This window comes from Mesorhizobium sp. M1A.F.Ca.IN.020.03.2.1 (genome assembly GCF_004023205.1).
GTDB lineage: Bacteria > Pseudomonadota > Alphaproteobacteria > Rhizobiales > Rhizobiaceae > Mesorhizobium.
Map to the genome: position 1 here is coordinate 1 of NZ_RZSV01000003.1, position 57,671 is coordinate 57,671.

Genomic DNA, 57,671 nt, shown 5'->3' on the forward strand with positions numbered 1-57,671 from the left:
CGGACTGCTCGTGAGCCGTGGCCACATAGCCCTTAACGGCTTGGACATCGAGCGAGGCCGGATCGATGTTGAGGCCGGCGCCAGGCTGAACGATATTCGCGACAATCAGTCCGACAACGAGTGCAAGTGTCGAGAAGGTGAGGAAATAAACCATCGCCTTGGCGGCAACTCGGCCGACCTTCTGCAGATCGCTCATGCCGGCAATGCCGGTCGCTATTGTCAGGAAGATGACAGGTACGGTGATTATCTTGACGACATCGACGAAGGCATCGCCGAGCGGCTTCAGGCTCTGGCCGGTCTCCAAATGGAAATAGCCGATTGCAGCACCCAGGATTATGGCGGCAAGCATCTGCACGTAGGCCCGGGCAAAATGGCGCTTGCGGGCCGCTGCGTTCGCTATGGGGACTTGTGGAACCAACACCGTTTCTCTCCTTGACCGGATCGGGGTGGGGCTCCTCCTTCTCCCATGCAGTGCTCCGGTCGAACGCTGCGCCCACTTCGGCGCAAGCGATGTGCCAAATAGCAAAGAGGGGAAAACGCGCAGGACCTCTCACGCAGTGCTTGTTCGCTCTCCCGCACTCGCGCTGCGGTTGCCAGTCAACTATGGAAGGGTCCGTTCTTGGGAATTCCAAAGGTCGCTCTTTGCTTCGGCGCAGCTTGGCTGGCTGGAAGGTTCCCTGTTTGCCTTGGGGTCTGGGACCTGCGTCCAGATGGTCAACATTTTCCTGCGCGCCGCACGGGGCTCCAAAGATTCAATCGAGGACGGGCCCTCTTCGAAAACGGCGGCAGCGTTGGTCAAGCCCTTCCACCCTGCTGTCCCACCAAGGGTGTTCAGAAGCTCAGTTCACGATTAAGCGATGGATCAGCGTCATCTGCGTTTGCGCCATCGCGGCGGCGTTGCAAGGGGTCTGCCAAGGATGAGCAAGCCGCGAGGCAGGGCCCGAGACCTAGACTCCATCCTCATCAACAGCGCTCGGCTCGCGTTAGGAATGTTCGAACCGCAGCACGATCAGGTGGCCACACCGTTGGTCGGAACCGGAACCCGACGAATGATCGTTCGTGACCGACATCTGTGAACAAGCAGTGTGTGTCATTGCAATCACCACCCATTGCGCGCAATTGCCCATATGGCCGTGAATGAACTGGATTTGGTGATTTTCCAGATGGCGGTGGAAAGCGTCCGCTTGCTCTCTTCAAGCTTTGATGAGAAGGCGGCTGAGATAGCCACGAGGAGCCGTGGTAGCCTTCTTTTCGACGTGCGGGTTGACGGTGACCTGGAGGTCCAGCGAGTCGCAGCCATTGGATATCCAGGCGACAAGATCGGTGTGGTGGCATTGGACCGAGAGGGCCTTGTTAGCTGCTGTTGCCTTGTCAATGGCACCTTCTCACCTTTCATTGCACCATTGGAGAACTGGACCAGCATGCCCCTGTCCATGCAGGCCCAGATCGATGTCACAGGCTATGCGAGGCTCCTTCTGGCCGCCCTGCGAAATGCTGGACATATGCTGGGCAGGTAGCATCACCGATGATGTCTGTGATGAGATGGTGCAGACGGCTGGATGAGGCGATCGCTTGCCGGCAGCTTTGGCCGCCAAGCGATCGGTGAGTTCGCAATGCTGGACACGTCCTGTAGACTCTGCCAGTTAAGTTAGCGGACAACCATCTGACGAATGCCCGATCTGACAGTCTGGACGGCGCGGCATGCCCTCCTAGGAATGCAGCCGTGGTTCTACTCCCTCGGCTGTTTTTGCGTCGAAGGCGACGGGCACACCGTGAACGATGGACGTCGCCGCCACCAATTCCTCAACTCGCGATCGGTCGCTTTGCACGCCGGCATAAGCGTTCGAATGGCGCGGATCGCCTGGGCGGTGGAGAGGAACCGGGCCTTGCCTCTGGACAGAACATAGGCTTCGGCGGCTTTTTCACCCGCCTCCCTGAAACTCTGACTGACACGATCTAGGACGGGAGTTCGGCAGCCTTCAAGCCTATGTCCGATACCGGACAATCAGGCAGCGGTGGCCAGGCCGAAATAACGTTGCTCCTCCTCGCCGTAAGCGCCATGCGTGAGTTCCATCAATCCGACGCGGTCGATAATCGTGACCTCGCCGCGCTTGGCACGGACAAGTCCTCGATATTCAAGCATTTGCAGGGCCGTGGTGACCCCGGGACGGCGGGCGCCGAGCATGGTCGCCAGAAATTCATGCGTCAGGTAGATCTTGTCTCCGTCAGAGCGGTCATGGATCATCAGCAACCAGCGGGCCAGCCGTTCCTCGATTTTGGAGTGGCCATTGACCAGTGCCGTCCGGGACGACTGGACAAGGAACGCGTGGGCATAGTCCAGCACTGACGTGCGCAGCGACGGGCTTTCCGCAACCGCAGGACGAATGATTTCAACCGGCAGGCGCCAGCCATTGCCTGCGACCTGGATATAGGTCTCGTTGGAAGAGCTGTCCTGTCCGAGAATGAGGGCAATTCCTGTCATCCCGTCATATCCGATAATGCCGACTTCACATTGCCGTCCGCCGGTCATGGTGGCGACCACCGAGGCGATGCCCCTCTCGGGAAAATATCCATTCCTGATCGGCTGATGCGCGATCTCCAACTGAGCCTTGATGTCCAGTTCGACGCGATGCAGCGATGGTCGCAACAGCGCGAAGTCCTCCGGCGAAAGGGATTTCAGCACCCGGTTGCGAAAAAGGGATTCGGGCAAGGCTCTCTCTCATGCGGGCAAGAGCGCGTACCTCTTACTGTCGGCTGCATCCGAAGTAACTGACGGCCGATGCCAAGCATAGGCTTCGAAACGCGCGATTGCAAAGCCCTGTCGGGGCAGTGCAGCCATGCTAGAAGTCGCGCGGCCTTACGATAGGCGCGGATGACATGATTCCCTTCTGCGGCCACCAAGAACGGCTCGGGCACGCTTTAATCATTCATACACAAGCTCGCAGGAATGTAAGCGGCGGAACAGTCGGGTGATTCGTGCCGCCCTGCCCTTTCAGAAATCAAGTCATTGGACGTCAATTCGGGCTGGAACGCCTCGTCGCGGAACGGCACAGGAAACGCAGCCGGATCAGCAATGGTGGTTCACCTTATGTGCGGTCCGGATGTGCGGTCCGGCGGCTCATCGCCCAATGGCTTGTCGAGGGGAAGTGGAACTCGTCATGTCGCCGCGAACCGTCACCGCGCTAAGCGGCGCTTTTGAAGACGCCGGTGTTTTCTTTGTGGAACTGAAACTGTGAGGTGATTGATGCATGACTCAAACATTTGCGTATTTCCGCTGCATCGGCGACGCACATTGGTCGAAAGTATCGCCCAGGCCCTCGAGACCAAGAACGGCGAGGCGGCGAGTGCGTTCTGGCGCTGTGCTGCCAAGAAAATGCTCATTCAATTGTCCGATGTAGGAATTGCGCCAGAGTTCGCTGCGCAGGAGGTTGGAAGGCTTCTTCATGCGGTCTTGGACGATATGGCCAACCGAACGGTAATGCACATAGCATAGGCTTGGGCGCTGTTGGATCGCGCGTCAGCTCGGGTCCTTATCGGGGGACTGCTCCGACTGGCCGACGGTCCGGCCAAACCGGCATACCGGCAAAGGTTTGAGGTTGGGATCGCTCACGGCGGCCGGTCCAATATTCCAAGGCGATCTCAGAAGCCACATTGGCTTCTTTCCAAGCGGACGGGCGCCACTTTGGCGTGCTCACGCTGGACTGCGGGTTGCGCCTACGGAAATCCGAAGTCCGGCCGCGCGAGTCGATCGACCGGAACAGTCGAATGCTCGTGGGGCCGGGTCCGCTCAGCTTGACGGCGGGCGGTGGCGGCCGTGAGCAGACTTAACCCAGGTCACGGCTGACCATCCGCAGGCGCTATGCCGATTGGACGAGAACTGGTTGCCACAACACCGGCCCGTTCAGGCGTCCCCTCCAGCGGATGCGCAAGAGACTGGCGTAGGAAATCTCGAGGAAGCCGGCGACTGCCTCGGTGTTGCCGACCTGCTGGGGCTGTCCGATACGTGACAACGGCCAGGTCGCGAGACGAAGGATCCTTTCGATGCGCGTATCTGTCACCGTTACGATCCCGGAGAGATTGTTGGCCAAGCCGAATTCGATGATGCCCGCGAAGAGCTCGTAGGTTGCTTGTGCCAGGCCGCCAGCAGCCTTCGGCGCTGTCGCAGGGAGATCGAGCGCGAAACGACTACTCTCCCAGATATCGGCACTCGCAGGGACCACCATCTCATCCAGCAGCGCCGGAAACGTATCGCGCAACATAGTCGGTCCGGTGGTCGGCAAAAGGCGGACGCAGCCGCAAGTTCGCCAATCGGACCCCTTGAGAAGTAGGTAGACGGGGTTCAGGCTGTCAAACGGGTCCGTTTCCATTTCGCCTTCGGTCTGCACTTCCCAATCGAGCCGCTTCTTGAAAACCCGATACCTAAGCCCGTGCATTTCCCTGAGTTCGCTCGCGAACTCGGCGTAGCAGTCGGGTGTTATCAGCTGCATCATTGTCGTCTCCGTGCGGGATGTGTCCACGCAATCGAAGGGCAAAGCCGTCATGAATGCAGCCTGTAGACCTTTACAGCTAGCCTTGGAGAGGATCAGGATCTCGCCCGAGCAGCCATCCGCACTATGGCCTGGTTGATGGTTCGCACGCCAAGCTTCGCCTTGGCGTTTTCCTGATGGAAGGTCACGGTGCGTTTCGAGACACCGAGAATCTGGCTGATATCCCAGGCCGACTTGCCGCACGCCGCCCATTTCAGGCACTCGAACTCCCGCGGGGTGAGCGTTATGCCATCTACCACGCAATCTTCGGCGAGCCTGCGCCGGGCATGGATATGAACGTTGATCGCAACCAACTGCATTGCTTTTTCGTAGCGCGTCAGCGACCTCAAAAGTGGCGGATGCGCCTCGTTGGAGGCGAAGGTCAGTGCGGCGAACCGGCCGCGATGATCATGCATCGACATGGTCAGTCCGCCGCGAATGCCGAACTCAGCTGCTTTTTCCAGGACTTCCTGCTGCGAGGTCGGCAAATAACGGTGATCGCGGTCCACACCCCAGTCGAAGGTATCCCAGCCTCGCAGTCCCCGCAGGATCACGGGATCCACGCTGTGGTAGCGCAGTTGCAGGTAATGTGATGTCCATGATGATGGATAATTCGAGATCAATCGCGGCGTGTCGCCGGAAGCGGATGGGTAGGTGAAATAAGCGAAGAACGGAAAGTCGAACCCGGCTGCGGCGGACGCCATTGCCTCATGGAGATCGACGGCATCGACGCTTGCAGAGAGTTGCTCGACCAAGGTTTCAAATACGCGATGCATCTGCGCTTTGCCTACCTCGCGGAGGTTGCTGGAAGCCGGGCGGAGACGTGGTTCTAAATGATGGCCTGTCCCTGCAGGGCGTACGACGCGCCGCCGTCATCACCGCAATTGCTGTGCTGCTTCCGATTGGAGAGAGCTCCGCGCACCTGACCAACTACCGATGGGTGATATTGCGACGTTATCGATGAGCCGCGTGTCGCCAAGCCAAGCCGCAGCAAGCAAGCGTGCCGGTCGGTCAAGGCTTGCTAACGATTGCAGGTCTGTTTCTCCGCGAAGCTCCAGGTATTCGAGCTCGCGATAGCCGGCAGCCAGAATTGTTGCACGCGCTTCATCAAGCGTAGGCAGGATGGGAGAGCCGCGTGCAAGCCGCTCGGCCGTATCGAGCAGGACCGATGCTAGTTTTGGGGCAATGGCGCGTTGGGCTGGGGAGAGCCGCACGTTACGCGACGATAGCGCAAGACCATCGGCTTCGCGGACTGTCGGACAGGGCACAATAGTGATCGGAATGTCGAGGTCCCGGACCAAGCGCCTGACAAGCTGAAGTTGCTGAAAATCCTTTTCGCCAAAAAAGGCGAAGTCAGCGCCGGCCTGCAGGAAGAGCTTGGCCACGACCGTCGCCACGCCATTGAAATGGCCGGGCCGGAATGCGCCGCACAGGCATTCGCTGATGCCGGACACTGAAACGACCGTGGCGAAGCCCGCCGGGTACATTTCCTCTGCGTCCGGCACATAGAGCAGATGCGTGCCCAGCGGCGCGAGCTTGGCAGCATCTTCGCTTTCCGTCCGAGGATAGGCAATCAGGTCGGCGGGGCTGTTGAACTGCTTGGGGTTTACGAACAGCGTCACGATCACCCGCTCGGCCCTTTCAAGCGCCTTCCGCACAAGGCTCAGATGCCCGTCGTGCAAGGCTCCCATGGTCGGCACAATACCGATCGTGGCACCCGAGCGACGCCATTGCGCAACGACGGCGCGCAGCTCGCTCACAGTTCGAGCGATCGGCACGCTCATGTGAAGTCTCCGGCCTTCAAGGCGTTGACATAGAGATGTTCGACCGCCGGAAAGTGCCGGTTCCGCACATCGGTGGCGTAAGCGGCGATTGCCGCCTCAGCCTGCTCACCGAGCTCGGCATAGCGTTTGACGAACTTCGGCCGAAATGAGGTGAAGAGCCCGAGCATATCGTCGCTCACCAGAATCTGGCCGTCGCAAGCTGGCGAGGCACCGATGCCGATGGTGGGTATGTCGATATCGGCGGTTATCTGCCGTGCAAGCTGCTCCGGTATCTTTTCGAGCACCAAGGAGAAGGCGCCCGCCTCGGTTACCGCCCTGGCGTCGCGCCTGATCCGCTCTGCATCGGCTCCCCGGCCCTGCACACGATAGCCTCCGAACGTGTTTACCGCCTGCGGCGTCAGCCCCACATGGGCCATGACAGGTACGCCGCGCGCGGTAAGGAAGCGGATGGTTTCCGCGATGGTCTCGCCGCCCTCGAGCTTCACCGCTGAACAACCGGTCTCACCCATCACGCGCGCAGCGTTGCCGAAAGCGTGCTCTGGGCTTTCCTCGTAGGAACCGAAGGGCAGGTCGACGACCATCAGCGCGTGTTCAAGGCCGCGGCGAACGGCCTGTCCGTGCATGATCATCATGTCGAGCGTGACGCCCAGCGTCGACGACAGGCCGTGCCCACCATGCCGACGCTGTCGCCGACAAGAACGATGTCGCAGTGGCGATCGAGTAGCCTCGCGACCGGCGTGGTGTAGGCCGTCAAGCATACAAGTGGCGTTTGGCCTTTTCGCAATCGAATATCTGGAGGGTTAATCCCTTTTATCTCACCAGCCGCGCTCAACCGACGCCCCCTTCCCTTACGTTACCAACAGCGGGTGTCGCGTTTGGCATATTTTTGTGCGACTGCGAAGAGCTAAAAACAGTGCTTGAGTAGTACGGTGTTGACGTGCTGGCTGCCAAGGTTACATTCAATCGATTAAGGCGCTCCGTTGGGCCAACCCACTTTCGCAAACATGGATCCTCAGACAAGAAGAACCAAGAAAGGCAAAGCCGCCGTCAAAGCTGACGAAGCCAAAGTGGACCTGACTGCCGTCGTGGTCGCCGTAAACGACAGTGAGCCCTGTGTCCTCACCGTCGGTCATGCGGACACCCTCCCTTCTGGACCTTTTGCGCTTGAGCATCGATCGCTGCAGTCGGGTTTGAGGGGGTGGGTGGAGCAGCAGACCGGCCATGCACTGGGATACATCGAGCAACTCTACACCTTCGCCGATCGCGATCGCATCGGCACTGAGCGCCACCAGCGCGTCATCTCAATCAGCTATCTCGCATTGACCAGGAAGGAACAGGCAACGAACTCGGCCGCGTGCGGCTGGCAAAGTTGGTACGAATATTTTCCCTGGGAGGACCACCGCTTCGGCACGCCGCCTGTGCTGCTCGATAGATTGCGGCCCCGCCTGATTGAGTGGGCCGGCGGCGCCAGCGAGCCGACCACTCAACGCGAGCGCCGGCAGCGCGCTGCGATAGCCTTCGGCTTCGACGACCGCCATTGGAACGAGGAACTCACGCTCCAACGCTACGAGTTGCTCTATGAAGCTGCTCTGATTGAAGAGGCCGGTGGCGGCAGGGACGCGATTGCGGCCGCGGCTGGCAAACCAATGGTCGCTGACCACCGTCGTATTCTGGCAACCGGGATTGCGCGGCTGCGTTCGAAGATCAAATACCGGCCGGTCGTGTTCGAGCTTATGCGGCCTTCCTTCACGCTGCTGCAACTGCAGCGAACCGTGGAAGCTCTGGCTGGCAGGCTCATCAACAAGCCCAACTTCCGGAGACTGGTCGAGCAGCAGGATCTTGTTGAGGAGACTGGGGAGACCTCCCTCGACACGGGCGGCCGACCGGCGAAGCTTTATCGCTTCCGCCATGCCGTTCTCGACGACAGGGCTATCGCCGGGACAAAATTACCGCTGGCGCGGGCTTGACATACTTATAGTCAAGGTAGACATATTCCCTTATTGTCAAACCGAATATAATCGAGGCGCCAATGGCTGGGGCGTTACCTATGGCTGCGTCCCTGTATGAGCGTGTCCGGCGGGTGATCCCTCCCGTTGAATGGCTCGCGTTCGCCGGCGATATTGAAGCCATCTTAGCGCTGAAGCGTGAGCGCAATGCGGTGGTGCTGGCGCACAATTACCAGACGCCCGAAATTTTTCATTGCGTGGCAGACATCGTCGGCGACAGCCTGGCGTTGGCCCACAAGGCGGTGACGGTCGACGCCGACATCATCGTGGTTGCCGGCGTTCATTTCATGGCCGAGACGGCAAAACTGCTCAATCCGAACAAGACCGTGCTCATCCCGGATCTCAGCGCCGGCTGCTCGCTGGCCGAATCGATCACGGCAGACGACGTGCGGCTAATGCGGCTGCGGTATCCGGGGGTCCCCGTTGTTACTTACGTCAACACTTCGGCCGCCGTAAAAGCGGAGTCCGACATCTGCTGCACGTCCGGCAACGCGAAGGCGGTGGTGGAATCGCTTGGCGTGGCGCGTGTGCTGATGCTGCCGGACGAATATCTGGCGAGGAACGTGGCAGCCGATACAGACGTCGAGATCATCGCCTGGAAAGGCCATTGCGAGGTGCATGAGCGCTTCACCGCAGCAGACATTCGGGAACTGCGCGATGCCCATCCAGGCGTCATCGTGCTGGCCCATCCAGAATGCCCACCAGACGTTGTCGCGGAGGCGGAGTTCTCCGGCTCGACCGCAGCGATGTCGGATTATGTCGAGCGGGAGAAACCGACGCGTGTCGTCCTTCTGACCGAATGTTCGATGAGCGACAACGTCGCGGTCGCGCATCCCGACGTCGAGTTCGTTCGCCCATGCAACCTGTGCCCGCACATGAAGCGCATCAACCTGGCCAACATTCGCGCCGCGCTCGAGCAGAACCGGCATGAGGTCCGGATTGATCCCGAAATTGCCGGCCCCGCCCGCCGCGCGGTCGAGCGCATGCTTTCCCTATGAGCCTGGAGGTTCGCGACATCGCCGGGGCGCCGGTCGTCATCGGTGGCGGCATTGCCGGCCTGATGACGGCGCTTCATCTGGCGCCGGAACCGGTCGTGCTTTTGACCAACGCGCCGCTTGGAACCGGAGCCTGCAGTGAGCTTGCCCAGGGCGGTCTTGCGGCAAGTCTCGGCGGCGACGACGGCCCGGATTTTCACCTTTGCGACACGATAGCTGCCGGCGACGGACTCTGCGACGAGGCCACGGTGCGGCGAGTGGTCCGAGCTGCACCCGAAGCGATTAGGACGATCCAAAGGTTCGGCGTCGCCTTCGACCAGCACCCTGACCGCGCGTTGCGACTTGGGCTCGAGGCGGCACACTCGCGACGGCGGATTGTGCATGCAGCCGGCGACGCCACCGGTCGCGAGTTGGTGCGCGTGCTCATCGCCGCGGTTCGGCGTACAGCCTCGATCACCACTATCGAAAATGTGGAGGTCCGCCGGCTGGTCGTGCAGGACGGGTCGGTCATCGCCGTGGTCGCCGCAGGACGAGCCGGCGCGCTCGCTCTGCCCACGCGTCGCGCGGTGCTGGCGACCGGCGGCGTCGGCGGGCTGTTTTGCGACACGACAAACCCCGCTGGCTCATGGGGTCACGGGCTGGCGCTCGCCGCATGGGCGGGGGCGGAACTCGCCGACTTGGAATTCATACAGTTCCATCCAACTGCGCTCGACGGTCCGCGCCGGCCGATGCCGCTGGTGAGCGAAGCCGTGCGTGGCGAAGGCGCGGTGCTCATCGATGAGCGAGGAGAGCGCTTCCTCGCTGACACACCTGGCGGTGAACTTGCGCCTCGCGACGTCGTAGCGCGCGCCATTTGGCACCAGCTTGCCGTTGGACGCCGCGTATTCCTGGATGCACGGCAAAGTCTCGGCCCGAGATTTGGCAAGCGTTTTCCAGGCATCGCCGAATTGTGCCGGAGCGCAGGGGTCGACCCCGCGACCGACCCGATCCCGGTGCGCCCGGCGGCACATTATCACATGGGCGGCGTCGCCGTAGACAGCGCCGGCCGCAGCTCCATCGAGGGATTGTGGGCCTGCGGTGAGGTCGCCTGTACCGGCCTGCACGGCGCCAACCGCCTGGCCAGCAACTCGCTCACCGAAGCGGCGGTCACCGCGAGCTGGGTTGCCGAAAGCGTTGCCGGCACGTCGTATACCCGGCGACCGCGCAGATGCTCCACATTCGTCCCTCCACGACCAGACGCTTCCGCGGTCCGCCCAATTGTCTCCGCCGCCCTGGGTATCATCCGCGACGGCGAGGCAATGCGCGAAGCGGTGGCGACCCTGCTGCCGATCGCAGCTGACAATGTCGCTGCCTCTGGTCCGGCTTTGGTCTCACTGATGATCGCCGTGGCGGCCCTGGGGCGGGAAGAGAGTCGAGGCGCGCACTGTCGGTCCGATTTCCCGCTCCACGATGCCGACGCGCGCCCATCACGGCTGACACTGCACAGCGCAATGCGGGCCGCGGCCGCACTCGATTGCCGGGCTACCATACGGAGCACCTGATGTGATTTCATTCTCCCCCCTCCCCGCGACCCTGATCGAACCGATTGTGCGCGGTGCGCTCCTCGAAGACCTGGGCAGATGCGGCGACCTGACCAGCGATGCGGTTATCCCGCATGATTGCACTGCCACGTTGGTGCTCAGATCGAGGCAGGCGGGCGTCGTTGCCGGGCTCGATCTGGTCTCGTACGCCTTCCTGCTCGTGGAACCGGCGATCAACATCCAGATCTGGCGCCCTGATGGCAGCGATGTCGGGGCCGGGGAAACCATTGCAAGATTGTCCGGACCCGCGCGAGGCCTGCTCACGGCCGAACGCACTGCCCTCAATTTCTTATGCCGGCTGAGCGGCATTGCCACTGCCACAGCGGCGATGGTTGAGGCCGTGCGCGGTCACAAGGCGAGGATCGTATCGACGCGAAAGACGACGCCCGGCCTGCGGGTATTGGAAAAATACGCCGTGCGCGTCGGCGGCGGTGCCAATCACCGCTTCGGCCTCGATGACGGCGTGCTCATAAAGGACAATCACATCGCGATCGCCGGCGATATCCGCACAGCAATAGAGCGGGCGCGCGCCGCCGCAGGGCATATGGTGAAGGTCGAGGTTGAGGTCGACACGCTGAAGCAGCTCGATGCAGCGCTCGCGATTGGTGTTGACGCGGTGCTGCTCGACAATATGTCGGTCGAGGATCTTGCCCGCGCGGTTTCTATAGTGGGTGGCCGTACGATCACCGAGGCTTCCGGTCGGGTGACGCCGAAAACGGCGGCGGCGATTGCGGCGACCGGTGTCGATCTCATCTCCATGGGATGGCTGACGCACAGCGCCCCGATCCTCGACATCGGCCTGGACATGCCGGACCACCAGAACATCTGCAAGCATTTGAACTGAGGATTACGGCATGAGGAGCAACATCAGCTCGGCAGGCGTAGGAAGGCGGTGGAAAGACGTGCCGCAGCTCGCCTTTTAGCGAGTGCGCTCCAAAGCCAAGTCGGACCGAGCTTGCCGGTCGACAGACTCCTGAAGGCGTACCGGACTAGCAACAAAGGTTTGACGATGACGGTTGGAATGAACTCGGAGTTCGACGTGAACCAGACCATGCAATCGGTCGATGGAACGCCTCCGCGATGGAACCGCAAAGAGGCTGAGGCCATCTACGGCATGCCATTCAACGATCTGCTGTTCCTAGCTCAGACGATCCACCGCCAGAACTTCGATCGAAACCGAGTGCAGCTGTCGCGGCTCCTTAGCATCAAGACCGGCGGCTGCCCCGAAGATTGCGGCTATTGCAGCCAGTCTGCGCATTACGAAACCGGGGTGAAGGCGTCGAAGCTGATGAACGTCAAGCATGTCATCGACGAAGCGGCCAAGGCGCGTGATGGCGGCGCAACGCGCTATTGCATGGGCGCAGCGTGGCGAAGTCCCAAGGAGCGCGACATGGACGTTGTGGTCGCCATGATCGAGGGCGTCAAGGCGCTCGGCATGGAGACCTGCATGACGCTCGGCATGCTCGATCTTGAGCAAGCTGCTCGCCTGAAGCAGGCCGGTCTCGACTACTATAACCACAACATCGATACCTCTGAGCGCTACTATGGCGAGGTTATTTCAACCAGGACTTTTGCCGACCGGCTGGAAACGCTTGGGCACGTGCGCGCGGTTGGGATGAAAGTCTGCTGCGGCGGCATCGTCGGGATGGGGGAAGAAAAGACCGATCGCATCGACATGCTGGTCACGCTCGCGAACCTGCCCGAGCCGCCGGAAAGCGTGCCGATCAACATGCTTATTCCCATCGAAGGCACGCCGCTTGCCGCGGCCGACGCCATCGATCCGATCGATTTCGTCCGCATCGTTGCGCTCGCGCGGGTGATGATGCCGAAATCCTGTGTAAGGCTGTCCGCCGGCAGGACGGCGATGAGCGACGAAACGCAGGCGTTGTGCTTCTTTGCCGGCGCTAACTCGATCTTTGTCGGCGACACGCTGCTGACGGCGGACAATCCCGGCGAGGACAAGGATAGCCTTCTGTTCCAGCGTCTCGGCATCGAGCCGATGGAACTCGCCACGCAATGAACGAGGCAATTCTTGCCCGCTATGACGCATCCTTGCGCGGACTGGCGCGCAAGGACCGGTTGCGGACGCTCGCACCGCGCGCCGGTCTCGACTTCTCGTCGAACGACTATCTCGGACTTGCCGCCTCCAAAAGACTTGGCGAAGCGGTTGCGGCGGCGATTGCGCGGGGCACGCCGGTTGGCGCCACCGGGTCGCGGCTGTTGCGCGGCAACGCACCGGAACATGAGCAACTGGAGGCGGACGCCGCGGCATTCTTCGGCGCCGACCGTGCGCTGTTCTTTGGCAGCGGCTACATCGCCAACTTCGCCCTGTTGACCGCGCTGCCGCAGAAAGGCGACCTGCTGGTCCTCGACGAACTCGCCCATGCCAGCATGCATGAGGGCGCGCAGGCCGGGCGCGCCGAGTTCAAGCTGGCCGCGCACAACGACGTCGACGCTGTCGAGGACGCAATCACCCGCTGGCGCGCCGAAGGCGGCACGGGGCGCGTGTGGATCGCCGTCGAAAGCCTTTACAGCATGGATGGCGACCGCGCGCCGATGGAGAGCCTGGTCGCGATGGCCGATCGGCACCAGGCATTCATCGTCGTCGATGAAGCGCATGCCACCGGCATCTGGGGACCGGACGGCCGGGGACTGGCCGCCGCGTGCCAAGGCCGCGACAACATCGTCACGCTCCACTCATGCGGCAAGGCGCTCGGCGCATCCGGTGCACTCGTCACCGGGCCGAGGACACTGTGCGATTATCTCGTCAACCGGTGCCGGCCGTTCATCTACGCCACCGCGCCCTCGCCGCTGATGGCGGTCGCGGCGCGCGAAGCGCTGACTATTCTGTCCGACGAGCCCATGCGCCGCGCTCAGCTGCAGGAACGCGTTGCCTGCGCCGGCCGCCAATTGGCCGAGCGCTGCGGCGTCGTACCCAGCGGCTCGCAGATCCAGCCATTTGTCATCGGCGACGTTGGGCGCACCATGGCGGTGGCGGCGGCCCTGCAGGCACGCGGCTTCGACATACGCGGCATACGTCCGCCGACGGTGCCCGAGGGCACATCGCGCCTGCGCATTTCGCTGACGCTCAACGTCGACGAGACCGACATTTCCGCCATGGTCGAGGCTCTCGTTGAGGTGTTGGCCACAGCATGACCAAACGCATCGTCGTCACCGGAACAGACACCGGAATTGGCAAGACAGTATTTTCGGCCGGACTTGCCGGGCTGCTCGACGGCTTCTACTGGAAGCCGGTGCAATCGGGCCTCGACGAGGAGACTGACAGCGAGGTCGTCGCCCGGCTTTCCGGCTTGCCCGACGGACGCGTGCTGCCCGAAGTCTATCGACTGACGATGCCGCTGTCGCCGCATCGATCAGCCGAAATCGACGGCGTCGCGATCGAGGCCGACGATCTTTCATTTCCGGTCCTGCCGACACCGCTCGTCATCGAAGGCGCCGGCGGGCTGATGGTGCCGCTCAATCGACAGACAAGGTTCATTGACATATTCGAACAATGGCGGCTGCCGGTAATACTGTGCGCCCGCACCGCGCTCGGCACCATCAATCATACGCTGTTGTCGATCGAGGCCCTGAGAGCCCGCTCCATCCCGCTCATCGGCATTGCCTTCATGGGCGAAGAGGTGGCCGATACGCAAAGGACAATCGTGGAATTCGGCGGCGTGCCGCAGCTCGGCAGGCTGCCGCACCTCGGTCCGCTGACGGGTGAAACGTTGAGAGATGCAATGATTTCCGGCTTCGACCTGGCCATGATTGCCGGAGGCGACTGATGGCGCAGTCTCGAGTCTGGCATCCGTTCACGCAGCACGCGCTAGAGCCCTCGATCCCTGAAATCGTGCTGACTGAAGGCGCCTATCTCCACAAGGCCGACGGCTCCCGCATCCTGGATGCGATTTCTTCCTGGTGGGTCGTCACTCATGGCCACCGCCACCCCCGCATCATGAAGGCCATCGAGACGACCGCGTCGAACCTCGACCAGATCATCTTCGCGGGCTTTACCCACGAGCCGGCCGAGCGCCTGGCCGAGGCGCTTGTCGGCCTCGCACCCGCCGGCCTTGACCGGGTGTTCTATTCCGACAGTGGCTCGACCTCAATCGAAGTCGCGCTGAAGATGGCGCTCGGCTATTTCCGCAACATCGGCGCGCCGCGTTCGCGCATCGTCGTCATGGAGCACAGCTATCATGGTGACACGATCGGGGCGATGAGCGTCGGCGCCCGTGGCGTGTTCAACGCCGCCTACGAGCCCTTGCTGTTCGAGGTCGACACCATCCCCTTCCCGGCCGCCGGGCGCGAGCAGGAAACGCTGGATCGGTTCGAGGCACTCTCCCGCGACCGGCGCGCCGCCGCGCTGATCGTCGAGCCGCTCGTGCTCGGCGCCGGCGGCATGCTCATGTATCCGGCCTGGGTTCTGACCGAATTGAAGAGGATCACTGAGGCCGCCGGCACGCTGCTGATCGCCGATGAAGTGATGACCGGCTGGGGGCGCACCGGAACCATGTTCGCCTGCGAACAGGCGTCCGTCTCGCCGGACATCCTGTGCACCTCGAAAGGTCTGACCGGTGGTACCATCCCGCTGGCCGCCACGATCGCCACCGATGCCATCTTCCAGGCTCACTATTCCGAGGATCGCAAGAAGACGTTTTTCCATTCGAGCTCCTACACCGCCAATCCGATTGCATGCGCGGCGGCACTTGCCAATGTCGAGATCTGGCACGACGAGCCGGTGGCCGATCGGATCGCGGCCTTGAGCGAGCGACAGGCCGCCGGGCTTCGACGCTTTCGCGACAACCCTCGCTTCACCGATTGCCGGACAACCGGCACCATCGCGGCACTCGACCTACGCACCGGCTCAGCCGGTTATCTGGCCGAGATCGGGCCAAAACTGCGCGCTTTTTTTCTTGAGCGCGGCCTGCTCGTGCGCCCGCTCGGCAATGTCCTGTACCTTCTGCCGCCCTATTGCATTACCGGCAACGAGTTGGATGGGCTCTATGACGCCATCGAGGAGGCCGGCGAACGCTTCGGCTCAAAGCCATGAGCCGATCATCGCGCATTCTCGGGCTTGGCCATCATGCGCCCGCGCGCAAGGTGGAGAATCCGGAAATCGAAGATCGTCTCGGGCTTGAACCCGGCTGGATCGAGCGGCGCACCGGGATACGGTCGCGCTTCTGGGCAGCGGACGAAGACACGCTGTCGGCCCTTGCCGCGCACGCCGGCGACATGGCGCTGACCAATGCCGGTATCGACCGCGGCGACATCGGCCTGCTGTTGCTCGCTACCTCCACACCCGATCATCTTCTGCCGCCAAGCGCGCCCCTGGTCGCACATCGGCTGGGACTAGGTCGCGCCGGCGCGATCGACCTGACCGGCGCTTGCGCCGGCTTCATCTATGCGCTGATGTTCGCCGACGGGTTCACTCGCCTGCATGGCAAAGCGAGCCTTGTCATTGCCGCCAACATCCTCAGCCGCCGCATCAATCCGGCCGAGCGCGCCAGCGCCGTGCTGTTTGCCGATGCCGCCGGCGCGGTGGTGATCGGTCCGTGCGATGACCCGGATCGAGGCATTCTCGGCGCTTCGGTGGATTCGGACGGCTCGCGTTACGGGCTGATCCAGATTCCTGCCGGTGGAAGCAACAATCCGTTCCATGGCGGCCTCGACCTCGAGCAGACCCGGATGACGATCACCGATGGCCGCGAAGTGTTCGCCAAGGCCGTGGAGATGATGACCGCCTGCTCGAGAGATGCGCTCACTGCTGCCCGACTGAGGCCGCAAGACCTCGATCGTTTCGTGCCGCATCAGGCCAATGCTCGCATTTTCGACGCGGTCGGCAGGAACCTCGGCATCACAGATCACTCGATGGTCAAGACGATCGCCGAATATGGCAACTCTTCCGCCGCGACGATCCCGCTCTCGTTGTCGCTCGCCCATCGGGCGCAGCCGTTTCGGCCTGGCGAGAAAGTCCTCTTGGCGGCAGCGGGTGCGGGTCTCAGCGGCGGCGCGCTTGTCGTGGGAATTTAGCAAAGCAACGCTTGCGCATAGGACTGCTCATGAATGAGACTATGAGAATGGCTCAATACGCAAATAGTCGCCGGCAAGCTCCATAGAGCTGGGTTCCGTGCGGTGCTCCGCGATGTCTAAGTATCGACCCACTTGCTCAAATCGCAGCGCTCATCGAAGGCCAGCAAAACCTCATGCAGAGCGAAAATCCTCAACCGCCCGTTTCAAAGACGCTCGCCCCATTTCGAAACAAGGTGTTTCGCTCAATTTGGACGGCCACCCAGATTTCCAGCCTCGGTTGGCTAGTGCAAACGGTCGCCATCAGTTGGCTTATGGCAACGATTTCAGCGTCCGACCTTATGGTGGCTCTCGTCCAGGCCGCATCCACACTGCCGGTGTTCTTCCTCTCAGTTTTCGCCGGAGCCATTGCCGACAACTTCAGCCGCCGGTGGGTGATGTTTGCGGGACACTGCCTGATAGCATCGGCGTCGATGACGCTGATGATTTCTGTGGGTCTGGGATTTGTCAGTCCTTGGCTGATTCTCGGGTTAGGTTTCCTGGCCGGCTGCGGCTTTGCCTTGAATGATCCGGCCTGGCACGCTTCGGTCGGCGATATCCTTCACAAACGCGACATTCCGGCCGCAGTGACGCTTATGTCCGTCGGATACAACATTGTGCGCAGCGTTGGTCCGGCCTTAGGGGGCGTGATCCTGGCCGTCTTTGGGCCGCTGGCCGCTTTCGCCTTGGCTGCGGTGAGTGATCTGGCGCCTATAAGCGCGATATGGCGCACCAAATGGGAGGTCCGCTCTTCGCCTCTCCCTCGTGAGAGAATGACGACGGCAATTCATGACGGAGTGCGCTTTACGGCGATGTCTTTGGAGATCAGGGCAGCGACCGCCCGAGCAGCTCTTTTCGGATTGGCAAGCATCTCCATTCTGGCGTTGCTCCCTCTCGTCGTCCGGGATCAGTTGAAGAGTGGGCCAATTGTCTACGGTATCTTATTGGCCGGCTTCGGCATGGGTGCTTTCATCGCGGGCATGGGCAACGGCTTCTTGAGGAAGGTCACGTCTCAAAACAGGCTGGTGGCCTTCGCCTCTGTGGCTTGTGCAGTCTGTTGCCTCTCCCTTGCCCTGACATCGTCGGTTCCTGTGGCGGCCATTTCGCTGGCGCTCGGCGGAGCGGGTTGGCTTATCACCTGGACGGGCATTGACGTGTCGGTGCAGTTGGCAAGCCCAAGGTGGGTTGTAGGCCGCACGCTCTCCATTTACTACGCCTTGAGCGCAGGCGGTATGGCTGCTGGCAGCTGGATCTGGGGTTCTGTCGCGCAAAACTATTCCTTGACCTCAGCATTGGAGGGCGCCGCGGGCGCTCTGTTGCTGGTTGCAGCAGCGGGGATCGTGTTGCCGGTCCGTCCCTGGGAAGAAACGGATCAAGAAAGTTCAGTTTTTCATCCGCCGGACGTGGCTCTCGATCTGAAACCCAGAAGTGGCCCTATCGTGGCCAAGGTCGAGTATTTGATATCGGAGGAAAATATCGAGGCCTTTCTGGGCTACATGCGCACGCGGCGACACGTCCAGAGCCGTGCCGGTGCACGAAACTGGACGCTCCAGCGAAATCTGCAAACACCGTCACTTTGGACGGAGACATTCCGCACCCCCACCTGGATGGACTTTCTCCGCCTAAATCATCGACTCACCGCAGCAGATAAGGAAGTCGCCCAGCATCTCCTGTCACTGCATGAAGGAGAGGTGCCTCCGCAGACAGTGCTTTCGATTGAACGGACGACCGAGGCAATTCGTACCCGTACCTCGACAATCTTTTCTCGTCCTCCAAGATGACGCCATCAAGCTGCTGTCCAGGGACAGGGTGGATCACCGGTGCTTTGCAGAGCACAGCCTCACACCGAGAGCAGCGTGCTCCGGGTTGTGCGCTTTCGCGCGCACCCAGGCGAGATGATGGTGAACGCGGCGTCAAGTGGAAGTCCCCTGCATACGCTTGCGGAGTCTTCTGCGAGAGCCCATGCCGACGAGCGCCAAACAAGGTCTGATGCCTTTCGGCGTCGTGGCCTCAACTCATCGATTCGCGAGAAAAGCATCGAATGCAGCAGCAACGGCGCGAACAACAAAGCGGTGCTCCGGCCGCACGCGGATGAAGCCGTTTTCGACGTCCAGGATCCCCTCCTCAGCCAGCGTCACCAAACTCTCAACTGAATCGAGAAAACGAGCTGGTTCGATTTCGTGGGCGGCACAGATGGTCGGCACGTCGGCCTCCAAATCGCACATCAGTCGCTCGATGATCGCTGCGCGCACCCGGTCATCGTCGGTCAGACGGTGACCCTTTGATGTCGCCAGACGTCCACTTGCGATGTGCCGGGCGTAAGAATCCCGTGTTACTTCGTTCTGAACATACCCCTCGCGGACTCGGCCAATAGCCGACGCGCCGAAGCCGATCACGTTTTGCAAGTATCGGCCGAGTATCCCAGCGAATTACGCCGTAGGCGCCCGGTCTTCTGGCGCTAGCGCAAGTTCGTCGTCCGGCGGAGCGAAATGATCGAGCCCGATCTCCCGGTAGCCAGCGCCAACCAGTGTCTCGGCGACAGTTGCAGCCTGTTCGGCGCGAAGATCGCCGTCCGGTAGACCTGCCTGCTCGATTAGGCGCTGATTCTTTATCACGGAAGGAATATGCGCGTATCCGAACACCGCAAGCCGGTTGGGGCGCATGGCGACCGCAGCCATCGCGGTCTGGATGCAGGACTGCACAGTCTGTTTCGGTAGACCGAAGATGAGGTCGAAGTTGATATGGCCAACGCCATGCCGGCGGAGATTTTGGACTGCAGCGGCCGTCTGCACCTTACTCTGGATCCGATTGATCGCCTTTGCACATCGGGATCAAAGCTCTGCATCCGATGCTCGCGCGGTTGACACCGTTAGCTGCCAGGGCTTCGGCCATTTCCGGTGTGAACGTTCGGGGATCGATCTCCACGGCGATCGCAGCAGTTTTGCTGAAAGCGAAGTGGCGGCGTAGAAATTCCATCAGCGCCAAGTGCTCGGCTGGCCCGATAAGGTGAGGCGTTCCGCCGCCGAAATGCACATCGCTCACCGGCAGCCCTTGCCGCACTTGCTCCGACACCAAACTGATCTCCTGACGCAGCACCGCTAAATAATTAAGGATCGGGCCGTTGCGACGGATGACCGCGGTAGGGAAGCCGCAATACCAGCACATGGATCGGCAAAACGGAATGTGGAAATAGAGCGACACCGATTCGTCGGCCGGGAGGCCCCCCAGCCATTCCTCATAATCGTCAGCACCAACTGCCGCAGAGAAGTCTGGCACAGTCGGATAGATGGTATACCAAGGCGGCCGGGGGTCCCGGTACTTTGTCAGGATTGAGGTGTGCAAGGAGCTGTCATCCCACGTCGCTCATCCATCATTCTTTCGTTGCGCGCTCGTCCTGGTCTCTGACCTAAGTCAGTGCGTCCCGCTTATGTCGCAGTCTCGTTTGGACAGGATGGGGTCAACCACGCCGGGGAGCGCGCGTGCCATGGTTGCGCCTGAGGTGATGGTGCGGTGCCGCATTCAACGTCTGAGTACGTGACGCCAGTGCAGTGTGCTTGAGGCGTCTGCGGAAGAACTTTGCAATGCGAAATTCATGTCCGACGCAACGGACCTGTCAAGCCTCGTTCAGACGCCATCCAGGTCCAGCCAGCGGCCTTCCCTGCCGGCCGAAAAACCATACCGGCTTTAGCCACCGAGACGCTCTAAAGCTGACGTCGGCTCATTTGATGAAAGGAGGACGCCGCTAGGGGGTGCACAAGGTTCCCCGGCTTGACGTCGCTTCGAGCGAAGAGCGGTGTGGCTTGTCGTCAAGCGCCGGGCAGCGTGCCCCCTACCGATATCCCGAAAAGATCGACCAAGATGGCCATGCCGACGCCACACGCGGTCTGGATGAGGCCGACCATGAAAATGCGATTGGCGCGTTCGTAGATGGGGCGCCGCAAGGAACTCATGTCGAGCAGCATGGACAGCGCTCTCATCTGCAGTGCGATGCCGAGCAGGATCGGCACTACGGCGAACAGATCGTAGAGTTGCCATGGCAAGGGGTTCGCGGCCCAATGAGTGAGGAAGCCGAGGGAAAAGGCAAGCAGGATACCCACGGCAGTGATTGTGCCGTTGCGGAAAATGGTCTCGATCGGTTCTTCCTTCGGATCGTGCTCGTCCAAGCGGCTTCCTTTCGTTGCTCTTTCCGTCGAGACTAAGTTCTCGAGAATACTGTTCATCGCCAATTACTCGAGGCGAGCCGTAGGCAGCCGTTTCAGGGTGCGCTCCCTCTCGCTTCCGGCCGCGCAATGTACCTGCACGGCGAACTTACAGCGGCGAAAAGGTGCTGCGGCCACCATGCGACGCCTCGGACGTGCACGCCCTCTGTTCCTGGCGCAGCCCTTGCGGAGCGTACGCGCAGTGATCCTTCTCGGTAGCGGATGGCGCGGCCTCCGTTGCGGTCAGACGGGAAGCCGTCGCTGTTAAACGAGACTGTCACATATCGAACATGGCGAACCGTGTCGCACATTTCTTTTCGCAGTGACCCTCAAAAAAAGTGATTCCAGCGAGACGAAGGCGCGTCGGCCCGATTTTGGTGTCGGCCGCATCTACGCTTCAGGTTGGCATGTCGCTTGCTGCTCTATTCGGAGAGCTGCAGCGGTCCGACCGGAGTGTTTCACATGTAAACGATAATGAATCTCCTAGCAGAAAACACTATTATAAGTACATGTGGCTTTTACGCTGGCTCACCTCTCGTGTCAAGCGCTTTGGCGTCCACATATTGGAGACAACACGCACAAAATTTAGAGGAAAAGCTTGCTCTTTCGCCTCTATCCTTTTTATTCCTTCATGGAGATCTAGACATGTACATCAAGAGTCCTCTTCTCGGCTTAACTGCTCTGATGACCATTTCCGTCGGTCGAGCAGCTGGCGCCGAGCGGGAACCGGCCGAGTACATCAAGATCTGCGACGTCCTCGGCTCGGGATATTCCTATATTCCCAACACCGAGACCTGCCTGCGCATCGGCGGCTATGTCCGTTACGATATCGGCCTGGGTGACGTCCGATCGTATGACAGCGCAAGAACCTCGGACGTGAGAACTGGCGAGGACCAAGGCACTTGGCGAAACAGCACACGCTTCACGTTCAAAACTTGGACCGGCCAGCAGACCGAGCTCGGCGCGTTGACGACCTATACCGAAACCCAGGTGAATTTTGGCAACAGCGCTAACTCGCATGACAGTCCTCAGAACTATGATTTCAACAGCGGCCTCGCACTGGCTTCTGCCTGGGTCGAGCTGGGAGGCCTGCGAGTTGGCAAGGAGGGGTCGGCCTTCGATACGTTTGCAAGCTACGCTGGCAACGTTCTCGATAGTATGCTCGTTCCGTCGGCCGGCTTCGACACCAACGTGGCTCAGTACCACTTCGACGCCGGCAACGGCATTTCGACTGTGATTTCGCTCGAACAAGGATCGGGCTCAGCCGGTACTATCGACAGCTATATTCCGCACGTTGTCGCCGGCTTGAAATACACGCAAGGCTGGGGCTCGATCACCGGCGTCGCGGCTTATGACAGCAATTACGAAGCTTTTGCCGGCAAGATCCGCGTCGACGTCGCTGTCACAAACCAGCTGTCGCTGTTTGGACTCTTCGGCTACGGTTCCAATGCCAGTCTCAACGAGGACTCAAACGGCGCAATTGCCAATCATGGGCGCGGCTCGTACAAAATCTGGAACGGCCAGTGGGCTTTCTGGGCGGGCGCCACCTACGAGTTTGACGAGAAAACTTCGTTCAACCTTCAGGTCTCGGGTGATCAGCTCAAGGATGCTGGTGTGGCTGCAAACGTCGCCTACATGGTCGTTCCCGGCTTCACGGTCACAGCCGAGGTCGATTACGACCACTACGGCAACTCTGGCCTCGGCCCTGCCGAGCCTACCGCCGTCAAGGGCACGAGCAAGCCGAACAGCGTCGGCGGCATTCTCCGCTTACAAGGCTCATTTTGAAATCTCTCCAGTCGCGAGCATGGCAAAGGCACTTGCCTCGACAACGCACGCATGGAGAGCTTCGTTCGCCATCTTGAAGTCTGCATCGACCGTCCACGGCCCATCGTACCAACTAGAAACTGAAAGTTATGAGCCCTGTGTACTACACCTAGCCCTTGACCTGCCCGATGAACCGGCCAGGGGCCGTCAGTTCAAATTCGGGGCCGTTTAGAGGGCAGTGTGAGGCCGTGTTAGGTAAGCGCCACTGCAATGTCGAGGCCGCGACACGCCTGTCGCTTTGGACGGCTGGAATTGCCCTTCGCGGCGCCATTCATTCTCTCAACATTTACGTGATAATGCACGCTGAGTCCGAGCCGCGTGGCAGCACCCATCCTAGGTCACTATCGGGGGGCCTTAAACCTGAACAGCTCCATCGTCGCGGCTGCTGCGGAAGCAGGAGCTATCACTGGGACCCGTACTGGTGCTTGTCAGCCGCTGAGCCGCTACTTCGTCTTAGGAAGAGCATTGTCCTTGCCAAAAGCCGGCCAGTATTTCGAGATTGCCAGTGTGGCGCCGGCTGAAGAGAAATGACCATAGTCGAAATATAAAAACTCTCCTCTATCGAAATAGGCGCAGCGTCCTGCGCTGCACAGGAATTTCAGCGGATCGATGAATGTGGCGCCTTTGGTAAATGAGCGCACACGTTCGTTGACGTCGGGGTCCATCGCGATCGGCCAGGACGTATCGTCCAGATTTTGGCGCTTGGCGAAGAACGCAATTTTCCGGACGTCAGTTGGGAACTGCGGAGACTGGCCGATGACAAACACGCGCACGCCCAGGGCACGAAGCGTAGCGATTGTTTGCTGAAGACCGTCGAAACCTCTGACCTCATAGTCACTCCATCTACCGCTGAGGATAACCGTCTTGATGTCCGCTTCCAAGATGACGTCCAAGGCCTTGCGATTGAACCGGACACAATCAAGACGATCGTACGGGTAGTAATAGAGTATCGGCGCGCAGCTGGCGTACGTATATTCAACGATGTTCGCCTGCAATCGATTTATGTTAGCACCCAAGCCGGAAACATAGTGCGCGGCGAAGGAGTCGCCCCACAAAAAAACCGTTGTTGGAAAACCGCTGGTGCGCGTGCAATCCTCCATATTCCAGCTTTCGATCCGGCTGGTGCCCTCGTTGAAACAGATGCCATTCCTCCAGTCCCCGACGGAAATGCGCCGCTGGACATAGTCCGGAAACCGTTGCGGAAAGCCGTTGCCGAGCGCCCCCGCCGCTCCGCCGGCACAAAGGACAACGATCGCGAGCGCTGAAAAGGCGAAGATAGGCCCCGGGGAGGTGAAGGCCCTCTTCTGTCGAAACGGCTGCTCTACAAACTTCCAGGAGAATGCAGCCAATGCGAGGCTTGCCACCAACATCGCACCGGTCATCAACGGATCGAGTTTTTGGAACGAAAGATAGTGCGCGAACGCATTGAGAGGCCAGTGAACAAGATACAACGAATACGAGATGAGCCCAATCCAGACCAGCGGCCTGACTTCGAGCATGCGGGTGGCGACCGTCGAGGGGGTATTTTGGCCAACATAGATCAGAAGGGCCGTTCCGATGCATGGATACAAGGCGTTGTAGCCTGGGAACGGATCACTCGCCGAAATCGCGAAGAACCCGATGGCGAGAAGGCCAAATCCGGCCACCCCCACCGACTCCATCAGGAATCGGTTGCCCAGCGGCGAGGGGCATTTGAGCATGAGCAGGGCGCCCAACATGAGTTCCCAGATTCGGGTCGGCAGCAGATAGAATCCGGCGGTGGGTGCCAGCGATGTCGCCATCACCGCCACTACGAAGCTGCAGAGAATTATCGGAAGAAGTGTCGTCAGCCAGCGCTTCCCGATGTAGCGATAGATTAGGAACATCAGGATTGGTGCGAAGATGTAGTACTGCTCCGCTACGGAAAGCGGCCAAGTGTGCAACAGTGGTAGAAGCGCGGCATCGATAGAGAAGTAACTTGACGTTTTCCAGAAGAAAACGTTCGACCAGAAGGTCGAGGTAGCTATGATGCTAAGACTGAATCCGCGCAGATCCGGTGGCAGAAGAATGAACAATGCCGCAATGCAGGTGAGAAGCATCACAAAGACGAGCGCCGGCAGAATGCGCCGGGCACGGCGCCAGTAGAAGTTGACGATGGAAAATTGGCCGCGTTCAAGGTCATCCAGGAGGCTTCCGCTGGTTAGGTAGCCGGAGATGACGAAGAAGATATCGACCCCGCTAAAGCCACCCGGGATCGCCGAAATTCCGAAATGAAAGAGTACGACCGGAAGTACAGCAACGGCCCTAAGGCCCTCGATATAGCGCCTATATTGCATCCAGCGGTTCCTTTTATTTTAGATCAGGACGCGATTGGAAGCTTTCAATCTCCGGTAGGAGTGCTGCCGAGATAAGGGCGGTATCAGCCACCTTTATCCGTCCCGAATGTTCTGTAAGTTGCAACTGGTACAGAAGCACGATCGCCATCGCCGGCCTTGACGGCCTGATTGTCGAGCAGATCGCGCGGATCGTTGACCATCACGGCCAGGTTATGTCCTGTCGAACAACCAAGCGGCTGTTTGAAGGATTCTTCATTGGGTAAGGCACCATATGAGGGACAGACCGGCGGACGGGCGTGATAGACAATCGCCTCAATTCGCACTGAGCCGGCGTCGTGTTGATCGCGCAATTGAATGTTGTCTTCTTCGATTGCCAACTGCCTGGCCTGATGGGCTACCCCTGCGCTGAGCTGGGGCGAACCGCTGATGAGGAGGTGGATGGCATCGAACCGGCCGCGACTGGCCTTGTCTAGGAAAACACGCAAACGCTGCCGTTCGGAAGCGCGCAGGCTTTGCAACGTCAGGACGGTGGTCTCCTCTCGGACAAGCATTGGTGCCGATGGTTCGACATCAACTGGCGTAGTGCTTGTGCAGCCACTTACGCTTGGTGCCAGAGCGACAAAGAGGATTATAAAACGCAACATCTTTGGATGACACTATTCGATGATGAAGCCGAGACCGCCCTGGGCGCTTGGCGCGCCCGCACGGATAGCAGCGCGGTCTCGCGGGGGACTTGTCACGGAATTCGTCGGAGCGCCCCCTCCGTTCAAAGCCGGTGCCGCCCGCTCGGTCGGTGCGCTCATCTGGTTTGGGTTGGAGCCTGGTCTTACAATGTAAGGCGTAACTAGAATGACCAGTTCTGACTCCTCTTTTTGAAACGAGGTCGAGCGAAAAAGCGGTCCCAGGATCGCCAGTTCTCCGAGCCAGGGAAAGGCCCTGACATCATTGTTGACGTTCCGCCTGATTAGACCGCCGATTGCGAAGCTCTGGCCGCTGGCGAGTTCGACGACCGTATCGGCTCGGCGCGTGGAAACTGCCGGCACGGAAATTCCGTTGATTTGCACGGCACCTTGCGTCGACAGTTCACTGACTTCGGGCGTTACGTGAATGTTGATTTGATTGTTGCTGAGAACTGTCGGCACAAATTCCAGACTGACGCCGAAGTGACGGAATTCAACCGATACCTGCCTGTTTTCCTGCAGGACAGGAATGGGAAATTCGCCGCCCGCGAGAAAGCTGGCCTTTTCACCCGACATAGCGGTGAGGTTCGGCTCAGCCAGGACGGAAGCTATATGCTCCTTGGCGAGCGCGTCGAGAACCGCGCTGACGTTGACGGCACCGTTGTCGAATCCGATTTCTGCTGTACCGCCACCCTGGGTTGAACCAGACCCAGCGCTTGCAGCGCTTCCGCTTAGAACGCCCACTTTGAAATTGCCGATTTGACCGAAGGCGGACAAGTTGACGCCGAGTGACTTCATGGCGCTGCGTGAGACTTCGGCTACGCGCACGCTGAGGTTAACTTGCAGGGATCCAGCGACCTTGATGTTGTTGACGACTTGCGCTCCGTCGCCCAGATATTGCTCAGTGACTCTTTTTGCGGTGTCGGCGACCTCTGCGTCGGGCGCCGTCCCGCTAAGGATTGCGCCGCGCGGCGTATAGTTGACGCGGATGGGATAGTCGCCGACCTGCTCCCGCAACATGGCGCGTAAATCCCCGATCGGTTGCGTGACAACGATACGCAATTCGGCGAGAGGCTCGCCATTGCCATCCAAGGCGAATAGGCTGGTCCGCCCCGATTTCTTGCCAAAGACGAAGATTGTTTTGCTCGATGGCGCCTGAAAATCCGCGATCGTGGGGTCAGCAACAAAGATGGTCGTGGCTGGCCCGGGCAGATGAACGGTCTCCCCGAGCGAAGAGGAAAGGGTCAGCGTGGCGTTGATGCTATTCGAAGCCGCATGCGGCGGGCCTTTGTCCTGCTTGTTTTGCGCCGCGACACCAAGTGGGAAAGTCACAATAAGCGCGCAGAGGAGATGGCCCAGGTAACGGGGCACTGCAGGTCTTGTAACCTTGTTGGCGATCGCCCGCCAATTGAGCGCAGCGCAAGGATGTTGAAGGATCAGCAAAATAGATCTTCTTTCGATTCGACAAACTATGCGGACGAGGCGTCAGTCAATTCTAGGATGTAACCAATGCCTCGGATGGTCTTGATCCGTGGCGTTGCACCTGATCTGGTCAGATGTCCCCGTAAACGATAAATTCCGACTTCAAGCGCGTTGGCAGACACGTCGTCGTTGAATGAATAGAGGTGATCTTCCAATTGCGCACGGGGCACGATGCGGCCTGCCCGGTTAAGCAGGTGCTCTAGAACACAGAGTTCGCGACGTGCGATCATCATTGGGTGCCCATCAACGAAAACCTGGCGGGCGACCGGATCAAAGTCGAGATTGCCAAATACGAGCCTCAGGTCGGTCATCTGTGTCGCCCGGCGCAGAATGGCTCTCATTCTGGCAATAAGCTCATCGGTAGAGATGGGTTTGAGCAGAAAGTCGTCCGCACCACCGTTGAAGATCGCAATTCGCTTATCGAGATCGTTAAGGCTGCTCATAATGACGGCAGGAACTGAATGCCCGTGGGTCCTCAACTGCCTCAGCCAACCCAAGCCATCGCCATCTGGCAGAGCCAATTCCAGCAGGAGAATTTCATAGCTGGCGCAAGAAAATGCACTCGAAGCCAGTTCCAGAGTACCAACGACATCAACGACGAAGCCGCCATCCCCGAGCGCAAGTCGCATGGCGCGCGCAAGATCCGCATGATGATCCACGAGCAGCGTTCGCATTTCATCTCCTCTCGAAGAGGGACGGCCCATCGAACGCGTCACCGGCGGCCATCTGATCGGAGCACACGGCGCGCAACTCGTCGCAGCTCTCGGAACTGGTCCGAGTCGGAGGGACATGCAAGTCGCTCGGTGGCAATAGGCGCGGGTGAGGACCAACTGACGGGCTCAAATACGCCGGTCGGCGAACCCACGAGGCCAGCAACCCGCGTGCGATTTCTCGTTGCATCATCTCTCCTACGTGCAGCCCCTGCGCTCGCAAGGCAGCGTCGCGGCTCAGAGCCCGATTCCCACAGAGGGTAGGGTTAGCTTTCGAGAAACTGATTGAACAAATCGATTATTTGGATCGAATGCATCCACGGTATGGATGCAGCGCACCATCTTCAACGACTGCGGCGTCCTGATGCACTGTTGTGTCTGTCGTGCTCTGCTTTTTTCGCTGTCCTTCAAGGCTGGCGAGCCTGGTGGAACCTGCGCGTCATTGGCTTGGTAGCTTGAATGCTCAACAACGGAGCGCCCTGCGCAAAGCCGCTCTCATTTCCAAAAAGCCTTGCAATCTGGTTGGAGCACTTCGCGCTCGACACCAAAATAGGCGAGGAAAACTGACGTCTGACAGGGATGTACATGCAACAGCCGATTTGCGGCACCAGCAAACGACCGCGTTCAGGCTGAAGATCGACGACCAACGGCTCCTCGATTTCCGCACTTTTACAAGCTCTTCCTGTGCGGGCGGATGCCGGCAAACAGCAGCACAGGGTCAGCGAAACCGGGAGCGGGCCTGCTTGATCGCCATGATCACATTGCCGCTGTCGCGCGTGCGGAGCGGAATGCAATCGGTCCAGCCGGCGGCAATCCGGTCAGCACCATCGTCTGCACGAAGCTCCCTGACGAAGACGTGCCCGAATGCGCTCAACAAAGCCGGGCGGCGGATCTTTCCAATCGCCGAAGGTGCGGGCTGGCACCGAGCGGCGAACTGCGAACTCATTCCTGCCCGGCGGCGCTGGCCGCCGCGAGCGTCGATGCGGACCCAGCCGCTCCGAATCCTCCCACAACACGATGAGCGCGTCGCGGACATCGCTGCCGTAACAGCGGCTGCGGCTCTTGCCCGCAGACGGCCTCTGCTCACGACGGTTCATAAGACGGATCGCGCGCTTGCGAATAATAGCCGGTTACCGCCTCGAACTCATCCAGAATGCGCCGCTTGTCAACGCCGCAATAAAGCTCCACGATCGCCGCTTCACCGTGTCGCCATGCTGAGCCGCGCCATCCTTCCCCCGAACCGGAATGGCACGACCTGTCCATCCCCTTTGGAACAGGACACTATTGGTAACATTTTGCTTGAGGCAATGCGGCTCGTTGCCTTCCTTTTCGCTGACCGGAAGGGTACCGGAAGTCGTCTATCGCATCTTACCCGCTGAAAGCGGCAACACCTCGACCTCAATCGCAGATCATAGGAAATAGACGATCGCGTCGGGGCCTCAGCATCGGTTCACCGGGTTTCCGTCATCGACTGAAGCGAATTGCCCCATCGACCGTCACCGGGTGGGCCGCGATACGTCGCCGTATATGATTAGCGAGCGCACGTAGCGGAGCCATAGCTCTCCACCCAGCCATGTTCCCCTAGTTGGAAAATGTCCGGCGGACCAGAGGTGCTGTCGTCAGCTTTTCCTGAATAGCGGCCAAGGCAATCCCTACCAGTCCATCACCACCTTGCCGGAACTGCCGCTCTTCATCGCATCGAAACCGATCTGAAAATCGTCGATGCCGATGCGGTGGGTGATCAGGCCGGAGACATCCAGCGGACCCTGCACAAGCGCGATCATCTTGTACCAGGTTTCGAACATCTCGCGGCCGTAGATGCCTTTGAGATGCAGCATCTTGAAGATGACCTTGTTCCAGTCGATCTCGAAGCCGGTCGGCGCGATGCCCAGAATGGCGATCTTGCCGCCATTGTTCATGGTGTCGATCATGTCGCGGAAAGCGGGGGCGGCGCCTGACATTTCGAGGCCGACGTCGAACCCCTCGGTCATGCCGAGCACCGGCATGACGTCGCGCAGCTTCTCCTTCGAGGCGTCGACGACATGCTGGACGCCGAGTTTCTTGGCTAGCGCCAGCCGCACCGGGTTGATGTCAGTGATGACCACTTTGCGCGCGCCGACGCATTGGGCGACGAGCGCGCCCATGATGCCGATCGGCCCGGCGCCAGTCACCAGCACGTCCTCGCCGACCAGATCGAAGGACAATGCGGTGTGGACGGCATTGCCCAAGGGATCGAAGATCGCGGCAATCTCATCGGGCACATCGTCGGGGATCGGCACGACATTGTGCTGCGGGATCGCCAGATACTCGCCGAAGGCGCCTGGACGGTTGACGCCGACGCCGAGCGTGTTGCGGCACAGATGCCCTCGCCCGGCGCGACAGTTGCGGCAATGGCCGCAGACGATGTGGCCTTCGCCCGATACACGCTGGCCGACCTTGTATTCGGTGACCGCTGCGCCGAAATCGGCAACGGTGCCGACGAATTCATGGCCCGTCACCATCGGCACCGGCACCGTCTTCTGCGCCCACTGGTCCCAATTGTAGATGTGCACGTCGGTGCCGCAGATCGCCGTCTTCTTGATCTTGATCAGCACGTCGTTGGGGCCGATTTCCGGCACCGGCACCTCTTCCATCCAGATGCCCGGTTCGGCCTTGGCCTTCACAAGCGCCTTCATCATGTTCGACATCAGGATTTCCCTATTCCGTGATTGCGCTTCTGGCGAGATAGCCTGCACAACGGGAAGGTAGGCCACTAACTCGTTTGAACGTCCGGAATGGTCAGCCCCGCCTGCTCAGCCTCGCGGCGCAAATTCTGACGGGGCCTGGGGCCGATCTGCTGGATCACCAATCCGGCTGCCAGTGAGCCAAGGTCGCCGCAAGTCTGCAGGTCGCGGCCTTGCGTGTAGCCATGCAGGAAGCCGGCGGCATAGAGATCGCCGGCGCCCGTCGTGTCGACCAGTTCCTTGATGGCGGTCGCCTTGATCACCACGGTCTCGTCGCCGCGCACGATCACCGAGCCTTTTTCCGAGCGGGTGACGGCGGCGATCCGGCAATCCTTGCGGATCTGGGCCAGCGCCTCGTCGAACGACGATGTCTGGTAGAGCGACTTGATCTCGTGGCTGTTGGCAAAGACGATGTCGACCGTGCCCGAGCGCACCAGGTCGAGGAATTCGTCGCGGTAGCGGTCGACGCAGAACGAATCCGACAGCGTCATCGACACTTCTCGGCCTGCCGCGTGCGCCAGCTTCGCCGTCTGGCGGATTGCCTCCTTGGCGCGCGGCGGGTCCCACAGATAGCCTTCGAAATAGGTGACCTTGGCGCCGGACGCCTTGTCGGCTTCGACATCCTCAGGGCCAAGCTCGACGCAGGCGCCGAGATAGGTGTTCATCGAGCGCTCGCCGTCGGGCGTGACGAAGATCATCGAGCGCGCCGTCGGCGGCTCACCCTTGAGCGGCGTGGTGCCGAAGGCGACGCCCTGCGCATGGATGTCGTGGGCGTAGATTTCGCCCAGCGCATCGTTGGAGACCTTGCCGAAGAAGGCCGCGCGGCCGCCAAAGCTGGCGACGCCGGCCGCCGTGTTGCCGGCGCTGCCGCCGGACGCTTCGATCGCCGGGCCCATGCGGCTGTAGAGCAGTTCGGCGCGTTGTGTGTCGATGAGGTTCATCGCGCCCTTGATGATGCCGTTGGTCTCGAGGAATTCCTCGTCGCACTGGGCGATGATGTCGACAATGGCATTGCCGATGCAAAGCACGTCATAATCCGGCATCAAAATCTCCGCCAAAACCCGAGCCGGCTTCTTGCCACGCCGGCCGGGCGTGGTCTCGCGAGTTGAAATGGGTTGCCGCATGCGCTTGATCCAGCCGCCCTCACGCAGCTGCCGGTCCGGCTTCACGCAGCAAATCGTCAGCTTTGTCCGTCTTCTCCCAAGTGAACTCAGGCTCTTCACGCCCGAAGTGTCCGTATGTCGCCGTCTTGCGGTATATCGGCCGTAAGAGATCAAGCATCTTGATGATGCCTTTCGGTCGGAGATTGAAAACCTCGAGAACAAGGCGCTCGATCCTTTTTTCCTCGATCCTTGCGGTTCCGAAGGTATTGACCATGACAGAAACCGGACTGGCCACGCCGATCGCGTAGGCAAGCTGAACCTCGCAGACCTCCGCAAGGCCGCTGGCAACGATGTTCTTCGCGACATACCGGGCGGCATAGGCCGCCGAGCGGTCAACCTTGGATGGGTCCTTGCCCGAAAAGGCACCGCCGCCGTGACGCCCGGTCCCACCGTAGGAATCGACGATGATCTTCCGTCCTGTGAGGCCGCAGTCGCCGGCAGGCCCACCGACCACGAACCGCCCTGTTGGGTTGACCAGAAATCTGATCCCCGAAGTATCCAGGTGGGCCGGCAGGACCGGTTTTATGATCTCCTCAATGACGCCTTCGCGGACCGTGGCTTGTGAGACCGCTTCGTCATGCTGCGTTGACAGGACTATGGTATCCAGCGCCACCGGGCGGAGCCCTTCGTAGCGTACCGACACTTGAGATTTCACGTCCGGACGCAGCCAGCCAAGCTGTCCCGCTTTCCGGACCTCGGCCTGTCTTTTCGTCAAATGGTGAGCGAGTTGGATCGGCAGGGGCATCAATGTATCCGTCTCGTTGCATGCGAATCCAAACATGATGCCCTGATCCCCTGCCCCTTGCCCGAGATCCTGCCCTCGTCCTTCATCAACGCCCTGGCTTATGTCGGGCGACTGCTCGGTGAGGGCCAGAACGACGGCGCAACGTCGACCATCAAAGCCAATCGCATCATCGTCGTAGCCAATATCGAGTATCGTATCGCGGGCGACTTGGCTGTAATCGATGTGGGCATGGCTGGTGATCTCGCCAGCCACAACGACCATCCCCGTCTTCACCAACACTTCACAGGCGACGCGCGCCTTCGGATCGGTGCGCAGGACCGCATCGAGAATGGCATCGGAGATGTTGTCTGCCATCTTATCGGGGTGTCCCGCGCCGACGGATTCGGAAGAGAACACGAACTGCCTGGTCATAAAAATGCCCTCGCTTCAAGTGCTGGAGTTAGTGAGGAGTTTCTGGATTGGGGTGGCTTATCGGTCGGGGATGCCGGGAACATCGAACGCAGTGCAGAAGTCGGCAACGTCTCTTCGTACGCTCGCATGAACTTCCTGGTCATCGGGCTGGCGGCAGACCGAGTCGATGAAAGCGGCGATCTGCACCATCTCCGTTTCGCGCATGCCCATGGACGTCACCGCTGGTGTCCCTAAGCGGATGCCGCTTGTCAGCGCCGGATGCCGCCGGTCGCCCGGGACCATATTGAAATTCGCAATGATGCCTGCACGCGATAAGCGCTCCGCATAGGCTTTGCCTGACAGCGACCGGTCCCGAAGATCAAGGATCAGCATGTGATTGTCAGTGCCCCCGGTGACGAGTTCATAACCTCGCTCCAGAAGTGCCTGGGCCAGAGCCTTGGCGTTGTGGACGATCTGCTGACCGTAGACACGAAAGGACGAGTTCGCTGCTTCCTGCAAAGCGACGGCAAGCGCGGCGATAGTATTCATATGCGGTCCGCCTTGCAGAAGAGGGAACACGGCGCGGTCTATACGTTTGGCCAGATTGTGTTTGCTCTTCGGATGATGGAGGGGCTGATAACGGTCTTCATTCCTTGATAAAATGAAGCCACCCCGGGGACCGCGGATCGACTTGTGAGAGGTGCTGGTGACCACATCGCAATGGGACACGGGGTTCGGATGCACTCCTGCGACAACCAGGCCGCAGATGTGGGCGATGTCAGCCACCAGATACGAGTTCACCTCCGAAGCAATTTCGGCCATTGCCGCGTAGTCAAAAATACGCGGATAAGCAGTTCCGCCGACCCAAATTAGCTTCGGGCGTTCCCGCTTGGCGGTCTCGCGCAAGTGGTCATAGTCAATTTGCTGTGTCTTTTCGTGCAGCCTGTACGGGACGCGCTGATAATCGCTGCCGGAAAAATTGACGGACCAACCGTGAGTCAGATGGCCGCCTTCGGGTAAAGGCAAGCCCATGACTTTGTCACGGGGGCTCAAAAGCGCGCGATAGACAGCCTGGTTGGCTGGCGAGCCTGAATAAGGCTGGACGTTGGCATGTTCACTGCCAAATAGCGCTTTCAGGCGCTCGATCGCGAGGGTCTCAAGCTCATCGACGATCTCGTTTCCGGCGTAGTAGCGCGCACCGGGGTATCCCTCGGCATACTTGTTGGTGAAAATCGACCCGGTCGCTTCCAACACCGCCGAGGAGGCAAAGTTCTCGGAGGCGATCAGTTTGAGAGTTGTCCGCTCCTGACGCTCCTGTCTTAGAAGCAGTTCGTGAACGCGGGAGTCGACGGCGGCTAAGTGAGGCCGCCCGTAAGTGTCGGGCTGCGCGATGGCGCCGCCGGCGGAGTTATCCATGGTAGTCGCGCTCCATTTGGACTGATCTATTTCACGATCAAGCAGGCGGTCCCTTCAACCGCGCGTCTTGTATTGCTTCCAGGCGTTGTAGGTCTCTTTTATGATGGCCATCATCGTGGGGCAGGAGATCGACCACCAATTGAGCCAGCTCGCCATCCTTGCCTCCTGCTTGCATATGGTACGAAGACTGCGGACGTTGTTCGTTGCAGCAAAGAAAGTTGGCTCTGACCAGCCGCCGAACGTGGCGTCGAACCTGCTCGCGAGGCAGACCGGTAATATCGGCCAGCTCGCCGACGGTTAGATCCGCATGCGCGCAAAGGCCCAGGATTCGAAGGCGATCAAGATGCGCTGCCGTCCTTAGGCGATTTACCAGTGTCAACATTGGTTAGCATCAACCCGGACGGGATGCAGCAAGCCGCTAGCCCTTCTATCCCCATCAATCCGCATGAGACCTCTCTCGTCATTTGCTGTAAATCCGCTGGTATGGATGCTAATGGAAGATAGATCACAGTCCTTTCTACGACTAAGACGCCAGATATTGGGGCTAATGTACCACCTGACAGGAGACTACACTCACGAACATTATGTGAATTTTTTTTAACGTTGCTGAGAATCAAGGGGGAGGTTTGGCGAATGTCTCGCCGTCGACTGTCGAATCCTGCCCGACGGGATTATAGGGTGCGTAGCCTGCTTGTCCTTTCCACATGACCAGCGACGATGGGGCGAAGGCGGCAGACATAGCTCTGGAGCATGCTGCGGTATCTTTGGCCTGAAGCCGAGGAAGGCGGACCGTGGCTTCCGCGCCGCTGCCGGGAGCCCGCGAACAGGCCAAGTGGATCAGCCGGGTGTTGCCGTCATAGAGCGTGAGACCCAAAGCTGGCCAGCCGCGCCCTGAGGCTGACGCACCGCTCAGCGTCCACCTTGCTCTCGAAGCCCATCGGCATAGCGCCGATAACGACTTGACCGCGTGCGTGTCGACGAGCGATCGGTGAGCGCAAGGATCGAGGGTGCAGTGCAGGATAATGCTGTTTTAAATCAGCGCTGTTTTCAGCCGACTGCCTTGAGCGTGGCACGAGGATATAGGCCCAAGGCAGGAGATCATCGTCTGCTGTTCGGGAGGCCGCCCTGGGCGCGCGACAGCCGTTCCTTCGGCTGCGCCGCTCCGCCACCATCCGCGCCGTGCCTTCCGGAGACCATTCCCGCTACCGGCCGGCGCCCGTGAAAACCTCGACCCGGCGCACCGGCTCGAGATGGCTGGGCTCAGCGTAACTCTGAAGTCGTCATATACCGAAGTCTTCACAGACTTCGGACATCCCCCTCACAGTCCGATCCAGATGGCGTCAGGAACACCGCTTGCGTTGATGCGGATGAACCCCTGCTTGTGCCACAATGACCCTTATGTCAGCGCGCGAGCCAAAGCTTCCGCGCAAGGCGACGGCTAGGATAAGGCAATGCCGACGAAGGGCACATTGCTTGCCACACTCTGGAATGATGGCATGCTCGGAAGGCCTAGGCTTTGCTCAGGGCCGCCTGCAAGGCGCGCTTTGAGGTTATTCACATAGCCTTCTGCGTAGTCCTGCGCCGTCGAGACCGAAAGATCAATGCCTGCCGCCAAGGCCTCTTCCATCAGGTGCTTTACGAGCCCATTTCGAATGGCCAGCTTGACCTCGGGGCCTGCGATAAGGCCGATCGCCTGCGCGGCCATATTGAGGCCAGCTTCCTCCAGCGCTCGCTTCATATCGCCTCCGTTAATGGCCGTACGCAGGAGATTGGCTGCTTGCGACTCAGCCTCGAGAACCATCGAGGCAAGATCGGCTACTTGTCCGAGGCCCGGAATGAAGCTGAGCAGTCCCACCGCCGTTGCCGCCAAGTCGAGCACTTTCGTCTCGATTTTGAGCACGGAGTCGACGACGTGCATGACGGCCCCGCCGTTCTTTTTGGCTGACTTAATGTCAGGCTGGTCCATCAGGCCCATCTTCATGTCCGCGACGGCATTCTGCTCTTCTGCGGTTTGGGCGCCGTGGGTGATTGGCTGCTGAACGTTGCGGTTCGCAGACGACATGTTTGTGCAAAAATGGGCAAAGTCTTTTTTGCTGATATTGCCGGAATCAACCGTATGCCCGCCGCCAAAGTCGAAGAATTTATGATGGGTCTTATAGCCCGTGATCGAATTGTTCAGGAGGCCAAACAAAAGAGGATCTGAAAGGAGCTGAGAGGCTGCTTCCCGCACTTTCGGATCAAGGCTCTTGTCGTCTTTCATTTTCGCCAGTTTGTCGCGAGTCAGAACACCGCTTCCAAAGAACGTGTCCTGATGGTCCTTGATCATCTCGACCGTATTCAGCTCAGTTTGCGTGAGGCTCATCGACGATGAGGCGACTTGCAGGAAATCCTCTTTGTGCATCTTCCCTTTCGAGCCACCGCACAACTGGTTCCAAGCATCGGGGTGATCGAGGAAATATTGCGCCGCCGCAATGACCTGGGGCGGAAATTTGCCGTTTTTCGATTCGCCGCCGACCATTTTCTTGAACTCATCCAGACTCAGGTCCTTGGACAGATTTTCGGAGTACCGGTAAAACTCCCGCAAGGCATCGCTCAAGGTCATGACCGAAGGCTGCAAACCTCCGCTGCCGTCGGATGGTATGTAGTTCTGCTCGTAGCTTCGCGCTTGGGCTTCCTGAAATGCAGCAACTTGTGGGTGGTGGTTTGAAAATCCGGCCAAGTCCTTGGCGTTGATCTTGCCTCCACAGCGGCCGTCGCCCTGCGAGCCAATCGCATAAAAAAGTCCCGAATCCTGCTGCAGTCCCTGGATCGCCGCTTTCAGATCCGGTGGCGTAGAGGGATCATTGGCTTTGTCGGTCAACGACTTCCAAGTAAGCGGGCATTGGTCCTTGTGACGGTTGAGTACCGCAACAATCTGCAACTCAGCCGTGGTCAGCGACCCACCGTTCCACGTGATTCCGGGGCTCGGCCTGGGAGCCGGCTCGATCTTCGGAGTGACGCCGAGCAGATGTTGGGCTTCAGTCGCCTTGGAGCGTTGCGATTGGTCCTCCTTGAGAGCCGCCCTCATATTTGGCGGCAGCAGATCCAGTGGGTGTTGCTCCAAGCCATTCAATGTCAAGACATCCGGTGCCAGATGGCCCAAAGGGTCCTGCCGCAATTTATCCATTGTCGAATCAAGATTCGACGCTGGCAGATCCCCTTGCGCGAAAGAGCCGGGCTTGTCTGCCAGCACACAAGTGGACAGCATCGCTTCGAAGCACGATGCACTTTGCTGATGCTGGGTCGCAAAATGGGAAACTTTCAGGCCCGGCCAACCCCTTGCGGACTGTAGCGAATTTGAGCGGTAGAAAGTTGAAAGATTACTGGCCGACATTATGCATCCTCAGACGTGACGTTGAAATCCCCACAAGAGACCCCGACAGAAGATCCCTTGCGTTTCACAAAATTCGACAATTCCAAGCGTCGGCAGGTCACGAATGCGCCTGCCCTGCCTTCAATTGCTGTGTTCCGGGCCGGCTCCAAGGTTCGGTCCAACACAATGGCCGGAGTCACCGCGAGAGCTGCCGGGACTCATCATGAGCGGATTAGCTTTCGAGAAACTGACGAGTTTGCGAAGAGTTCACAAAGGGGTAGCCGCAGTCATGTTCTTCAGAGCTGCGGGAAATCCTCAATGTTCATTTCTTGCCCAGCTCAGGCTTCCCGCCAACGCTATCCTGTTGTGGGATGTCAGAAGAATAAGAAGCATCCGGTCGTCCGTCGCGAACGACCGTAGTGGAGGAGCCGCGAAACAAGATCAGCACTGATTCCTTTGGCGTTGCCGCTATGTGAGTCTGCGCCTGCGCCTGCGCCACCAAGCCGTTAAAGGTCTGCTCCACGAGTGCGACGAAGCGCGGTGGACCGGAAACGAAGACGAGGCCATTGCCTGGCACGGGTTTGACCACATAGCGCTCGTCGGAGATATCAAGCTTGTCGAGAGCCCCCTTGAACGCATCGAAGCGAATCGACGTCATCAAAAGCATTCGAGTTTGCGATTCTTGTGCAGCAGACACATAGAGCACAAGGCCGTCATAGTACCATTGTAGACCGTAAAGGTTCGTCAAGCGGTCGAGGAACGCGCGCGGTGGCAAATCAGGCATACGTCCGCGAATTCGCCCCTTCACCGCAGGACTGATGTTGACCCTGATATTCAGGTTGTTGCCGAATTCCTGCAACGCTGCAGCGAGCTCCTGATCCAGAACCGTGTATCTATAGGGTGTCGCCGGAAGGGACAGCGGGACTGCATGCGCCGGGTGAATCCCGGTGGACAGAAAAAACCCGGCACAAAGAAGTCTCAAAACATGCAGGGTGACGGGTTGGATAAGCGTTCTCGGCATGTCGCACTGATAAACCAAACGCTGAAATCATCACAAGTGACTAAATTGCCGAAGAGATTTTAGATTGTCGAAATGACGCCGCCGTTAGTCAGCTTGTTGTCAGCTTGCCCCCCTAGGAGTGTTGCGCCGACACCGGGTGATGAATGGGCGGGGCTCGCCCGGTCAGAGAGAGCAACCGAGTCCTTACATGATGATGCCTGTCACGTCGATCTCTGCCACTCTAACGGCTGGCCTCCCCAGGGTCGGATCACCGTCGATTGTCGAGCAGGCCCAGTTTGAGCGCGCCTTAGGGCATGCAGCCGACTCGCTGAAAAACGATGCCGCCGCGGGGCCAGCGAGTGCGGCGCCAGTTGCTGCGGCGATGGATGTTCAGCGCGCGGCTGCGCCGACGAGCGGCATGGGCGATCGCGTGTTGCAGACGATTTCCTCCCTATATCCACACAACACTGTTTCCTTCCCCGCGCTCGACCATGACATAGCCCTTTCGAAGGGCGCTCTACCGGGACCGGCGCAGAAGCTTCCCGTTCCAGGTGAGGCGGGAACCGGAATCTCGGGCATTCCCCAACAAGGGCAAGACTTCGAAACGATGATGGCTGGTCTTCGGGATGTTTACAACGGCGTCACCCAGGTGGCGCTTATCTCCAAAGGCGTCAGCGGCGTCACATCATCCGTGAATAAACTTTTGAAGGAAGGCTGAACCGCGCGCATGATTGGCTTGGCCGAGGGCGAAATCATGCGTGGCCTGTCAGGGTGGCGGTCGGTTAGACTTGTCATGCTGCCAGTTCTCGTCGCCCTCACTGCTTGCAAAGCCGACCTCTACACGCAATTGCAAGAGCGTGAGGCAAATGAAATGCTCGCACTTCTTGAAGACAACGGGGTCGCCGCGATCCGGGTGGTCGCCAAGGATGGAACCAGCACGATCCAGGTTGACGAAAAGCTGCTCGCCTTCTCAATCAACCTTCTGAACGCCAAGGGGCTGCCGCGCCAATCCTTCAAGAACCTCGGTGAGATATTCCAAGGATCAGGCCTGATTGCCTCGCCGACCGAAGAGCGTGCCCGTTACGTGTATGCCCTGAGCGAAGAGTTGTCGCGGACGATCAGCGATATCGATGGCGTTTTTTCTGTACGTGTTCACGTCGTGCTGCCGCATAACGACCTTGTGCGAGCCGGTGCCACGCCATCCTCGGCCTCGGTGTTTATCAGGCACGACGCAAAAACAAATGTCGCGGCTCTGCTGCCAAAGATAAAGATGCTTGTAGCCGACAGCATCGAAGGCCTGTCCTACGATAAGGTGGAAGTGGTTTTGGTGCCGGTAGAACGTTCCGCACACGAGCAACGGCCCGATCCGACTGCTGTTTTGCCACAAGCATCACTACCTCTTCCTGCGCCACTTCTGGCGACCGTAACAGGTTTTGCCGCAGCCGTATTCGCCGTGGCCTGTTATCTCTTGATCGGCGTTGTTACGCGTCGGCGCAAGCAATCAACCGGCGTTTCCAAGGTCGAGGGGCGCCGGGATGCTTCTGCTGTCGAGGCCATTCGCAAAAGAATGCCTGCAATTGGACGTGGGTGACATCTCATTGCCAATGCCTATACAGACCGCCCGACCTGATGGTCCGCACTTTCCGGGCGCGAGCGAGCTTGCGGCTTCGGCCCATCCAACCCGTCTTGCGGCGCGTCTTGATCCAGCGTTATCGGCCGAAACGTTAGTGAAGTTGCAGAAGTGTTCCAGACTGCATCCAAGGCTGGCAGAATTGCTGGGCAACGATGACGTGGATCTGAACCACATCGGCTGCAGGCCGGACCTTCTACGCGGGCATGATCCATATCGAGCGACCCTTCTTGCTGGTAGTATCTGGCATGCCCGTTCGCTGGTCGCGTTTGTCTCTCAGCCTGAGCTTGCCATCCTTGTTAAACGCATCGGCGTGGATGCACACGCATTCGGAATCCGACACCTGCTGCATGCTGTTGACAAAAGACTGATCTCGGACCCAGAAAAACTCGCTCAGCAAATCGAATACGATGGACACGCATGTCTTGGAGCTTGGCTCCAGGACAGTTCAGCGACCGAGCGTAACCGCGTGCTTCTTCGATTGCCCGAGGGGACTGCCGCGGAGACTCCAGCACATGAGCATTGGACCGCCGCCGGCCAATTGCTTTCACTTGTAGTAGCTCATTTTGAGACAGAGACCCCGGTGAAATGACAGTCGAACTTTCCGAGGGGCCAATAGCGCCGCAGATGCGTCCAGTCGGACCACTGATACCCGCGAGCGAGCTCGAAACCTGGCACAGCGCCGCGCAAGCCCTTGCCGCGGCAGAACGGCATCGGCAGCGCGTTCGAAACTGGGCACGCGCGGTTTACCAGCGGGCGTGGGCGCGCGGCCACATGGAGGGCTCGAATGCAGGCACCGAGGAGATGGCAGGGTTGATTGCGGAGACAATCTCCGAAATCGCGCGACGAAAGGCGGCTCTGGAGCAGGAATTGCCGCAGCTCGTGATGGAAATATTGAGCGATCTTATCGGCGCTTTCGATCCGGGCGAGCTATTGGTGAGGGCTGTTCGTCACGCCATAGAGTGTCAATACAGCGGCGCCGACGTTTGCCTTCATGTTTCTCCCATGCAAGTCGACATGCTTGCACGAGAGTTTGCTCGATGCGACGGCCAGGATGGTCGACCAAGGGTGCGGATCGAGCCCGACCCGACATTGTCGCCGCAACGCTGCGTGCTGTGGAGCGAGTACGGCAATGTTGACCTTGGACTTGACGCCCAGATGCGCGCGCTGCGCCTTGGTTTCGGGACGCTCTGTGAGAAAGGCGAGCTATGAGAAAGCCCGTCCCAGAACATAACGCTGACGCCCACACTCGAGCTCTCGTTCCAGCAATCTCGTCTTTGAGGGCTGCGGCCAAGCGAATTGACACGCGTGCGGTGCGCGGTCGGATCACGCGGGCTATCGGCACACTGGTTCATGCCGTCTTGCCAGACACTCGTATTGGGGAACTTTGCCTCCTAGAGGACCCGCGAACCGGGCTGTCGCTCGAGGCCGAGGTGATCGGCCTGTCGGGTGATGGTGTATTGCTGACACCGATCGGGGACTTGGTGGGCCTATCCAGCCGCGCAGAGGTCGTGGCCACTGGCCGAATGCGTGAGGTGCCCGTCGGCGGCGATTTGCTCGGTCGCGTGATCGACAGTCGTTGCCGCCCATTGGACGGCAAAGGCGAAATCAAGACCGTCGAAACTCGGCCCCTGCATGGCAGAGCCCCCAATCCGATGACGAGGCGCATGATTGAGCGGCCATTCCCGCTTGGGGTCCGTGTCCTCGATGGTCTGCTGACGTGCGGCGAGGGCCAGCGGATCGGGATTTATGGCGAGCCAGGTGGTGGCAAGTCGACGCTGTTGTCACAGATCGTAAAGGGTGCCGCCGCTGACGTCGTCATAGTGGCGCTCATAGGCGAACGTGGACGGGAAGTTCGTGAATTCATCGAAAGGAATCTTGGTGAAGAGGGCCTTCTCCGTACGGTCGTCGTGGTTGAAACATCCGACCGCTCGGCGGTAGAGCGTGCGCAATGCGCTCCAATGGCGACTGCGCTCGCGGAATATTTCCGCGATCAAGGCCTACGCGTTGCTCTCATGCTGGATTCGCTGACGCGCTTCTGCCGCGCTATGCGCGAAATAGGCCTTGCTGCGGGTGAGCCGCCGACGCGACGGGGCTTTCCTCCTTCCGTTTTTGGCATGCTGCCAGGCCTGCTCGAGCGCGCCGGCATGGGTGAGCGGGGCTCAATCACGGCCTTCTATACGGTGCTTGTAGAGGGTGATGGCACGGGTGATCCAATCGCCGAGGAATCGCGTGGTATTCTCGATGGCCATGTCATCCTCTCACGCGCTATTGCGGCGCGATCGCATTTCCCCGCTATTGATGTGCTGCAGAGTCGCAGCCGCGTCATGGATGCAGTCGTTTCGGGGACACATCGCAAGGCAGCATCCATTTTCCGCGAGCTCCTGTCGCGCTATGCCGAGACCGAGTTCTTGATCAATGTTGGCGAATACAAGCCAGGTGGAGATCCCCTGACTGACCGGGCTGTCGCGTCAATCGACGAACTGAGGGAGTTTCTGCGCCAGAGCGAAGATGACGCGTCAGATTTCGAGGAGACGGTCGCATGGATGTCGCGTCTGACCGCGTAAACTGGATTCAGTCTTCGAGTATACGGCTTCTGAAGGAAATGCAAGAGCGTCGTGCCCTTGGCGAGCTGTCCAAGAAGGAAGCCCAGCGCGATGTGGCCGCCTCAGCCGTACAAAATGCCTCTAGGGAGCTTGCAATGATACAGCAACATTGTTCAAGAAAAGAAGCAGCGCTCTATCAGCATCTGATGTCACTCGACAACTTGTCTAGCGCAGCGCTCGACCGTCACCGCCTTCACACTGAACAACTTGCCGCTGAGATCAATTCCAGACGGCAGATGCTTGATGATACCCAAATCGCTCAAGAGGAGGCTGAGATGGCGGCGTCCAGGACGAGGGAGCTATGGGTCATATGTTCGGCGGCAAGGGACAAATGGCAACAAATCGAGGACGACGTGCGGCGCGCCGTCGAGACTCATTCGGAGGCCGCAGCCGAGATCGAGGCCGACGATGAGATACTGCTGAAATATGCGAGGGGGTCGCTTGCCTAAATGCCGCGCAACCGGATCCGACGGTCGCAAGAGGTCGTCCGAATGACACGACCGTGCAGTCTTTGATAGGCGCTGCGGTCACACCCGCCATGTTCGAACCAGTTCTGAAACTGTCCCACACGGTTGTCTCGTGGCTCAATGATACAGCAGCGCCGCGCACGCCGTTTCAAAGCCGGATCAACGAGGTGCCGCTATCGGTGCGAACGGCAGGGCTTGTCTGGCAGCAGGAACCTGCTGCCATTCCGATGCTTGACTGCGTCTGGAGAGTGGGAGCCGAAACGGTCATCTTGTCACTGTCGCGCCCGCTCGTAGAGGAGTTCATCACGACAGTGCAGAACGGCTTGGCCTTCCCTTCCGAGCCAACTGCTTCGCTAATTCTCGAACTCGCTCTGGAGCCGCTTGTCACTCGACTGGAGGAGACGACGCGTCTGAACGTGCAACTCGTGCGGGTATGCGAAGCCACGATGCTGGCTCCTCATCTTGAACTCGACATCATTTTCGGCGCGGTCAAGGGCAAGGGCCGTCTATTCCTGTTCACGCCACTTGACGGCTTAGTACCGCCTGCGTTTCGCGCGCTAGGCGAACTGCTTGCCCAGTTGCCGCGGCAGCTGGGCGGGCTGCCTCCAGAGCTCCCGCTCATTGTTGCAGGAGAGGTCGGCACGCTTCGCCTTCCTGCGGCGCTTCTTCGAAGCGCATGTGTCGGTGATGCATTGTTGCCCGATATTGCGCCGTTCGGCCGCGGCCAGATCACCCTAGCTGTCGGCCAGTTGTGCGCCGAGGCGGATCTTGACGGCGATGAATTAATCTTGCGGGGGCCTTTCCGCCCGCGACCGTGTCCTTTGGAGAGTGCGCATATGACACAACCCGGATCGCAACTGGAGCTTACTAAGGATCTCGACGATGTCGAGATCGTGCTTGTCTTTGAATGCGGCCGCTGGCCTATTTCTCTTGGGGAATTAAGAAGTGCCGGCGAAGGGCATATTTTTGAACTTGGATGGCCGATCGACGGCCCGGTCGACATAGTGGCCAATGGTCAGCGTATCGGGCGTGGCGACATTGTCCGCATCGGAGAAGAGCTGGGCATCAGGCTCCGTGGCGGGTTTGCATGCAATGAGTGAAGCTCAGCCGACAATCCTGGCGCTTCTTGCGGTTACCGCCGGACTCGGTCTGCTGGTTTTAGCAGTTGCCACGACAACGGCCTTTGTAAAGGTATCAATTGTTCTTTTCCTCGTCCGCAATGCGCTCGGGACCCAGACCATACCACCCAATGTGGTGCTGTACGCCGCGGCGATGATCCTCACTATGTTCGTTAGTGCGCCCGTTGCTGAGCAGACCTATGACCGCATGTCGGATCCCAAGCTCCACTATCAGACATTCGACGACTGGGTAAGCGCCGCTAAAGCCGGAAGTGAGCCCTTGCGCGAGCATCTCAAGAAATTCACAAATGAAGAGCAGCGGCGATTTTTCCTATCTTCGACAGAAAAGGTCTGGCCAGAGGAAATGCACGCTGCAGCCACGCCTGATGACTTTGCAATACTTGTACCATCTTTCTTGCTATCAGAATTGAAGCGCGGATTTGAGATAGGATTTCTACTTTATCTGCCTTTTATTGTTATAGATCTGATAGTGACAACTATCTTGATGGCAATGGGTATGTCGATGGTCTCACCAACTGTTATATCTGTCCCGTTCAAGATCTTCTTGTTTGTTGCCATTGATGGTTGGTCAAAATTGATGCATGGGCTTGTGCTGAGTTATACGTTACCGGGAGGCTGATCATCACTGAATCCAGCATCATTACTCTTATGAGCCAATCACTGGTGGTTTTCATGATCTGGATTCTACCGCCGCTCATTGCATCAGTGGTTGTCGGCCTCGTCATCGGCATCCTCCAGGCGGCGACGCAGATCCAGGATGAAAGCTTGCCGCTCACCGTGAAGCTTCTGGTCGTTGTCGCGGTGATTGGGCTGTTTGCTCCTGTGCTAAGCGCCCCGCTCATAGAGCTAGCCGATCAGATCTTCACCGAGTTTCCCGCAATGACACTTAGCTACTAGTCCGCCCCATGGACGCGCCATCGGCCGATATTCAAATTCTGATCCAGACGGCTTTCGAACTCGTCGTTGCGGCAGGTCTTGGGGCAGCCCGCGCGATGGGCATCATGCTGATCTTTCCCGTATTCACACGCTCGCAGATCAGTGGGCTGATCCGGGGCTGTTTGGCTGTTGGCTTCGCACTACCATGCCTGGCACACGTCAGCGGCGGATTGCCGGCGCTGGATCCTGATACGCGCCTGATCCAGCTAACCCTGCTCGGATTCAAGGAAGTTTTTGTCGGTGTACTCCTTGGCACTTTTCTTGGCATTCCGCTTTGGGGCCTTCAGGCTGCCGGGGAGCTTATCGACAACCAACGCGGCATCAGCAGCCCGACCGCTTCGGCCGATCCCGCGACGAACAGTCAGGCTTCCGCGATGGGCGTTTTTCTGGGGATCACTGCGATTGCCATATTCGTCGGATCAGGAGGCCTGGAAACTTTGATCAGTGTCCTGTACCGCAGCTACTTGATCTGGCCGGTGTATCAGTTTCACCCGACACTGAGCGGGCCAGGAGCAATGGAGTTGTTGGGGCTTCTCGACAGCATAATGCGCACGGCATTATTGGTTTCGGGGCCTGTCGTGTTCTTCCTGATACTGATTGATATATCGATGATGCTGCTGCGTCGCTTTGCCCCGCAATTTAAGGCGAGCCAACTGTCTCCGGCAATCAAGAACATTGTCTTTCCAGTTCTCATGGTCACCTACGCTGCCTATCTGGTGGAGAGCATGAAACTGGAGGTCACACGTGCCAACGGCGTGCTGGAGTGGTTCGACAAATTGCTGCCATGAGCGACACAAGTGAAGAGAAGACACACGCCGCCAGCCCGAAGAAGTTAAGTGAAGCGCGCAAAAAAGGACAGCTGCCACGTAGCTCCGATTTCGTCCGCGCGGTCGGGACTTGCGCTGGGCTCGGCTACCTTTGGCTAAGAGGCAGCGTGATCGAGGACAAATGCCGGGAAGCGCTCCTATTAGCCACCAAGTTGCAGAGCCTACCTTTCGATACCGCGGTGCCGCAGGCATTGGTTGTGCTCGTCCAACTCACAGTCGCGGCTGTTGGCCCGCTGCTTGGAACCCTTGTCGCCGCGGTGATTTTGGCCAGCCTGCTAGCCAATGGTGGATTTGTCTTCTCTCTGGAGCCGATGAAGCTCAGCTTTAAGAAAATTGACCCCTTTGAAGGGCTGAAGCGCTTGGGGTCTGCTCGTTCCATGGTCGAAGTCTGCAAGACCATGTTCAAGGTATTGGTTCTCAGCGCAACCTTTTCCATTGTCCTTCTCGGGATGTGGAAGACAATGGTCCCTCTGCCGATCTGCGGCATGGGCTGTGTTGGCCTCATCTTTATGGAGACAAAATTGCTGATGGGAATTGGCGCCGGCGCACTGCTGGTCGGCGGACTGATCGATCTTCTGCTCCAGCGCGCGTTGTATCTGCGCGAAATGCGCATGACCAATACCGAAGTGACGCGCGAGTCGAAGGATCAGCAAGGAGCGCCAGAGTTGAAAGGTGAACAGCGTCGCATCCGCGAGGAGGCGGCCGACGAGCCTGCGCTTGGCGTGCATCGCGCCACGCTGGTCTTAACAGGAAGGGCGGTCCTGATCGGTCTGCGTTACGTTCGCGGTGAAACCGGGGTGCCGTTCTTAGTTTGCCGTGCCGAAGGTGAGCGCGTTTCACATGTGTTGAGCGAGGCGCGGGCACTACGCCTGACGATCGTCCATGACCATGTCTTAGCGCGTCAGCTGATAGGCACTACAAAACTCGGCCACGCGGTTCCTATGCAATATTTCCAGCCTGTCGCGAAAGCATTCTTTGCCGCAGGCTTGGCCTAGTCATGGAAGTCCACGACTGCCCAGTTCAAAACTGACCTGGCTCCATGCTAGTGGCAAATGTCGGCTGGCCATCCGTGCCCCAGTGTCTCTGTCAGGCCAACCGCGCAACCGCGGGCCTGGGGCAATCACTCCCCTCGGATCTGCCACCCAGCAACTACGGCAAGTCCTCCGGGCATGACCTTGCAGCCTCTGCTGGCCGGTGCGTGGCGCAGTCCGAGGTTTTGAGGCCGGCAGTGCGGATTTGATTGGTGCAGCCGTTGGAATGCCCTCGTCAGCTAGTCGTCAACTAAGCGCCCTATGTTGAACAGCCGTGCTAACTTGAGCTCGGTTGCGAAACATAGGAGTACGAATCGTCATGTATGGTCGAATTGGTGGCTCATCCGATAGTTACCGCGCGCATAATGCCGGCGAGCAATCGGATGCAGGAAGCGAAGGGTTCGCGGACACATTTGCCCGAATGCACTTATCCGGATCGGAAGGTAGCGGCGCCTCATCATCGGCGGCTCCCCAAGCATACTCCCTCAATTCCCGACCTCCTGTGGTGGAGATCAACAGGACTTCCTTCAGGAGACAGGTGAGGCAATTTCATGGTGATGAAATCACGCACATCGCCGACAATCCTCAAGAGTATTCGGAGTTCGTATCGTCACGAGCCAGGCGCACCGCGGACGTTGCTCAGCAATATGGCATCCGTCGAGATACGGAGCACGCGCGATATTTCAGTTACCAATTGGGAGACCGGAGTGCCGGACTGCTGAGAATGGAAGGCGGATTCAGCATGAACGAGTTCGAATCGGAAAGTTGGCGGGAACAATTTCCTGGTCGAACTGAGGTCACTTCCATAGTGGATCTTCAAGTCGCCCATCCGCTCGTCGAAAATGCGGGCGATATTCTGCTGGAGCATCAACTTCGGATAGACGGCGACCGACCGTTGCTGAATTGGCGTGCGGCTAATCCGGAAGCACAAGCGCGCGCGCAGACGATGGGGTTTGTTGAAGTGGATCATGGCGACCTGGTGCTTGACCCTACGCAGCATCCCGACAAATGGACGAAGAACAGTGCCGGTGAGTGGCAGCGTGCAGGCAAACCTCCACTCTATCTCCACAAAACCGAGGATAGCGACAGCAGCGATAGCGGGTCCGACGACGATTTCATGTGATTTGTCGACCCGCCGCCGAGCCTTGCAACTGGTGACGGTTGCAAGGCTGTTGGCAGTGAATGCTAATTGTCCGGCGACAGCCCCGCCTTAGCGCCAGCGCCGCCGAGCAATCCAGCCCATCTCCCAGACAATAAACTGCGGATGCGCATCGTGGGTGCTTGCGAGCGGATTGTATTCGGGCCGGAACTCCGCCTCTTGGAACCGAGCTCTCCCGAATCCAATTTTCTCCACCACACCGTTGGGTCGTTGCGATGCGCCGATCCCGATCGGATCGGCTATGCCTGCTCCGCGCTCGCAGGAAGACCTTCCGCCTCGATCTTGGCGGCGCGATCTCGGCGATAAGTTGGATGGGAGGCAAGATACGCCGCCACGTCAACAGCCGGTAACGCGACATCGCAAATCGGCCCTGACGGTAGCCGATCGACTCCAATCGCCGGACCGCAACTCGCGCAGCGGCATTCGCGGTTTGGCCAGGAGAAATGCTCGCTGACTCACAGCGTGGCCGGCCGCATTCTGAGTGCCCTGTCATGCAGCCTGCGCCGACGGGAGCTCGGCACGCGAATGGCGTGGTTGGCGGCCAAGCCCTGAGGTCAACAAGGACTTACAGAAAGCGGGGGTGAGTTTGCCGCGATGAATTATGACCTTCTCGCGACCGGACCTAGCATCGGCTTCCTCTCGCTCTCGATTGTAGCCGCGCTGTTCGTTGGATTTAACGTGGCAAGCGGTGAATTCGGAATCAGCCAGCCCTTCCAAGTTTCTGGCCATGACGGGGCGACTCGTGTGGATGTGCACCCACATCGGGCTCGGCATCGCACCATTGACCAGCATCTTGGGCTGCAGCTTCATCTCAAACAGCTTTCCTGGCTCGCCACGCAGCGCGACCGGTGCCTCCGGCGGCATCAATTCGTCGGCATTGCACAAATGTTCCAGGTATTTTTGCGCCGGAAATGCGTAGGTCTTCATGCAATCAGTCGTAATGCCGGCTTTTCCTTCATTCAATGCGTTGGCCTGTCCCAGCACCATGTTCAGCAACCCTTTGAGCTGGTCTGTGCGTTCGTGCACTTTGGGTAGCTGGGTGGAGGTGAGTAGCAGGCGTACATTACGCCCCTGCAACCCGGCGAGACAGGTTTGCATCTCAATGGCCTGGGCTCGCAGGTACTGGGCCACATCGTCCACGACCTTACCGGCCTCCTCAGGCTTCATCTGGCGCACTTGGGAGACGACGCTTTGCTGACCGGCCAGATCGAACTGCAAAAGTTCGTCCAATCGTTTGAGCCGCTCCGTCAATACCTCCATTGACAACGCGGCGCCCCCGATTGTCGAGCCTGCCCCCGACGAACTCGCAGCCACCTCTTGCGCTCTCACCTGTGTACTCGCAACTTGATCCGAGCGCGCGAGAACCTTGGCTGCTGGCACTGTGCCGGCGTTCGCAGCGACTGGTGTTGATGGCTGCCCGGCGGCAGAAGTCCCGGCGCGAGCTGCCGACTTATGCTTTGACTTCCCTTTCCTTCGCGCTGTAGTGCCTTCTGACACTGCAGCCGTACCAGCAGTGTCAGCCGGTATCGCAGCGCCTGCCCTGGCCGGCATCGCAGCGCCCGCCTGGGCCTGTGGCGCCATGATGGCTGACGGCGGAGACTGCAGGTTCAACAAGTGCATGGCATCGTGCGCAGTGATCCATGCATCGTCCACGATCCGTTCGAACAGTTTCAATGGGAGGCCGGCATCTGGGTAGGTATGGCTTAGCTTGGTATGCACCTCGTGCAACGCCAATCCAAAATCCGAAAGCCGCTCCATGATTTTTTCTACAACCGCGCAATCATGAGCGTTGAGTGTTTTGCCATCATCCATTATGCCCTTCGCCAAAGAGAGGGCGCGAAGAGCTTCTTGAGCGGCGCTTGCCATCAGCTGCACCACTCCATTTCGACCGACGAGGAGTTCCTTCAAATCTGGCTCGAACCTGCTCGCCCGCAGTTCAATCTTGGCCCGCGCAAGACCGATCCGCTCACGGACCAGCCAGATCCTGACACTCAGTACCGAGCCGGCACGCAGCCGCAGTGCGCACCGCTCGGCTTCCCGCATCACGGGCGTTCCACTGGATAGGCTAGCGGTGGCAGCGCAGGCGGATCGCTGCCGTTCGGAGCGCCATGCCTTTTTTTCCCACCACTTAATTGCCGCCGTATGGTGGTTCTCCACATTTAAAATCAACAGCTCCTGCCGGTCCGCCTGGGAGTAGGAGTAGAGTTTATCGACCATACCTGCCGCTTTCTTGGTCTTTTTGTCCAATTTCGTGATCGTCGACAGGCCAAGTTTGTCTACTTCATTCGCGGCGTCGCACACGATCTGGCAACATCTACGCACCTTGTCGTCTGGCATAATTGTCTGCGCCTCAGCCGCAGGCAGGCTAGCGCGGTACTCCAGAATTGCTGAGGCTGCATCGACGACCCCACTGATCAGCTCCACCGCCTCCTCGGGGACGTCGGTTTTCCTGGCCGCAGCCTCGCAATCAGTCAGTTGTTGAACAAGACTGTTCATTCTGAGCTGTGTCGGACTGATATCTTCATTTGACGATGAGCTGGTGCCTTCCACCTGCGCGGTTGATAGTTGGCTACCGACCGGCGCCATGGCTTCGCCCTCAGACATGGAGGGAGAACCGCGCCGCCTTGCGGCTGCGCCACGTGGCGCTACGGTTCCGCGTGGTGGCGCAGCGGCTCCACGTGGCGGTGTGTTCAGGATTTGATCTTCGCCAATCGAGGCGCCTGGCAGACTTTCGCGGGCATCGCCTGGACCGCGCGCAACTGGAAGGGAGGAGGGCCTCCTATCGGCGTCCCCAGAGCGCATCTGCTCCACAACGGAATCGAATGACTGTCCACCTTCTCCCGCAGCAAGACTTGATTGCGAAAGGGAACTGCTCGCCCGCCCCGCGCGGCTGGCTCCAGTTTCAGCCTGCGATTTCCGTGGTCGGCCAATGCCCTTCATATTGCGTCTCCGTAGTAGGCGAGAATGTGCTGCTATTGTGCTGGCGGCTGACGAGACCAGCGGCATCTTTCGGTTAACGTCACGGTCAGCCAGACCCGCGACGGCGTAATGTTCCCGCCAAAGTGCTTCTCAGTAGCAGGCCAAGATTGGCCCGAGCTCACAGGACTTTCGCAACGTTGCCATCGATGTCCTGAGATTATCAGCGCTTCAGTCCGCCGATTTCCAGGAACAGCGAATGAAATCAGACCAACTCGGCTAGCTCCCCTTCCTAGACACGTGCCTGACGATTTTATTGATGCGTCACTCCTCTCGTTCGCCACCGACAAAGTCACACATTTGCTTCAGAGAAGCGTGTGCGTTGCGTATCACGCGGACCATTTCGATCTATAGTTACAAAAAGTGTCGAGACGGGACCTTTGGATCCGAAGGTCAGGCACGGCCGGCCTAGATAGACCGCTTGGCTGACGATTAGCTGACGATGGGAGTTCTCACGAACAGGGCAAGAAAATCCGACCGCTTCAAGCTTTCGATATGGTGAGAAGAGGATCCGCACCGGCCTCCCAAAGCCGGCAGACCATCCCATGTTCGTACGGTCGCCGACCTTCTCGAAGCCAATGAGCTCACCGCGCCGGGCCGTGATGTGCAGGCGAGAGAATGGTGATGCAAAGACCGAGTTCCTGCTCGTTGCGTGCGCCCGTGGAGCCAGCAAGAATACGGTCATTGCGGTCATGCAGCACGTGGACCGTGTCTCCTGTTCGACACCACAGCATCGAGGATGCAAACGAGCTGCTGCGGCTGCCATTCGGTCGCGGCATGCGTGGACGGCGGGATTGGCCGAACAGCCGAGATCGTGGTCGACTGTTCGATGCGAGAGCAACATCCTGCAGAGCATACGTTTTTGCGCTGGCCGGTTTTTGTCAAAAGCCGTCAGGTTCTCGAAAGCTCCCGCCCTTAGCTTGATCGAGGCTAACCTTTAACACGTCGCCGCCAATGGCAAATGCCGGAGTACCTGATGATAGCAGCAATTGGGAGTGGAGTTGGCAACCTCGGGACTTCCTTGATCCGAAAGGGCCATGGGGATTCGAAATCCGAGCATTCTGGTGATGGCAAGCCGGCTGATGGCAATGATGGCAAGCCAGCTGGTGGGAATGATGGCAAGGCAGCTGGCGGGAACGATCGGGCGGATAACCGGACCGTTTCAAATGATCAACTTCAAGACAACTCACAGTCTGCAGCACAAAGTGAAGCCTTCCAAAGTATCCTGCGATCGTTCGCGTTCCAATTCGCGAACGATGCGATGGCTGAGGCCGATGAAGCTTTGGATGACACAGAAGATGCCTGACGCGGGAAATCCGGCGTGAGGTCATACAGGCCGTTATTGACGGCACAACTCCAACAGAAAAAGGAATGATCATGGCTGCAGTTGATAATAATAAAAAATCAGGCAATACCAATACCAGTAGCGCCGGCAATACCGATAAAACTAACAGTGGCACTCCCGGCAATACAAGCGGAGCTGATGCTACTGCTTTTCAGGCGCAAGTGCAGGAACTAACCAATGTTAGCTTGGAGGCGACGAAAAGGAGTGTCCAGTTGCGCACTCTAACGACCAATCTCCAGACCATCAAGAAGGCCGCCGACGAACGCGTTTCGTAATGTCGGAAGCGGGTTTTAGACTGCCCCCTAGCGCGTCTCCTTATTGACGCGACGTAGTCCCGAAATGAGCCGCATGGCAATTGCCATGCGGCTTCTATCCTGTTTGAGAGATGCTCTGTGGATGACGCCGTTTCCCTCCGTTTCGAAGTGCGTTCGGGGCACTATTGCGGTCTGACCGGCAAGACGGATCTTCAAAAGTGTTTAATCGGCAGCGGCTTCGATGCCGATTTGGTCTTTGTCGAGCAGGGACTGGCACCGCATCACCTTCGTGTAACTCTTCTTGGCAAGTCGATCGAACTGGAGGCGCTTGCACCCGGACTCAGTATCGAGGGCAACCGGAATATCGCCGCAGGCCAGTCCGTTGTTGTGCCCCTTCCTGTCGTCCTGCTCGTAGGCGAGATGTCCATTGCTTTGTCCGTGCAGGATGCAGAGCCGCCTGGTTCGACCGGCATACCGCGCCTACCGATCGGTGTGCTCGCCATGGTCATAATCAGCTCACTCGGGATCGGCGCGCTTTCAGGCACGATCTCCTATCTTGGCAATGCAAGTGGATCGAGCCCCAATTCACTTCGGGCTGAAGTCGCGTCCAGAACGATCAGTCACCGCGCTGACAATGAACTTACGGAGGCAGCGGCCCAAGAGCTGCAGGAGGAAGTCGATCGAGCGGGTCTTCTCGACGTCAAGATTGGGTCGGCAAAGGGTGTTGTGACCGCCGAAGGCACCGTCACGTCTGAATCGGTCATCAGTTGGCAGAAGCTTCAGCAATCGTTCGATCGTCGCACCAAGGGTACTCTAACACTGGTGAACGGAGTGCTCATCAAAGAGGAGAAGGCGCCATCCGCAATCGCGGTCGAAGCTGTGTGGCATGGGGTCCAACCATATATTGTCATCGACAGCGAGAAGTATTTTGTCGGCGCCATTTTGGCTGATGGATGGGTGGTCGAACGTATTGAGGACAGCCGTGTGCTGCTGAGCAGGAATGGCCGCATTGCTGCTCTCCAATATTGAAAGCTCGCAGGCCCCATCAAGCAGCACTCTATGGCCAGCCAAACATCCTGTCGCGCTCGGTGCTGACAAGCTGGCTGCGTTGGAAACATTTGCTGCCCAGCCATTTCGCGCCTGCTTGTGGCTCTCATGCAGGGTCACGCGCTGGCCAAGGCTGAGGCGCCTTCGGAGTTCGAAAGCCACGTTTCATGGCGTAACAGCAGAGTAAGTCTCAACCGATTGCAAAGGTGTCTCGATGGCCAACGTCCTGCGTGACTTCATCAAGCGTGCGCCGGCCAGCCCGGATTTAATGGTTGCGTTGATGCTGCTTCTGGCTGTCGCGATGATGGTCATGCCTATCCCGGTCGTGGTGGTCGACGCCCTGATAGGATTCAATATGGGGTTGGCCATACTGCTGATGATGGTTGCCCTGTATGTCAGTACTCCACTTGATTTTTCCTCTTTGCCCGGCGTTATTTTGATTTCCACTGTATTCCGTCTCGCGCTCACGGTCGCAACGACGCGACTGATCCTGGCCGAGGGGGAGGCCGGCAGCATTATTCATACTTTTGGCGATTTCGTCATTTCAGGCAATATCGTGGTGGGTTTCGTCATATTTCTGGTCGTCACCATGGTGCAATTCATGGTCCTCGCGAAGGGTGCCGAACGGGTGGCAGAAGTGGCGGCGCGTTTCACGCTGGATGCTCTGCCGGGCAAGCAAATGGCGGTCGACGCAGAGCTACGCAACGGCCACATCGATGCCAACGAATCCCGCCGGCGGCGCGCCGAATTGGAGAAGGAAAGCCAACTCTATGGCGCGATGGACGGCGCGATGAAATTTGTGAAGGGCGATTCCATCGCCGGGCTGGTGGTTATCTGCATCAACATGCTGGGTGGAATTTCGATCGGCCTGCTCTCCAAGGGCATGTCCTTCGGCGAGGTACTGCATCACTACACTCTGCTGACGATAGGCGATGCATTGATATCGCAGATTCCGGCCCTTCTGCTCTCCATTACTGCGGCGACCATCGTCACCCGTGTGACTGGGACGGCGAGGATCAACCTCGGTACAGAAATGGTCAGTCAGCTCACGGCCAGCACTCGAGCCTTGCGACTGGCGGCCGGCGTCCTGGTTGTAATGGGGTTCGTTCCTGGGTTTCCCCTCCCCGTCTTTCTGATGCTGGCCGCAGTGTTCGCTGCGGTAAGCATTGTCAAGGCTGATGTGCTGGGCGCCGGCACTGCCGATGCGAAAGGTGGAACTGCAGCGGAGCCTAAGCAAGCCGCGCCTGCGAAGGAATTCCCGATCGCATTTTTTCTAGCGCCAGATCTTATGCAGGCGGTCGATCAAGCCGAATTGCAAAAACATATTGGGCGCGTTTCGCTCCTGGTCACAGCCGATCTGGGCATTATCGTTCCTCGCATCCCTGTCTTGGTTGACGAGCAGCTGCCTGAATCGCAATTCCGAATTGATGTCGAGGGCGTGCCAGTCGAACAGGACGCCTTAGATCCAAACCAGATGGCGCTCCGAGCCGATGTAGCGCACGTCGACTCGAGCGGTGTCCCCCTTAGACGTGAGCCGAAAACGGACAGACTCCCGGTTGAACATACCCCTGCAAAGGCCCTTACGGGCGCCGGCACGGAGCATAGGGCTCCCGGCGAACTCCTCGCCTTGCGCGTCCATGCAGCGTTGACCCGCTACGCACCGCGATTGGTGGGCATCCAAGAGACCCGACATTTCCTGGGCCGAATGGAGCAGGAATATTCTGAGCTTGTGAAAGAGGTGCTACGCACGACGCCGATTCCTCGGATTGCCGATGTTCTGCGCCGCCTCCTGGAGGAAGGTATCCCAATCCGCCACACCCGTCTCGTGTTGGAGGCATTGGCCGAATGGAGCGAGCGTGAGCAGAACGTTGCCCTGCTGACGGAATATGTCCGTTCTGGTTTGAAGCGACAGATCTGCCACCGCCATGCCAACACGGAGGGCATCGTGTCCGCCCTGGTCGTCGAGCGCGAGAGCGAGGATGTGATGCGTGGCGCGGTTCGAGATTCGGATGCAGGCCCCTATCTCGCACTGGAGGATCGGCAAAGCGAAGCGATGCTATCACAGATACGTCAGGTCCTTTCGAACGCAGAACCGGGTCAAACCCGCCCTATTCTGTTGACGTCGATGGATGTCCGACGTTTCGTCCGCGGCTTTCTGACGCGAAACGGGGTTGATCTCGCCGTGCTGTCTTATCAAGACCTCGCCTCCGACTTTACAATTCGCCCCGCAGGATCCGTCACACTCCCGCACGGATCGAACAGCGGATTGTTAGAGTAGTCCCACCTTTCCTAACTGAACGCCACGCGCCTCCCCGATAACTGAGAGATAACATGAATAGTAATACAGTTTCTCCATCGCCTATGTTTCTGCGCCGGAACTCACTTCTTTTTGCCGTACTCGCCATTCTGCCTTTGGGCGGTTGCGCCAGCTGGCAAAAGCCGGCTCTTTCCGTGCAGGAGACATCTTCCCCCGAGTTGCTCAGCGCCGATCAAATCGATCCGGCTATGCGCGAACGCATTTTGCGCGAAGTTGGTCAGGATGTTCAAGAGCGGGCTTTGCGGGATGAGGTGAAGCAGCACCCGGACAATGTTGATGCGGCGATACGACTTACAAATGCCTTGGTGGGCCAGAAGCGCCCGCACGAAGCGGTTGAGGTGCTCGACAGCGTCTTGGTTGCAGCCCCAGGAAACGTACGTGCATTGAATGCGAAGGGCGTGATTTTGGACATTGAGGGGCGGCATGACGCGGCACAGGCCCTGTATCGGCGAGCTCTCGAAAACGAGCCAGGCAATCAGATGGTGCAGCATAACTTCAATCTGTCGCTTGCCTTTAACGGCAAGTCCGAACAACCAAGGTTAGCACGATCGCAATAGGTGGGCACAGTGCATGCGCAGCCTGTTCCCCGGCTCGAACACGCGCTCGGCTCCCATCATAGATGGCCCCCTGAAGAGAGCCATATCTATGCAAAACAGTTGCTCCAGATCTGGCCGGCAGAGATCGGCAGGAGAGCCGGATGACATCACGCGGCCACCCGCAAGGCCACCCGCCTCGCTTCGTTGCCAGAGCGCCCTCTCCCTCGCCGGTCACCGTCTCGCAATGCGGCGACCTGGCTTAAGGCGGTCGACCGAGCGCCCGATGCAGTAGCCATGAATACGTAACGCAGCGATGGACCCGCCGGATCGTGTCGCGCTTGTGCTGGCCGTCCCTGCCATTACAGCACGGTGATTGTAGCTGGATCATATTCTAGAGGCATCGATGGTGTGGATGCCTTCGATCCAAACAATCGATTTGTTG

48 protein-coding genes and 3 pseudogenes are annotated in these 57,671 nt (G+C 59.2%); 30 read left to right on the forward strand and 21 right to left on the reverse strand.

From position 1 onward, the window contains the following. On the reverse strand, nucleotides 1-421 hold a 421-nt coding region (locus tag EOA79_RS01000; protein ID WP_245489828.1), incomplete at its 3' end, for a cation:dicarboxylase symporter family transporter. 706 nt (nucleotides 422-1,127) lie between these two features. Between EOA79_RS01000 and EOA79_RS01005 the strand changes: the two genes are divergently transcribed. Then, nucleotides 1,128-1,517 carry a hypothetical protein gene (locus tag EOA79_RS01005; RefSeq protein ID WP_029354905.1) on the forward strand — a complete coding sequence of 130 codons (390 nt, stop codon included), beginning with the start codon at nucleotides 1,128-1,130 and terminating at the stop codon, nucleotides 1,515-1,517. Between the two features lie 488 nt (nucleotides 1,518-2,005). Here the strand turns inward: EOA79_RS01005 and EOA79_RS01015 are convergent, their stop codons facing one another. Further along, entirely contained in the window at nucleotides 2,006-2,710 is a 705-nt protein-coding gene (locus EOA79_RS01015; protein WP_029354903.1) for a Crp/Fnr family transcriptional regulator, read from the reverse strand. 534 nt (nucleotides 2,711-3,244) lie between these two features. On the opposite strand from EOA79_RS01015, the gene EOA79_RS33370 reads away from it, so the two are divergent. Continuing rightward, a complete protein-coding gene (locus EOA79_RS33370) occupies nucleotides 3,245-3,493 on the forward strand; it encodes a DUF6074 family protein (protein WP_029354901.1) in 249 nt (82 codons plus the stop codon). 364 nt (nucleotides 3,494-3,857) lie between these two features. On the opposite strand, the gene EOA79_RS01025 is transcribed toward EOA79_RS33370, so the two are convergent. The 4 genes and pseudogenes from EOA79_RS01025 to panB all read right to left on the reverse strand — a co-directional run bounded on the left by EOA79_RS01025 (nucleotide 3,858) and on the right by panB (nucleotide 7,142). Next, on the reverse strand, nucleotides 3,858-4,490 hold the full coding sequence (locus EOA79_RS01025) for an acyl-homoserine-lactone synthase (protein WP_029354900.1): 633 nt from the start codon (nucleotides 4,488-4,490) through the stop codon (nucleotides 3,858-3,860). Between the two features lie 92 nt (nucleotides 4,491-4,582). Then, nucleotides 4,583-5,302 carry a LuxR family transcriptional regulator gene (locus tag EOA79_RS01030; protein WP_029354898.1) on the reverse strand — a complete coding sequence of 240 codons (720 nt, stop codon included), beginning with the start codon at nucleotides 5,300-5,302 and terminating at the stop codon, nucleotides 4,583-4,585. A 99-nt stretch (nucleotides 5,303-5,401) separates the two neighbouring features. Then, a complete protein-coding gene (panC, locus tag EOA79_RS01035) occupies nucleotides 5,402-6,310 on the reverse strand; it encodes a pantoate--beta-alanine ligase (protein ID WP_091595811.1) in 909 nt (302 codons plus the stop codon). Then, a pseudogene (gene panB / locus EOA79_RS01040) lies at nucleotides 6,307-7,142 on the reverse strand (3-methyl-2-oxobutanoate hydroxymethyltransferase). The gene panC and the pseudogene panB overlap by 4 nt, the downstream one beginning before the upstream one ends. 172 nt (nucleotides 7,143-7,314) lie before the next feature. On the opposite strand from panB, the gene EOA79_RS01045 reads away from it, so the two are divergent. The 10 genes from EOA79_RS01045 (at nucleotide 7,315) to EOA79_RS01090 (ending at nucleotide 18,741) form a co-directional block, all read left to right on the forward strand. Then, nucleotides 7,315-8,277: a hypothetical protein gene (locus EOA79_RS01045; protein WP_091595813.1), complete on the forward strand. Its 963-nt coding sequence runs from the start codon at nucleotides 7,315-7,317 to the stop codon at nucleotides 8,275-8,277. Nucleotides 8,278-8,339: 62 nt separating this feature from the next. After that, nucleotides 8,340-9,314, forward strand: a complete 975-nt coding sequence (nadA, locus tag EOA79_RS01050) for a quinolinate synthase NadA (protein WP_029354894.1) — start codon at nucleotides 8,340-8,342, stop codon at nucleotides 9,312-9,314. Then, nucleotides 9,311-10,852 (forward strand): L-aspartate oxidase, encoded by a 1,542-nt coding sequence (locus EOA79_RS01055; protein WP_029354892.1) that lies wholly within the window; start codon nucleotides 9,311-9,313, stop codon nucleotides 10,850-10,852. Before nadA ends, EOA79_RS01055 begins: the two co-directional genes overlap by 4 nt. 4 nt (nucleotides 10,853-10,856) lie before the next feature. Then, nucleotides 10,857-11,735, forward strand: coding sequence for a carboxylating nicotinate-nucleotide diphosphorylase (gene nadC / locus EOA79_RS01060; protein ID WP_091595900.1), 879 nt, complete (start codon nucleotides 10,857-10,859; stop codon nucleotides 11,733-11,735). A gap of 207 nt (nucleotides 11,736-11,942) precedes the next feature. Beyond that, entirely contained in the window at nucleotides 11,943-12,911 is a 969-nt protein-coding gene (gene bioB, locus EOA79_RS01065; RefSeq protein WP_236370746.1) for a biotin synthase BioB, read from the forward strand. Continuing rightward, the gene (locus EOA79_RS01070) at nucleotides 12,908-14,047 is read left to right on the forward strand and encodes an 8-amino-7-oxononanoate synthase (protein ID WP_091595817.1); all 1,140 of its coding nucleotides are present in this window, start codon (nucleotides 12,908-12,910) and stop codon (nucleotides 14,045-14,047) included. The genes bioB and EOA79_RS01070 overlap by 4 nt, the downstream gene beginning before the upstream one ends. Further along, entirely contained in the window at nucleotides 14,044-14,679 is a 636-nt protein-coding gene (gene bioD, locus EOA79_RS01075) for a dethiobiotin synthase (RefSeq protein ID WP_029354884.1), read from the forward strand. The genes EOA79_RS01070 and bioD overlap by 4 nt, the downstream gene beginning before the upstream one ends. Next, on the forward strand, nucleotides 14,679-15,944 hold the full coding sequence (locus EOA79_RS01080) for an adenosylmethionine--8-amino-7-oxononanoate transaminase (protein WP_091595819.1): 1,266 nt from the start codon (nucleotides 14,679-14,681) through the stop codon (nucleotides 15,942-15,944). The genes bioD and EOA79_RS01080 overlap by 1 nt, the downstream gene beginning before the upstream one ends. Next, nucleotides 15,941-16,924: a beta-ketoacyl-ACP synthase III gene (locus tag EOA79_RS01085; protein WP_091595821.1), complete on the forward strand. Its 984-nt coding sequence runs from the start codon at nucleotides 15,941-15,943 to the stop codon at nucleotides 16,922-16,924. The genes EOA79_RS01080 and EOA79_RS01085 overlap by 4 nt, the downstream gene beginning before the upstream one ends. Before the next feature lie 173 nt (nucleotides 16,925-17,097). Next, nucleotides 17,098-18,741 (forward strand): MFS transporter, encoded by a 1,644-nt coding sequence (locus tag EOA79_RS01090; RefSeq protein WP_128292699.1) that lies wholly within the window; start codon nucleotides 17,098-17,100, stop codon nucleotides 18,739-18,741. Between the two features lie 234 nt (nucleotides 18,742-18,975). Here EOA79_RS01090 and hemN read toward each other — a convergent pair. Together hemN and EOA79_RS01100 are read right to left on the reverse strand one after the other, a co-directional pair. Next, nucleotides 18,976-20,302: pseudogene (hemN, locus tag EOA79_RS01095) on the reverse strand (oxygen-independent coproporphyrinogen III oxidase). Between the two features lie 464 nt (nucleotides 20,303-20,766). Beyond that, the gene (locus tag EOA79_RS01100) at nucleotides 20,767-21,123 is read right to left on the reverse strand and encodes a hypothetical protein (protein ID WP_024505577.1); all 357 of its coding nucleotides are present in this window, start codon (nucleotides 21,121-21,123) and stop codon (nucleotides 20,767-20,769) included. A gap of 681 nt (nucleotides 21,124-21,804) precedes the next feature. Between EOA79_RS01100 and EOA79_RS01105 the strand changes: the two genes are divergently transcribed. After that, on the forward strand, nucleotides 21,805-22,944 hold the full coding sequence (locus EOA79_RS01105; protein WP_127213822.1) for a porin: 1,140 nt from the start codon (nucleotides 21,805-21,807) through the stop codon (nucleotides 22,942-22,944). Nucleotides 22,945-23,426: 482 nt separating this feature from the next. On the opposite strand, the gene EOA79_RS01110 is transcribed toward EOA79_RS01105, so the two are convergent. From EOA79_RS01110 to EOA79_RS01165, 12 genes and pseudogenes are all read right to left on the reverse strand, one after another. Beyond that, the gene (locus EOA79_RS01110; RefSeq protein ID WP_127213821.1) at nucleotides 23,427-25,298 is read right to left on the reverse strand and encodes an acyltransferase family protein; all 1,872 of its coding nucleotides are present in this window, start codon (nucleotides 25,296-25,298) and stop codon (nucleotides 23,427-23,429) included. Between the two features lie 83 nt (nucleotides 25,299-25,381). After that, nucleotides 25,382-25,942, reverse strand: coding sequence for a CpaD family pilus assembly lipoprotein (locus EOA79_RS01115; protein ID WP_063169261.1), 561 nt, complete (start codon nucleotides 25,940-25,942; stop codon nucleotides 25,382-25,384). A gap of 12 nt (nucleotides 25,943-25,954) precedes the next feature. Then, on the reverse strand, nucleotides 25,955-27,376 hold the full coding sequence (locus tag EOA79_RS01120) for a type II and III secretion system protein family protein (RefSeq protein ID WP_063170365.1): 1,422 nt from the start codon (nucleotides 27,374-27,376) through the stop codon (nucleotides 25,955-25,957). Between the two features lie 71 nt (nucleotides 27,377-27,447). Next, nucleotides 27,448-28,134: a response regulator transcription factor gene (locus EOA79_RS01125; RefSeq protein ID WP_063169262.1), complete on the reverse strand. Its 687-nt coding sequence runs from the start codon at nucleotides 28,132-28,134 to the stop codon at nucleotides 27,448-27,450. An 805-nt stretch (nucleotides 28,135-28,939) separates the two neighbouring features. Beyond that, nucleotides 28,940-29,108: pseudogene (locus EOA79_RS33375) on the reverse strand (transposase); the annotation flags it as partial. A gap of 714 nt (nucleotides 29,109-29,822) precedes the next feature. Next, complete coding sequence (gene tdh / locus EOA79_RS01135) at nucleotides 29,823-30,857, reverse strand: L-threonine 3-dehydrogenase (protein ID WP_063169264.1); 1,035 nt, start codon at nucleotides 30,855-30,857, stop codon at nucleotides 29,823-29,825. A 65-nt stretch (nucleotides 30,858-30,922) separates the two neighbouring features. Continuing rightward, complete coding sequence (locus EOA79_RS01140) at nucleotides 30,923-31,936, reverse strand: adenosine kinase (protein ID WP_063170366.1); 1,014 nt, start codon at nucleotides 31,934-31,936, stop codon at nucleotides 30,923-30,925. Nucleotides 31,937-32,036: 100 nt separating this feature from the next. Further along, nucleotides 32,037-33,212 carry a methionine adenosyltransferase gene (metK, locus tag EOA79_RS01145; RefSeq protein ID WP_063169265.1) on the reverse strand — a complete coding sequence of 392 codons (1,176 nt, stop codon included), beginning with the start codon at nucleotides 33,210-33,212 and terminating at the stop codon, nucleotides 32,037-32,039. A 57-nt stretch (nucleotides 33,213-33,269) separates the two neighbouring features. Then, the gene (gene glyA / locus EOA79_RS01150; protein WP_063169266.1) at nucleotides 33,270-34,607 is read right to left on the reverse strand and encodes a serine hydroxymethyltransferase; all 1,338 of its coding nucleotides are present in this window, start codon (nucleotides 34,605-34,607) and stop codon (nucleotides 33,270-33,272) included. 37 nt (nucleotides 34,608-34,644) lie between these two features. Beyond that, on the reverse strand, nucleotides 34,645-34,989 hold the full coding sequence (locus tag EOA79_RS01155; RefSeq protein ID WP_082826567.1) for a helix-turn-helix domain-containing protein: 345 nt from the start codon (nucleotides 34,987-34,989) through the stop codon (nucleotides 34,645-34,647). Nucleotides 34,990-36,045: 1,056 nt separating this feature from the next. Next, nucleotides 36,046-37,980, reverse strand: a complete 1,935-nt coding sequence (locus EOA79_RS01160) for an HrpF/NolX family T3SS translocon protein (RefSeq protein ID WP_024505366.1) — start codon at nucleotides 37,978-37,980, stop codon at nucleotides 36,046-36,048. A gap of 301 nt (nucleotides 37,981-38,281) precedes the next feature. Next, a complete protein-coding gene (locus tag EOA79_RS01165; RefSeq protein ID WP_024505367.1) occupies nucleotides 38,282-38,980 on the reverse strand; it encodes a secretin N-terminal domain-containing protein in 699 nt (232 codons plus the stop codon). 187 nt (nucleotides 38,981-39,167) lie between these two features. Between EOA79_RS01165 and EOA79_RS01170 the strand changes: the two genes are divergently transcribed. The 12 genes from EOA79_RS01170 (at nucleotide 39,168) to EOA79_RS01225 (ending at nucleotide 48,718) form a co-directional block, all read left to right on the forward strand. Further along, nucleotides 39,168-39,677 carry a nodulation protein NolB gene (locus tag EOA79_RS01170; RefSeq protein ID WP_024505368.1) on the forward strand — a complete coding sequence of 170 codons (510 nt, stop codon included), beginning with the start codon at nucleotides 39,168-39,170 and terminating at the stop codon, nucleotides 39,675-39,677. Nucleotides 39,678-39,713: 36 nt separating this feature from the next. Next, nucleotides 39,714-40,550, forward strand: coding sequence for a type III secretion inner membrane ring lipoprotein SctJ (sctJ, locus tag EOA79_RS01175; RefSeq protein WP_272483026.1), 837 nt, complete (start codon nucleotides 39,714-39,716; stop codon nucleotides 40,548-40,550). After that, nucleotides 40,543-41,181 carry a nodulation protein NolU gene (locus EOA79_RS01180; protein WP_306462320.1) on the forward strand — a complete coding sequence of 213 codons (639 nt, stop codon included), beginning with the start codon at nucleotides 40,543-40,545 and terminating at the stop codon, nucleotides 41,179-41,181. The genes sctJ and EOA79_RS01180 overlap by 8 nt, the downstream gene beginning before the upstream one ends. After that, nucleotides 41,178-41,801: a type III secretion system stator protein SctL gene (sctL, locus tag EOA79_RS01185; protein ID WP_024505371.1), complete on the forward strand. Its 624-nt coding sequence runs from the start codon at nucleotides 41,178-41,180 to the stop codon at nucleotides 41,799-41,801. The genes EOA79_RS01180 and sctL overlap by 4 nt, the downstream gene beginning before the upstream one ends. Then, nucleotides 41,798-43,156 carry a type III secretion system ATPase SctN gene (gene sctN, locus EOA79_RS01190; protein ID WP_063169268.1) on the forward strand — a complete coding sequence of 453 codons (1,359 nt, stop codon included), beginning with the start codon at nucleotides 41,798-41,800 and terminating at the stop codon, nucleotides 43,154-43,156. The genes sctL and sctN overlap by 4 nt, the downstream gene beginning before the upstream one ends. Beyond that, entirely contained in the window at nucleotides 43,132-43,644 is a 513-nt protein-coding gene (locus EOA79_RS01195; protein ID WP_063169269.1) for a hypothetical protein, read from the forward strand. The genes sctN and EOA79_RS01195 overlap by 25 nt, the downstream gene beginning before the upstream one ends. 89 nt (nucleotides 43,645-43,733) lie before the next feature. Further along, nucleotides 43,734-44,762, forward strand: coding sequence for a type III secretion system cytoplasmic ring protein SctQ (gene sctQ, locus EOA79_RS01200; protein ID WP_095769044.1), 1,029 nt, complete (start codon nucleotides 43,734-43,736; stop codon nucleotides 44,760-44,762). Continuing rightward, on the forward strand, nucleotides 44,755-45,420 hold the full coding sequence (sctR, locus tag EOA79_RS01205; protein WP_029354851.1) for a type III secretion system export apparatus subunit SctR: 666 nt from the start codon (nucleotides 44,755-44,757) through the stop codon (nucleotides 45,418-45,420). The genes sctQ and sctR overlap by 8 nt, the downstream gene beginning before the upstream one ends. Before the next feature lie 2 nt (nucleotides 45,421-45,422). Then, nucleotides 45,423-45,698 (forward strand): EscS/YscS/HrcS family type III secretion system export apparatus protein, encoded by a 276-nt coding sequence (locus tag EOA79_RS01210; protein ID WP_024505375.1) that lies wholly within the window; start codon nucleotides 45,423-45,425, stop codon nucleotides 45,696-45,698. Nucleotides 45,699-45,706: 8 nt separating this feature from the next. Further along, nucleotides 45,707-46,525, forward strand: coding sequence for a type III secretion system export apparatus subunit SctT (gene sctT / locus EOA79_RS01215; protein WP_063169270.1), 819 nt, complete (start codon nucleotides 45,707-45,709; stop codon nucleotides 46,523-46,525). Then, complete coding sequence (locus tag EOA79_RS01220) at nucleotides 46,522-47,559, forward strand: EscU/YscU/HrcU family type III secretion system export apparatus switch protein (protein WP_024505377.1); 1,038 nt, start codon at nucleotides 46,522-46,524, stop codon at nucleotides 47,557-47,559. The genes sctT and EOA79_RS01220 overlap by 4 nt, the downstream gene beginning before the upstream one ends. A gap of 355 nt (nucleotides 47,560-47,914) precedes the next feature. Then, entirely contained in the window at nucleotides 47,915-48,718 is an 804-nt protein-coding gene (locus EOA79_RS01225) for a hypothetical protein (RefSeq protein ID WP_024505378.1), read from the forward strand. 525 nt (nucleotides 48,719-49,243) lie between these two features. Here the strand turns inward: EOA79_RS01225 and EOA79_RS01230 are convergent. Next, nucleotides 49,244-51,358, reverse strand: a complete 2,115-nt coding sequence (locus tag EOA79_RS01230) for a hypothetical protein (protein ID WP_245456831.1) — start codon at nucleotides 51,356-51,358, stop codon at nucleotides 49,244-49,246. Nucleotides 51,359-52,706: 1,348 nt separating this feature from the next. On the opposite strand from EOA79_RS01230, the gene EOA79_RS01235 reads away from it, so the two are divergent. The 5 genes from EOA79_RS01235 to EOA79_RS01255 all read left to right on the forward strand — a co-directional run bounded on the left by EOA79_RS01235 (nucleotide 52,707) and on the right by EOA79_RS01255 (nucleotide 57,250). After that, nucleotides 52,707-53,036, forward strand: a complete 330-nt coding sequence (locus EOA79_RS01235) for a hypothetical protein (RefSeq protein WP_081714433.1) — start codon at nucleotides 52,707-52,709, stop codon at nucleotides 53,034-53,036. A 71-nt stretch (nucleotides 53,037-53,107) separates the two neighbouring features. Further along, the gene (locus tag EOA79_RS33380) at nucleotides 53,108-53,350 is read left to right on the forward strand and encodes a nodulation protein NopA (protein WP_224570034.1); all 243 of its coding nucleotides are present in this window, start codon (nucleotides 53,108-53,110) and stop codon (nucleotides 53,348-53,350) included. A gap of 117 nt (nucleotides 53,351-53,467) precedes the next feature. Beyond that, nucleotides 53,468-54,358 (forward strand): hypothetical protein, encoded by an 891-nt coding sequence (locus EOA79_RS01245; protein WP_024505382.1) that lies wholly within the window; start codon nucleotides 53,468-53,470, stop codon nucleotides 54,356-54,358. 232 nt (nucleotides 54,359-54,590) lie between these two features. Continuing rightward, the gene (gene sctV / locus EOA79_RS01250) at nucleotides 54,591-56,654 is read left to right on the forward strand and encodes a type III secretion system export apparatus subunit SctV (RefSeq protein WP_063169272.1); all 2,064 of its coding nucleotides are present in this window, start codon (nucleotides 54,591-54,593) and stop codon (nucleotides 56,652-56,654) included. Nucleotides 56,655-56,707: 53 nt separating this feature from the next. After that, complete coding sequence (locus EOA79_RS01255; RefSeq protein WP_082826568.1) at nucleotides 56,708-57,250, forward strand: tetratricopeptide repeat protein; 543 nt, start codon at nucleotides 56,708-56,710, stop codon at nucleotides 57,248-57,250. Nucleotides 57,251-57,671: the final 421 nt, after the last annotated feature.

Excerpts from the sequence above, each read along its gene's own strand:
- EOA79_RS33370 (WP_029354901.1), top strand. The coding sequence starts at position 3,245 with ATGCATGACTCAAACATTTGCGTATTTCCGCTGCATCGGCGACGCACA.
- EOA79_RS01195 (WP_063169269.1), top strand. The coding sequence starts at position 43,132 with ATGGATGTCGCGTCTGACCGCGTAAACTGGATTCAGTCTTCGAGTATA.
- sctT (WP_063169270.1), top strand. The coding sequence starts at position 45,707 with ATGGACGCGCCATCGGCCGATATTCAAATTCTGATCCAGACGGCTTTC.
- EOA79_RS01160 (WP_024505366.1), bottom strand. The coding sequence starts at position 37,980 with ATGTCGGCCAGTAATCTTTCAACTTTCTACCGCTCAAATTCGCTACAG.
- EOA79_RS01030 (WP_029354898.1), bottom strand. The coding sequence starts at position 5,302 with ATGCATCGCGTATTTGAAACCTTGGTCGAGCAACTCTCTGCAAGCGTC.
- sctN (WP_063169268.1), top strand. The coding sequence starts at position 41,798 with ATGAGAAAGCCCGTCCCAGAACATAACGCTGACGCCCACACTCGAGCT.
- EOA79_RS01235 (WP_081714433.1), top strand. The coding sequence starts at position 52,707 with ATGATAGCAGCAATTGGGAGTGGAGTTGGCAACCTCGGGACTTCCTTG.
- EOA79_RS01045 (WP_091595813.1), top strand. The coding sequence starts at position 7,315 with ATGGATCCTCAGACAAGAAGAACCAAGAAAGGCAAAGCCGCCGTCAAA.
- EOA79_RS01085 (WP_091595821.1), top strand. The coding sequence starts at position 15,941 with ATGAGCCGATCATCGCGCATTCTCGGGCTTGGCCATCATGCGCCCGCG.
- EOA79_RS01025 (WP_029354900.1), bottom strand. The coding sequence starts at position 4,490 with ATGATGCAGCTGATAACACCCGACTGCTACGCCGAGTTCGCGAGCGAA.
- EOA79_RS01225 (WP_024505378.1), top strand. The coding sequence starts at position 47,915 with ATGTATGGTCGAATTGGTGGCTCATCCGATAGTTACCGCGCGCATAAT.
- glyA (WP_063169266.1), bottom strand. The coding sequence starts at position 34,607 with ATGGATAACTCCGCCGGCGGCGCCATCGCGCAGCCCGACACTTACGGG.
- EOA79_RS01105 (WP_127213822.1), top strand. The coding sequence starts at position 21,805 with ATGTACATCAAGAGTCCTCTTCTCGGCTTAACTGCTCTGATGACCATT.
- metK (WP_063169265.1), bottom strand. The coding sequence starts at position 33,212 with ATGACCAGGCAGTTCGTGTTCTCTTCCGAATCCGTCGGCGCGGGACAC.
- sctV (WP_063169272.1), top strand. The coding sequence starts at position 54,591 with ATGGCCAACGTCCTGCGTGACTTCATCAAGCGTGCGCCGGCCAGCCCG.
- EOA79_RS01110 (WP_127213821.1), bottom strand. The coding sequence starts at position 25,298 with ATGCAATATAGGCGCTATATCGAGGGCCTTAGGGCCGTTGCTGTACTT.
- EOA79_RS01165 (WP_024505367.1), bottom strand. The coding sequence starts at position 38,980 with ATGCCGAGAACGCTTATCCAACCCGTCACCCTGCATGTTTTGAGACTT.
- EOA79_RS01080 (WP_091595819.1), top strand. The coding sequence starts at position 14,679 with ATGGCGCAGTCTCGAGTCTGGCATCCGTTCACGCAGCACGCGCTAGAG.
- EOA79_RS01055 (WP_029354892.1), top strand. The coding sequence starts at position 9,311 with ATGAGCCTGGAGGTTCGCGACATCGCCGGGGCGCCGGTCGTCATCGGT.
- EOA79_RS01140 (WP_063170366.1), bottom strand. The coding sequence starts at position 31,936 with ATGCCGGATTATGACGTGCTTTGCATCGGCAATGCCATTGTCGACATC.
- EOA79_RS01070 (WP_091595817.1), top strand. The coding sequence starts at position 12,908 with ATGAACGAGGCAATTCTTGCCCGCTATGACGCATCCTTGCGCGGACTG.
- sctJ (WP_272483026.1), top strand. The coding sequence starts at position 39,714 with ATGCGTGGCCTGTCAGGGTGGCGGTCGGTTAGACTTGTCATGCTGCCA.
- EOA79_RS01115 (WP_063169261.1), bottom strand. The coding sequence starts at position 25,942 with ATGTTGCGTTTTATAATCCTCTTTGTCGCTCTGGCACCAAGCGTAAGT.
- tdh (WP_063169264.1), bottom strand. The coding sequence starts at position 30,857 with ATGTCGAACATGATGAAGGCGCTTGTGAAGGCCAAGGCCGAACCGGGC.
- EOA79_RS01220 (WP_024505377.1), top strand. The coding sequence starts at position 46,522 with ATGAGCGACACAAGTGAAGAGAAGACACACGCCGCCAGCCCGAAGAAG.
- EOA79_RS01255 (WP_082826568.1), top strand. The coding sequence starts at position 56,708 with ATGAATAGTAATACAGTTTCTCCATCGCCTATGTTTCTGCGCCGGAAC.
- EOA79_RS01230 (WP_245456831.1), bottom strand. The coding sequence starts at position 51,358 with ATGTCTGAGGGCGAAGCCATGGCGCCGGTCGGTAGCCAACTATCAACC.
- EOA79_RS33380 (WP_224570034.1), top strand. The coding sequence starts at position 53,108 with ATGGCTGCAGTTGATAATAATAAAAAATCAGGCAATACCAATACCAGT.
- sctR (WP_029354851.1), top strand. The coding sequence starts at position 44,755 with ATGAGTGAAGCTCAGCCGACAATCCTGGCGCTTCTTGCGGTTACCGCC.
- EOA79_RS01125 (WP_063169262.1), bottom strand. The coding sequence starts at position 28,134 with ATGCGAACGCTGCTCGTGGATCATCATGCGGATCTTGCGCGCGCCATG.
- sctL (WP_024505371.1), top strand. The coding sequence starts at position 41,178 with ATGACAGTCGAACTTTCCGAGGGGCCAATAGCGCCGCAGATGCGTCCA.
- sctQ (WP_095769044.1), top strand. The coding sequence starts at position 43,734 with ATGTTCGAACCAGTTCTGAAACTGTCCCACACGGTTGTCTCGTGGCTC.
- EOA79_RS01155 (WP_082826567.1), bottom strand. The coding sequence starts at position 34,989 with ATGTTGACACTGGTAAATCGCCTAAGGACGGCAGCGCATCTTGATCGC.
- nadA (WP_029354894.1), top strand. The coding sequence starts at position 8,340 with ATGGCTGGGGCGTTACCTATGGCTGCGTCCCTGTATGAGCGTGTCCGG.
- bioB (WP_236370746.1), top strand. The coding sequence starts at position 11,943 with ATGCAATCGGTCGATGGAACGCCTCCGCGATGGAACCGCAAAGAGGCT.
- EOA79_RS01005 (WP_029354905.1), top strand. The coding sequence starts at position 1,128 with ATGGCCGTGAATGAACTGGATTTGGTGATTTTCCAGATGGCGGTGGAA.
- bioD (WP_029354884.1), top strand. The coding sequence starts at position 14,044 with ATGACCAAACGCATCGTCGTCACCGGAACAGACACCGGAATTGGCAAG.
- panC (WP_091595811.1), bottom strand. The coding sequence starts at position 6,310 with ATGAGCGTGCCGATCGCTCGAACTGTGAGCGAGCTGCGCGCCGTCGTT.
- EOA79_RS01090 (WP_128292699.1), top strand. The coding sequence starts at position 17,098 with ATGCAGAGCGAAAATCCTCAACCGCCCGTTTCAAAGACGCTCGCCCCA.
- EOA79_RS01170 (WP_024505368.1), top strand. The coding sequence starts at position 39,168 with ATGATGATGCCTGTCACGTCGATCTCTGCCACTCTAACGGCTGGCCTC.